Origin of the sequence: Brucella oryzae, from assembly GCF_041929965.1 — a bacterium.
Classification (GTDB): Bacteria; Pseudomonadota; Alphaproteobacteria; order Rhizobiales; family Rhizobiaceae; genus Brucella; species Brucella oryzae.
Genome location: NZ_JBHEEO010000027.1, coordinates 1 through 49,260 on the forward strand (window position 1 = coordinate 1; position 49,260 = coordinate 49,260).

The window sequence follows — 49,260 nt, forward strand, 5'->3', positions numbered from 1 at the left end:
ATCTCCACCCCGCCTGCCGCTGCACCCAGATTGTTGTCTGCCCCGACCGAAAGCGTGCCAGCCGTGATCGCCGTCCCGCCAGAATAGCTGTTGGTGCCAGTCAACACGGTCGTGCCGCTGCCCATCTGCGACAGCGAACCTGTGCCCGAGACGACGCCGTGAAAAGTCAAGCTGTTGGAGCGGTTGAAGGCAAGGACCCCGTCATTGGCCACATCGCCCACAATGCTGCCCGTTGTTCCGCCATTACCGATCTGCAGAGTACCAGCCGTGATCGCCGTCCCGCCCGAATAGCTATTGGTGCCGGTTAGCGTCAGGACGCCAGCGCCCGTCTTGGTCAGCTCGCCAGTGCCCGAAACAACACCGCTAAAGCTTCCATGGTGGCCATTTGTGTCAATCGTCGCCATACCGTCAAGCTGGATAGCACGTCCGGAGCTGACATCACCAGCAAACTGCAGATGTCCGAGATTTCTATTTGTGAACTTAATTGCGCCGTTCGCAGCACCCAGATTATCATCCCGACTGATGACGATCTGGCCGTCATCGATAATCGTTCCACCAGTATAGGTATTGGTAGCAGATAGCGTCAGCGAGCCGCCGCCTGTCTTCGTTAGCGAGCCGGAGCCGCTGACCACACCTGAGAACGTGTTAAGCTGCGAGCTGCCGCCGCCGACATTCTTCGTGTCGAGGGTCCCATTTTGGGTCAGGGTGATAGACCGTGCACTGGTGACATTTTCTGTCATCTGCAGAATACCGGTTCCGTTACCGCCGAAAACGAGCCCCCCCGCCGAAGCGCCCAAGTTCTCATCCTTGCTGATAACGACCCTGCCATCGGTTATCTCGGTACCGTTTGCATAGGTGTTCGTGCCAGTCAATGTCAGCGTACCTGCACCCGTCTTGGTCAGCTTTCCCGTACCCGACACAATGCCCGAAAGCGTGTTATCTTGCGCATTTTCGATGGTGCTGGTTACATCCGACAGCGTTATGGCGCGGCCCGAATTGAAGGCCGCATTCAACTGCAATGTACCTGCGCCAATATCCACCCCGCTTGCCGCTGCACCCAGATTATTGTCGGCGCCGACCGAAAGCGTGCCCGCCGTGATCGCCGTCCCGCCAGAATAGGTGTTGGTGCCGGTTAGCGTCAGGACGCCAGCACCCGTCTTGGTCAGTTTGCCGCCACCCGATAGAACACCGCTAGCAGTTGCATCGAAATTATTTGTATCAATACGGCCCCCGCCAGTACCGAGAGTAATGCTGCGTGCAGTGTTAAAAGCAGCTCCCCACTGGAGCGTGCCATTATCCAGAGTGACGATTCCGCTTGAATGCCCAAGACCCTTGTCGGCGATAATATTGACTGTTCCGCCGCCACTGACTTGTGTTCCACCGAGGTAACTATTCGTACCATGGAGGTTGAGCAGCCCACCGCCGCTCATCTTGACACCGCCATCAAGGCCGTCGCCTGCAGGGTCGGAATTGGTGGCATCATTGGGATCTCGATAACCATCACTGGCGATGTCGTCCGATATGGTGACCGTCTCGCCTGCCCCGGCAGTCACCTGAAGACCGGTTTTGCCATTCAGGAAAATACCGGCACCCAGACCAAGGCCAGAATCGGCATCACCGCCGCCACCATTTCCTCCAGTTGCCTGTCCACCGGAAATGCCGCCGTTGCCAGAGAATATTATCTGACCCCCGTCTTCAACGAAAAGACCGCCGCCAAAGCCTGCCCCGCCGCCGCCGTCACCTTTAAGACCTGAATCACCACCACCGAATCCAGCCGCTGGATAGTGCGGCGAAGGAGAAGAGCTACCTTTCTCATATGCTCCACCAGCCCCTCCGCCAAAACCTCCATCACCACCGGACGTCCATACCCCTCCACTGCTAGCAAAATTTGCACCGCCGCCGCCGCCGCCGCCAAAACCTCCATCTCCGCCACGCGGGGTACTTTGTGCTGGCTTTGAACCTCCAGATTCGCCGCCGCCGCCGCCGCCGCCATACCCACCTTTACCACCGACAACGGTGCCTGAGGTGCCTGGGGTGCCGCCATCGCCGCCTTTATAGTTTCCCGATCCTCCCCCGGTTGTGCTGGTAGTGCTCGCGTCAGCACCCAAACCGCCACCACCACCGCCAGTAGATTGAATGTCTGCACCGGCACCACCATTCATGCCACCACCGCCGCCGCCGTTAAAACTACTCCCCCCACTTCCTCCCTTACCGCCCGTGGCCTTGTTCTGATCAAGACTGACATTTTCGACCGTGACGTTAGCGCCCTTTCCAACGAATATGGCACCACCAGCGCCCATACCGCCGCCGCCGCCATATCCCCCGCCACCGCCAGCACCACCGCTCGCATGACCATTTTTAAGGGTGACATTCTGGATCGTCACATTGATCGGATTGTTAGGGTCTGGAGTATCTGGGCGAATGAAGAAGATTTCCCGCTGATCGCTGCCGTCGATCGTCAAGCCCGGGGTAGCGCTTCCATCGATTGTCACGCTTCCGGAAATTCGCGGCGTCTGCTTGTCCGTACCGGTCATCGTTAGGGTCGGGGATGTGCCGGTGAATGCTGCGGGATCAAAACCGATCACCGAAGGTGTTCCCGCCCGATTAGCTTGGTCGATTGCCCAACTCAGTGTGCCAGCCGCGTTCTTGTCGCCGGCATCCGTCGTCGACGTGACGCAAAAGCTAACCCCCCCCGAGCAAGCCGCGAGCGCATTGGTAGATACGGTAGAAAGCAAGATCGCGCTGTATAAAACTACCGTGACGGGACGAAGAGGGTGTCTATACAATATTATTGATTTACCGAATGCATTAAATAAGTGATTTATATTCGATATCGGCATGCCACCCTCTAGATTAAACCATCATCGAAAAGACATAATCATCGATAGTAGTTTATATAAAGTTTACAGTCAATCTATTATTAGTACAAATAATTTACACCATAATACAACAAAAGTAGTGATCACTTAATAAGTGGCAATTAATAATTATATCTCTAAATTCTTCACAGACCTCTATATTAATGACAACCATTTCTTTCAACACGACTCGACCTCTAGCGAATTGTGTCGACTATCCAACCCGTTGATCAACGTATAAATCAGCCAACAAACCCAAACGGCACGGCGTTCAGAAACGCCTCGATGGCTTCCGCATCATTAGCCGAACGGTACTGGCTGCGCCCAATATTATGCAACCACGCATGCTCGGAAAGTCCGGCATGATCGCATTCGAGCACAGCCCACCCAAGTGATAGACTGAGGAGAGGCAATGCTCATCAGACACGCATCTGCAATACCGAGGTCACCCTATCTTGTTCAGAACGGAAATTGGCCTCGGTGAGTTGGCGCCATTTTGGAAAGCTTTGCCGCATCGCTAGAAGCGCCTTGATGAGCAACTCCTCGTCCTCATCCGTGTGCAACGGTGTTGGCGTAATCCGCAGCCGTTCGGTGCCGCGTGGCACAGTCGGATAGTTAACCGGCTGGATGTAGATCCCATACTCTGTCATCAGGCAATCGGTAATAGCCTTGGCCAGGGAAGCATCGCCAATCATCACCGGCAAAATATGGCTGGGGCTCGGCAAAACCGGAATGCCGTTAGCCAGCATCTTTGCCTTGAGCGATGCCGCGCGTAGGGCGAGGGTTCGACGGACTGAACTATCTTCCTTCAGGTGATGCAAGGCCGCGCGAATGCCTGCTACCACCGAAGGCGGCAGCGCGGTGCTAAAAATGAACCCTGCAGCATGGCTACGAATAAAATCGACAGCAACACTTGTCCCGGCAATATAGCCACCAATGGCACCAAAGCCTTTACTAAGCGTGCCCTGAAACAGGTCAACACGATCAAGAAGCCCGTCACGTTCGGCAATGCCGGCACCGCGAGCACCGTAAAGGCCCACTGCATGAACCTCGTCGACATAGGTGAAGGCGTTGTACTTGTCCGCGATGTCGCAGATTGCCTCGATCGGCGCGAAATCACCGTCCATGGAATAGCAGCTCTCAAAACAGATCAGCTTTGGTCGATATTTACAGACACTGGCGATCTGTCGTTCAAGATCGCGCCAGTCATTATGAGCAAAGATCATCTTGTCCGCGCCTGAACGGCGAATACCTTCGATCATCGATGCGTGGTTCAACGCATCCGAAAAAATCACGCAACCGGGCAGCAATCGGCCAAGTGACGAGAGCGCTGCATCATTGGCAACATAACCGGAAGTGAACAGCAGCGCAGATTCCTTGCCATGCAGGTCGGCCAACTCGTTTTCAAGCAGGACATGCTCATGGCTCGTCCCCGAAATATTACGTGTGCCACCGGCTCCCGCGCCGTATTGTACCAAGGCCTCGCAAGCTGCGCTGACAACATCGGGATGAACGCCCATCGCGAGATAATCATTAGAGCACCAGATGGTGATGCGCCTTCCGGCGCGATGATCATACGCCCGAATACCGCTTTGCGTCTCACGCTCCAGATCGGCAAAGACGCGATAGCGCCCTTCCCGGCGTAACTGCGCGAGATCTTCCGCAAAAAATTCTTGATAATTGAATTCACTCATCAGGCTTAGTCCTCGTATGTCGGCTTCAGCATATCGATCGAACTGCCGAACTGCATTTCATGTTCGCCTACGGATATTGTGTGTCGAAGCATCGCGAGCACGACCGCCGTGGCATTTCGCGTCGCATCGCCCAGATTGCGGCCGCGTGCGAGATTGGCGGTGAGCAGACCGGTAAAGAGATCGCCCGTCCCAACCGGCACGATAGGAAGCCGGGGCGATACCAGTCGTGTCCGTTTCTTTTCTTCAAAAACGATATTCTCAAGCGAACCATCCGGTGTGTCATGAAACACACAACTGGTGACGACCAACCGCGCACTTCTGGATACCTGCAACATTGCGATCTCGGCCTCGAGTTCTTCAAAGGACGCGGGTTTGGTTTGCGTGATCAGGCCTGCCTCGAATTGGTTAGGTGTCAACAGGTCAGCCAATGGTATGAGCCGGTCGAGCAGGCATTCGACCACTTGGTCCGCGACAAACACTCCGAGATTGATGTCGCCCATAACGGGATCGCAGATATAGACGATATCGGGATTGAGCTTCTTAGCTCGTTCAACGAAGGTCGCCACCACCTCGCCATTGGCACGCGATCCGAGATATCCGGACACGATAAAGCGGCTTCTCTCGATCAATCCGCGCTCTTCAACACCGCGCAGCAGGTCCCCGACAAGCTCCGGTTCCAACACGCGACCACGCAATGTCTGGTAGCCGGGGTGATTAGACAGCAAGGTCGTCGGCACAGCGGCCACATTCAGCCCGCGTAACTGCATGGGCAGAACAGCGGAACTGTTGCCGACATGTCCATGCACTACCTGGCTCTGGATTGAGATGATGGAGGTTTGCGTAGCCATCAGTCGCCCTCACCTCTACCGGCAGTCGCGGGAATGACGCTCTCAGCAGTTTCTCGGCGCGACAGGCGACCGTTCAGCACTATATAGGCGATCATCCCGATCACCAGCCCCCAGAAAGCGCCGCCAATTCCGAGCATATTTATGTTTGCAGCCGATGCGAGAAATGTGATCAGCGCGGCTTCGCGTGAAGCAGGTTCCGCCATGGCGCCCGCCAGACTGCTGCCTATCGTACCGAGGAGCGCCAGACCAGCCAAGGTAGTGATAAAAGTCGTCGGGAATGCCATGAAAACAGCCGCGAGCGTTACGCCAAACACGCCGATCAGCACATAGAATGTGCCCGCTGCAACACCGGCGATCCAGCGCTTGGACGGATCTTCATGTGCCTCTCGACCCGTGGCGATTGCCGCCGTGATCGCCGCGACATTGAAAGCGTGGGAACCGAATGGCGCCATTAGGAGCGATCCGAGACCGGTTACGGTCACAATCGGGTTGGCACTGGTCTTGAAACCATCATTGCGCAGCACGAGCATGCCAGGCATGTACTGGCCGGTCAGCGTGATGAGGAACAAGGGCAGTGCGATGCTCAGAATTGCGTTCATCGAAAACTCTGGCATGGTGAAGATCGGCGTGGCAAGTTTTAGCTGCAGCCCGGACAGATCGACGCGATCCTGCATTAGCAGGAAGGCGAGGCCGATTACCAAAATGCCGACTACAGCGTAACGTGCGGAGAAGCGCTTCAGCACGACATAGGCCACGATCAAAAGGCCGACCAGCACCGGATCGACGCTCGCGCCGCCAAAGGCACCGATACCAAACTGCAGCAATATGCCCGCAAGCAAACCCGAGGCGATGCCAGGCGGAATCAATCTGATGACCCTCTCAAAATAGCCTGACAGTCCAAGCAGAACGAAGGCCGCGGCCGAGATAATATAGGCGCCTATCGCCTCGGCATAAGGCGTGGTGGCAAGTGCGGTCACGAGGAACGCCGCCGCCGGTGTGGACCATGCCGTAATAATCGGTTCGCGATAACGCCAGCTCAAGACGAGACCAGTCACACCGACCCCGATTGAGACCGACCATACCCAGGAGGCCGTGAGTTCCGGACTGAGGCCGGCGACACGCGCCGCCTGAAACACGAGAATGAACGTACCGCCGTAGTTGACGATAACGGAAATCAGACCTGCAATAATGGGATGGGTCAGGTCATTCCACCCAAGAGATGATGTTGGACTAGACGACATGATGCCAAAGATTCTCCTGAAAGCTGGGGCATGACCAAAGTGTCGCCTTGACATTTAGCGCAATAATGGACTGATAGTTCCGGCCATTTATCATTTTGGATTCAGACCATTTGTTTAGGCATTCACAACTAGAATCCGTAAAGGCCTGGCTTACCCATCCCGCACATGCGGCGATGCCGCTTCATGCGCGGATACAAAGGGCTGTCCGCCAGTTGATCCTTGACGGCGCACTCGGCCCTGGCAAACCGCTACCGGCATCCCGAGCGCTTTCCAAATCTCTGGGTGTATCGCGTGATACCGTGGAAGCCGCCTATGCACAGCTTCACGCTGAAGGCTTTATCGAGCGACGTGTTGGCAGCGGCAGCTTCGTGGCCGAAATGACGGAATTCACAACCGGCCGCAGTCGCTCAAAGCGGGATGCCCTGTTGCGTAATCAGGCGCCGAATCTCAGCAAGCGCGGCAGCGCCATGTTCCGTAGCGGCGGTGTGCGGGAATTGCTTGCGCCGCGACCATTCGCGCATGGTGTGCCGGAAACCCGCACATTTCCGCTTCAGCTATGGGAACGACTGGAACGGCAGGTACTAAAGGAAGCAGGGACGTCTGCCCTTTTGCCCAGCGACCCGCAAGGTGTGGAGCCGCTTCGGCGCGCGATCGCCGATTACGTAAACCTTGAACGCGGCGCGCGCGCCACGGCCGACCGTGTGCTGGTCCTTACCAGTTCGCAACAGGCAATGGCGTTATGCGCGAACATGCTGTTCGACCCCGGCGATCGGATATTCATCGAGGACCCCTACTATTACGGCGCGCGCAAGGCGTTTGAAGCTGGAGGGCTCGAATGCGTACCCGTCCGCCTGGACCGCCAGGGCATATTGGTCGAACAGATCATGGATGATCCACGCAAGGCCAAAGGTGTTTTCCTGACACCCTCCCATCAGTTTCCAACTGGCGCGACGTTGGCGCTTGACCGCCGTCTGGCACTGATCGAATGGGCCGCCCGACATCAGGCGTGGATCATCGAAGATGACTATGACAGTGAGTTCCATTATATTGGCAAGCCCACAGCCTGCGTACAGGGGCTCGATCCGCATGAGCGGACCATCTACATCGGCACCTTTACCAAATCGCTCTTTCCTGGCCTGCGGATCGGCTATGTCGTTCTACCGCCACAACTTGTGAAGCCGATGACCGTCGCGCGTACCCTTCTCGACGGACATACCGCCTCCATCGCGCAATTGACGCTGGCCCGTTTCATGGAGGCCGGGCATTTCGGCGCGCACATCCGTACTATGCGCGGTATCTATGCCGATCGGCTTGATATACTGGTGACCTTGGTCCGGGAGCACCTGTCGGATTTCGTTGAGCCGCGTGTTCCCGTCGGCGGACTGCAAATGCCATGCGTGCTGACTTCCGATTTGTCGGAACCCGCTGTGATCGACGCGGCGCGGCGTGTCGGGATAGACCTTTTTGGGTTGTCGGGGCTTCATGCGACCGACAATTCCAAAGCCGGGTTTCTGATGGGCTTTGCCGCCTATTCGCCGTCGGAGATCGCAATCGCGGTCGAGAAACTCGCGAATACGCTGAAGGCTGTGGCCCTCATCTCGAACAGATTCTAGTACTATGCCGACTGTCTTGCCTAGCTGATCGACTTCCGGGAGATACGTAGCACGACCGCGACGGCAGCCAGTATGCTTGCCCTAATTGAGCCGTACGGCAGCATTTCCCCACGAGCCTATTCGGCCTCCCCCCTGCAGACGTTGCCATCAATGCCGTCGATCTCGAGCCGCGACTTGGTAAAGTTGTAATTGATTGCTTGAGCTCGAAAAATGGTCTGAAGTCACATCAAAAAGTGGAAGGGATTATCAGGCCATAAGCATGCTAGGTGCTGACAAATATCGCCGCCGGATACCAGCGCAGTGGACAATCAACTATGTCGACACTTTGAAGGAGATCAACGATGGATTCATCGATCATGCCGCACGTAATTCAGAAGAAAGCGGGCGCAGGCGTGAGCGCTGTTAGTCTGTCTACAGCCGATGACGCGATCGCTGTTGCCATTGCTAACGAAAAAACCCGTCAGCACGAATCCATCGAACTGATCGCATCTGAGAACTTCGTCAGCCAGGCAATCCTTGACGCGCAAGGGTCTGTACTCACCAACAAATATGCCGAGGGCTATCCCCACCGTCGTTACTATGGCGGCTGCGCCAATGTGGACGTCGTCGAGGATCTGGCCATCGAGCGGGTAAACAAAATCTTCGGTAGCGTCTATGCCAACGTCCAGCCGCATTCAGGCAGCCAGGCCAATCAGTCGGTTTTTCTCGCGCTGCTCAACCCCGGTGACACGATCCTTGGTCTTGATCTCAAGGCGGGCGGGCATCTCACCCATGGTGCACCGGTCAACATGTCCGGCCGATGGTTCAATGTTGTCAGCTATGGCGTGGACCCGGAAACCCAGCTCATCGATATGGATCAGGTCGCCCGGCTTGCGTGGAAACATCGTCCGAGACTTCTGATCGCTGGTGGCTCGGCCTATCCGCGCACGATGGATTTTGCGCGATTTCGGCAGATCGCCGACGAGGTAAACGCGACGTTTCTGGTCGATATGGCGCATTTCGCCGGCCTCGTCGCAGGTGGCGCTTATCCGTCGCCCGTACCTTTTGCCGACATTGTCACCTCGACCACACACAAGACCCTGCGCGGGCCACGCGGCGGCTTCGTTCTAACCAACAATTCGGAGATTGCGAAGAAGATCAACTCGGCGACCTTCCCTGGTCTTCAAGGTGGACCGTTGATGCATGTCATTGCGGCCAAGGCGGTGGCTTTCGGCGAAGCTCTGGAACCGTCCTTCAAGACCTATGCACACAATGTCGTCGAAAACTGCCGTGTGCTCGCCCAATCGCTTATCGATGGTGGACTGAAGATCACAACCAATGGCACAGATTGTCATCTGGCCGTGGTCGATCTTCGCCCCTTCGGTGTGACCGGTGATATTGCCGAGAAAGCCCTTGAATTGGTCGGCATCACGCTGAACAAAAACTCGATCCCGAACGATCCGGAAAAGCCGATGGTGACTTCTGGCATCCGTGTCGGCAGCGCTGCTGGAACATCCCGTGGCTTCGGCGCCGGCGAGTATCGTGACATCGCCACACTCATTCTCGACACTCTTCACGCGGTTCGTGGCGGAACGCTCGATACCGATCAGCAACGCATCAATGAGCGCGTACGTCAGCTCGTTGTGCGCTTTCCGCTCCCCTATTGATCGAGCAAGGAGGATCGGTTCCGACATGAAAACACCTTTGGGGATTGAGCTTTCAGCCGAAGATATCGCCCGGTTTGGCGACCAACCAGCCGCAACTTTTGCGCAAAACATGATCGCCGTTCTGGAGCGGATCGCAGCCGCCTGCCATCGCTGTGGACGACATCGCAATGATGTTCGCCTCCTGCCCGTCACCAAAACGGTCCCGGCAAATGTGCTGCGCCATGCCTATGCCGCTGGCATCACTGATTTCGGAGAAAACAAGCTCCAGGAAGCGCGTGACAAACTTGCTGTACTTGGCGAGCTGCCCATTCGCTGGAGTATTATCGGTCATCTCCAGACGAACAAGGTAAAGTATCTCGTCCGCTTCGCCTCAGAGTTTCATGCACTGGACAGCCATCGACTGGCGGAGGAGCTGAACCGCCGCCTCGATATTCTGGACCGCGATTTGGACGTATTCGTGCAAGTGAACACCTCAGGCGAGGAGAGCAAATACGGACTGCATCCCGACGATCTCATGTCCTTTGCCGAACGTCTGCTCGACTACCCCCGGCTGAAGCCGAAAGGATTGATGACACTTGCTATTTTCAGTGCGGATACTGAGCGCGTAAGAACCTGTTTCCAGCTGCTACGTGACCTGAGAGATCGTGCCATCACAATCAACCCCGGCCTGACGCAACTGTCCATGGGTATGACCGGAGACTTCGAGATCGCGATCGAGGAAGGCGCAGATGTCGTCCGGGTCGGTCAGGCCATCTTTGGCCCTCGACCGGGGGCAGATGCCCTCTATTGGCCTGGCCTCATTCCAAATACTTGAGAACAAGAAGAAAACCCAAAATGACAATCCCCTTCATTGATATTCAGGCTCAACGCAATCTCATAGGCGACGCAATCGACTTAGCGATCCTCAAAGTCACCCGGAGTGGTCAGTTCGTGATGGGACCGGAGGTCTATGAATTCGAGGCCAAACTTGCCGCCTTCGGTAATGCGGGACATGCTTTGTCCTGCTCGAACGGCACCGATTCCCTGATGTTCCTTCTTATGGCATGGGGTGTCGGGCCTGGCGATGCCGTCTTTTGCCCGTCATTCACCTTCGCCGCGACAGCCGAGGTCGTGGCACGGGTCGGCGCAACTCCTGTATTCGTAGACATCGACCCGGACACATACAATATGGACGCAGTGCATCTCAATGCTACCATCGAGATGACGAAGCGAGAGGGGCGGCTGACACCACGCGTTGTCATTGCCGTCGATCTATTCGGACAACCCGCCAATTATCCCGCCATCTCCACTGTCACCTATGCACACGAGTTGAAGCTTCTCGCTGATACCGCGCAAGGCTTTGGCTGTCGGCTGCACAATAAGCACCCTCTCCACTGGGCCGACGCCTCAAGCCTGTCGTTCTTTCCGGCGAAGCCGCTCGGTGCCTATGGCGATGGTGGCGCGGTTCTGACTGATGATGATGAGCTCCATAACATGCTTAGCTCAATCCGCGTTCATGGCCAGGCCACGTCGCGCGACGCGATGGCTCGTGGGTTCGAGCATGATCCGAAATATCTCAATGTCCGTCTCGGCTCTACCGGCCGCCTTGATACGATCCAGGCCGCTGTCCTGATTGAGAAGCTTACGATCTTTGAAGACGAGATTGCCCGCCGTAACCGCATCGCCAACCGTTACAGCGAAAAATTGGCACCCGACGTCGCGCGCGTGCCGCAGGTCATCGACGGAGGCGTCCCGGTGTGGGCCCAGTACACAATCGAGCACGAAGATCGCGATGGGCTCGCTGCCCATCTGAAATCTCTAGGCATTCCAACTGCCGTTTATTACCCGATCCCCGTACATCAGCAACCCGCCTATAACCATTATCCCGTGGGCCCGGGCGGGCTGGCCGTGACGGAAAGCAAGGCTAGGCGCGTCATCAGCCTGCCCATGAGCGCTTACCTGGATGAAGCCATCCAAGACATGATCATCGATGGCGTAAGGTCTTATGGCCGAGCAAGGCGACGCGGCAATCCCCGTCAGGCGCCAGACGGCCCCGTTTCGTGATGCTATTCTGTTCGGGACGCCGCTGCTCGTGCTTGCTCTTCAACATGCTGTATCTGTGGCAGAAATCGCGGTTTACGGGTTCTGGGGTGACGCCCACTGGGCATGGGCACCGGTCGCTGATCCCATGGTCTATGGTATTCCTGATTGTCGCCTCGCTTAGCATCATGAACTGCTCGCCATCGGCCCTCTCGTGGCAGGGCTGCACTTTAAATCTCGTTCATGATCGCAGAGCGGATGCCGTACTCATGCGCAGCGTCATCAACGCAGGAACCAATGAAACCACTGCTGCAACAGCAATAAAGCCACTAACAAGCCAGACATCGCTCATAGCAAATTCCACCGGCATCCTGACGGCAGTAGTTGCTGTGAGCCATGATGTGATGGCTTGCGCAACCGCATAGCCGATAGCCAGTCCAAGGAAGATTCCGAGCAGCAGCAGGAAAAACAACTCGCCCCAGACAATCGCCATGATGGAGCGAACCGGCGCACCAAGCGCCCGCAGCGCACCGACCTGACGTTTGCGCGCGCCGATATGCATGACCGCAACCAACAACAAGGCGAAGACCACAATCACCTGCGTACCGATGGCGATACCAAGCAGCAGGCTGCGAGCATCACCCAATGTTGAATAGAGCCTCGTGAGAACCTCCGCCGGAAAGATCGCCAATGTGCGATCAGATCGATATTCCTGCCGCAGACGATAGGCATCCGCAATGGTCTTCGGCTTTACAAGAATGGCCGGAACACCGGGACTATCGGCATCGAAAGCCTCATCAAGCGGCGCATTGACGTCGATTTCGGGGTCATGGTCATGGGGCTTTTCAGCATGGTCGTCATGCGCGTGCACTTCGTGAGCTTCCATGCCATGCAACTGCCAGACGGTGCGAATGGGAACCAGAATGGACCGATCCCATGCAGTGCCGGTCGGAGCCATTTTGCCAGCTACATGATAGCTGACCTCGGTATGTGCATGTCCGCCGGTTTCAACAGTGCCGTGCATTGGATTGACTTTGGCACCGACAGGTAGATCGACTGCCGAACCGATAACTGCCTCGCCCAGACGCGCGAACATCGTGTCTTCGGCGAGTTGTGGTGACAGGGCGGAAATAAGCTCGGTTGTCGTGCCCACAATGGGAAAGCCCATCGCGCTGTCGCCAAAGCCGATGGGAGCCGCGAAAGCCACGCGCTTGTCATTGGCAAGTTTTCCCAGCATAACACCCGACATCAACGGTAAAGGCGATGGCTGCAAAAAGACAGACGAAAGTGTGAGTTGCGTGTCACTTCCTGCAGCACCGATCACGAGGTCAAACTTGTCAGATGCTCGCGCCGTGCCAAGCCGTACAGCTCGTTCCTGCAAGGTTACGACCGAACTTAATGCAACCGACAAAGCCAACAGAACGATGATGGCGACGGCACCGCTCCAGAAACGGCGCAGATCGGCAAGAATGAATACGATCATGACAATTCCATCTCCGCGCTGTCGCTTGCAATTTTTCCGCCTTCAAGGCGAATGCGGCGCTGCAAATATTGCATCAGCTGCGGATCATGCGTGACGACAACCAATGTCGCCTTTTCTTCGGTCGCAAGCCGCACCAGAAGCTCGGCAACATCGGCACCGGTTTTCTGATCAAGACTTGCAGTCGGCTCATCGGCCACGATCACGCCAGGCTTAGAAAGAAGCGCACGCGCGATAGCAACGCGCTGCATCTCACCGCGCGACAGCGTTTCAATATGTTGCTCGGGACGGATTATTCCGACTGTTTGAAGCAATTGAAGAGCGCGTGCGCGATCATCACTCTTCACCCCAAAACTCAATTTGAGCGGCAATAGCACATTGGACAGTGCGGAGAGGCCGGGAAACAAGTGAAAATCCTGCATCACCAGACCGATGTTGCGCGCACGAAACGCATCGCGCCTGAAAGAAGACAGGCTGCTGATTGCCGTTTCGCCCCACACTACTTTGCCGGCTTTCACAGGTTCGAGACCCGTTATGGCGTTGACCAGCGTACTTTTCCCCGAGCCGGAGGCACCGGTAATTGCCAGATGGCCACCAGCAGCCAGATTAAACTTTTCAATGGAAAGCACAGGGAGAGCCAACCCCGGAAAGCGCACTTCCAGATTGGCAATATCGAGCGGCAGGCCCGATGGCTTGGCAAGCATCATCATCAGACGGTTTTGAAAGAAGCATCACGCAGACGAAGCTGACTAACGAAGCCCGTTTCAGGGTCTGTCCATGAACCGTATTCCAGCGTCCCGCGCGTCAGAATTGGTGCGTTGAACTGCACGAATGTCTGTCTGGATGCCAGATAAACGACCATGATATTGTCGGGCCAGTCAGAATCCGACGAGCAGAACGGACAGATCGACATCGGAATTTCAGTCAGAACAAAGAAATTGGCTTCAGCCTTGAGCGGCGGTGCCATGAACCCGCTGATTGCCACTTCCTTGCCGGAAGCTTTTTTGACCTGATCGGAAAACTCCAGACCCAGCACGCCGAAACTTTTATACAGGTTGTCAAAGCCAAGTTGCTCTGCGGCTTGTGCCCTGTTTGCAATGCACATCAAAGGCGCAGTTGCCAATGCACCAAGCATGAGTTGCCTGCGATTGAAATGCGGTCCTGTGCGCATCTTGTCCTCCTGAAGAGAAGTGGACAGGCGGAAAACCCGCCTGCCCTTAATCAAACGAAGATTACTCAGACTTTGCCTTGCCGAGCGCAAAAGTGTCAGCAAGCACACGGTAAACATCGCTCTGTTCCATATAGCCGCGCAGACCCTCGGAACCTGGACCCGTTGCCTGAAGAACAACGTCATCGACCGCGTGAACGCCGGTGTCATCTTCCTTAGGGATGTTGCCCTGAACGAAGACTGCGCCCGGAACATCCTTGTAAGCCTCATTGGCTACATATTCGCCCTTCTGGTTCTTAACGGCTGGCACGAAGGCGCCATCCATCTTTGGACGGAAGGTTTCGTAATGATCCGGGCCGTTATTGGCGGCGAGGAACAGACGACGCGAAACATCGATGCGATCCGGATAACCGTCGCCATTGGTGTCTTCGTAATTCGGGAATCCGGCGGCATCGTAAGTGCCAACCTTTTCGCGCATTTCATCGCCCGGCTTTTCATCATCGACTGTACCAATGATGGCAACGCCATGGGTATGATCACCGGTGATGATAATCATCGTGTCCGGGTTCTTTTCGGCAAATTCACGGGCAACGCCAACAGCCTTGTCGAACTCGATGGTTTCGACCAGCGCGCGATCCCAATCAAGCGGATGGCTCATCTTATCAACCGATGCGCCTTCAACCATCAGGAAGAAGCCTTCCGGATTCTTGGAGAGCTTTTCGAGAGCGGTCTTGGTCATTTCCACCAGACCCGGCTGGTTCGGGAACTTGTCAACCGTGCCTTTCTTGAGGAACTCACGATCAAGCGTCACGTCGAGGTTGCCGGTATGGAAAAGACCGAGCAGCTTGTCCTGATTGGACTCACCCGATGCAGCAAGCTCGTCCTTGCTCGTGACCAGCGCGTATCCGGCATCCTTGAACAGCTGAATATAATCCTTGTCATCCTTGCGCTTGGAACCCGGAACATCCTTGGCGAGGAAGTAAGCAGAACCACCGCCAAGAATAACGTCAGGCTTCACGTCATACATCATGCCGACAATATCGACCTTGTCGGAACGCTTGCGCGTATGGGCGACCAGCGCCGCAGGTGTCGCGTCCTGAAGTTCGGATGTCGTAACAATGCCGATGGACTTCTTGGTTTCACGGCGCATTGCTTCTGCAATGGTTTCGACTTTCGGGTCGTCCTGGCTGTCAGGTGTACGGTCGGCATAAACGCCAAGTGCATTCACGCGTGACTTATGGCCCGTCATGTAAGCCGACATGGTATTGGCACTGTCGGTCGCAATCGAATGGGTCGACGAAGTGCCGATGAAGGCAACAGGGGGAATATCATCCATGTTGAGGCGGCCATTGGCCTTACCCTCAGTCAAGCCCTTCGACATGATGCGCGCGCCGGTTCGGTGCGCGACCGACAGACCATCAGCAATCAGAAAGATGATGTTCTTGGCTTTGGCTTCATTGCCGGTCGCATAGACACCCCAATTGACAGACTTGGTTTCGTCGCCAGCAGAAACTTCAACCTTGTAATCGCCGGCCTTGCCGATTTTCAGTCCGCGCAAAATGAGAGCTGAGCCCAGAACCTCGTCTTCTGCGCCCTTTTCTTCAGCGGTAAACTCGGCTTTGCTGCCAAATACAGCTTCATAGTCCTGGCCATTGACGGTAACTTTCACGTCCTTTGGCTCGACGACCTTATCGAACTCAACCTTGAAATCGAAAGGCGAGTTGACAAGGATTGTCGCCCGGTCAATCGGATAGACGGTTGCAGCACCAGCCGCAGTCGTCAGCATGGTTGCTGAGGCGAGAGCAAGAAGCAGTTTGCGCATATCAGAAATCCCCACTGTGTAATGCGTGTTGGGGGTCAGATAAGAAAGCTAGATGACACTGGTATAACAGCCAGTCGATTTATTCATTAAACTTCATTTGCCGACTAGCGCATTGATTAACGATATAGCGCGCGTCATCACAAAGCTTAGATCGAGTGTTCAGCTTTCGCCTGCAAAAGAGCCTTGAGCTTCAAAAACGCCATTTCGATCAGATTGAAATCGGGGCTGTAAGGTGAAAAATAATGCAGTTGAGCATCTGCCGCCTCGATTGCTTCTTTGAATCCATCTGCTCCTTCCCCCCTGGTGATGTATTAACCCAGCATAATACTGATGATCATAGCTTTCATCGATTGATACACATTCGTTGACGAACATTGAATATTGCAAACCAGCGCTAACAATCAGACGAGACGGTCGCCGCCCTCCATCGAGATCTGGTTGGCGATTGCGAAGCTGTCATTCAATTATTGTCCAGCATTCTTTCATAAAGCCGCCTCGACGACCTGCTCCCGCGGAACTTCAAGCCGTCAAGCTAAGACAGATGTCCCCTGCAGCGGCCGTTTACCCTTGAATTTTCCATTTATGCCCCCTTATCCAGAAAAAGGAGAGTTTCATAAAGGCATCAAAATTTCAGAGGCGCAGATTGCATTCGATTTGAAACATGTGACGATATTGTCGAATATCGTTGCCTGCTCGTTGCCGATTCATGAGTAACTGTTTGAATCGATCTTCGCGCCTGGGAACGTTTATATACGCTATTGAGCTTTGGTATTATAAAGTAAAATAAGTATAAAAGAAAGGGCGGTCAGTTGGACACTAGGCAAATGGCCAATAGAATTTGTATTTCTACACACAACGTTCCCCTTGAGGACAGGATGGAATTATGGCGTCAGATCACTTATCCTTTGTATGAGTCAACTCCTGCACCCAGAAAAAACTTTTTAGGGGGCTCCGTAGAGATACTTTCTCTTGGAGAGGTTTCACTGGTATATTCTACATTTAGCCAACATCGTGGTGTACGCCTAGTAAATAAAAATAATCTACCTAGGTTTGAAAATTTATGGATTCATATGCCGCTAGGTCACAATGTTTATGTAAATGAAAGAGGAAAAAAAATAAAAGTATGCGATAGAGAAATATATATATCTGACACGACACAATGTATGGAGGCGTATTCCGGTAACGGTGCCACGTTATCCGTTGTTCTAGATAGAAATATTCTTGAAAAAGAATGTGGAAGAACGGGTCTACACGGTATGCACCTTAAAAATAATAATCCCCTCGTCATTCTACTTACAAGTATTATGACTGAATATCACAAGCTGTCTCCGGTTTTAAATGAGCGAGATGCGTTTATATCTGGAAACTTTCTACTGGACATGATCGTTTGTGCGATCGGCGGAGCATGCAATTTTGATTATTCGCCGCCAGCTACATTCATTAAGGATCAGATAAAGCTTTATATTCTTGAGAATATACACAATCCGTCTTTGCGGGTAGAACATTTTCTGGACAAATTCCAGCTCTCAAGATCAGCCCTCTATAGGATGTTTGAAAAAGAAAGCGGAATTGCCCGCTATATAAAACAGCAACGTCTTGAATTGGCACTTAAGCAAATACTGACAGATGGGAACGGCCAAAAGACTTCGATTAAGGCAATTGCTTACAAATACGGCTTCCCGTCACCGGAGAGTTTCACATACGCATTCCGAGTTCAGTTTGGATGTAGCCCACGAGATGTTATGAATAAAAGATTCGACATAATTCATACTCTTGACACAGCTGGAAGTATCATGGGGTACTATTCCGATCTTAAACTCCTGCTCCCGAAATGTTGAAGTGTATTCTTTTGCTTTTCAGCCCCTGATCGGCTGACAGGAGGCTGGAAGCTGCCGCGACCAATGCCCCGTTGCTTCGGGAACCCGCACAAAAACTACCACCTCAACTAACGAGCAAGCCAAGTAGGCGGCAGATTATGATGATAGTGTTACATTGTCGGGCAAGGATCAAGCTTTCAACGAGCGTAACAATTCCAAAAAACCGTTCTTCAGCGCGGTAGCATCTTCATCTGACCGTAGCGCTATCTCGTTCATCAACCCATTGAGCAATATAGCGAGAACATCGGCACCAGCGGAAAATCGGATCGCATCGACTTCAACTGCTTGTACCACACCAGTTCGCAGAAGATCGAAGGAAAGATCGCGATCAAGCATTTCCCATCGTTTGCGCCCGAGCACGCTAGGTGCATCGACAACGAGAATACGCCGGTTCTCCGGCTGTCCCATATAGTCGATCCAGGCAACCGCCCCCTTCTCCAGCATCTCCACGGGGTCGGTCAGCGCCTCGGTGGCAGCCGTCACAGCTTCGGCTGCTTCTCCGGCAAGATCACGGCATACAGCTTCAAAGAGGTCGGCTTTATCGCGAAAGTGGTGATAGAGCGCTCCGCGTTTCACACCAGCTGCTGCAATAATCGCTTCCGTTCCGGTTTGTGCATACCCATCGCGGGCGAACAGTTCGCGTGCGACCTGAACCAATCGTCCCTTGGTCCGAGCTGTGCGCAGTTCATTTTTGGACATGACAGCGTCCTTCAAAAACAATTGACAGACAAACTGTCTGTTTCTATAACTTTAAAACAGATAGTCTGTTTGTTTCTTATTGACAAGGAAATTCGTTATGCAGTTTTCGGACCGCTATCCGATCATCGTCACCAACAAGAAAAACGCAGCGCGTGACTTCTGGATCAGACATTTCGGCTTTGAAGCGATTTTTGATAGTACCTGGTTCTGTCTTCTAACCGCCGAAGGGAACACTGCTTCAATCGCTTTCATGACACCCGACCATCCTTCCGCGCCCCCTGGTCCCGAAACCTTTGGCGGAACTGGCCTCTGTTTTGAGATGGAAGTCGCGGACGCAAAAGTGGCCTATGATGAGCTGATCGCAAAAGGATTACTGGTAACCTACCCTCTCACCGATGAGCCATTCGGTCAGCGCCGTTTTGGCTTTACAGATCCTTCGGGTCTCTGGGTCGATATTGTCGAGCAGATTGCTCCGCAAGCAGGCTTCTGGGACAAATATATGATATGAGCAAAAGGTACTCGACCAGCCATACAAGAAAACACTTCACTGACTCAGATCGGCCCACCTCATCTTTCTAAAGAACTTCGCCGCCGTCGATAATCAGCGCGAGACCTGTAACGAAAGCTGACTGTGGCGAAGCAAGGTATACAATTCCCGCTGCGATTTCGTCGGGTGATGCCCAGCGTCCCATTGGTATTGTTTCGGAAACGTAATTTTCAAGCGCTGCCCGTCCTCCCATCTGCTGTTCGAAACCGGCGTTGAAAGGCGTATCGACAAATCCCGGACAAAGCGCGTTGAACCGGATATTCTCCCGCGCATAGTCAGCCGCCATCTGCCGTACCATTGCCACGGCTGCATGCTTGGTGGTGGCATAGGAAATCATGCCGCGATCATATTGGCATCCGGAATTGGAGGCAGTAATAATCACCGATCCCCCACCCTGCGCCCGCATTGGCACGAGTGCTGCCTGCGCCACCACAAAATGCGAACGCACATTCATCGCCCACGCCAGATCCATCTGGGTAGGCGTCACATCCTCCAGTTTGCCTGCAATCTGGATGCCGACATGCGAATGCACAACATCAAGTCGTCCATAACGAGCGGCAACGCCGGAAACGGTTTCTGTGATGGCGGCATCATCACGGGCATCGAGCGCTGCGCTCTCCGCCTGCCCTCCGGCCTCTCTGATCGCTTGCGCAGTCGCTTCCGCAAGTTCTGCGCGAAGATCCGTGACCACAAGGGTAGCGCCTTCTGCCGCCATGGCGATGGCACCTGCGCGACCGATACCCGATCCGGCGCCAGTAACAAGAGCAACCCGGCCCTCAAGACAAGATTTCATGATTTTTTCCCTAGAATGATCGCGGAGAACAGGAGGAAGGCAGGCGCTTGAAATGCTTTTGGCATCTAATGACCTGCCGGTTTCCCGCGCCGGAGAATGATTTGTGCGAAGACAAGCAGCAGCAGAGAGAACACCATTACCATCGTGCCGATGGCATTGATCTCCGGCGTCACTCCGCGACGGATTGACGAAAAGATGTAGATCGGAAGGGTCGTTTCTGGCCCGGCAACGAAGAAAGCAATGATGAAATCATCGAAACTGAAGGTGAAACTCAGAAGAAAACCAGCCATTATCGCAGGCGTCAGCATTGGCAGGGTCACTTGCCGAAAGGTACCGATTGGCCCTGCACCAAGATCGAACGAAGCTTCCAGCAATGAACGATCCATGCCGTCGATACGGGCGCGCACCAGAATGATGACGAGGGACATGGTGAACAGCACATGCGCCGCTATGAGCGAGCCATATCCCAAAGAGAGCTTCAAACCCGTCACCGCCTGAAGCCGGGGATTGACGGTGTTGAATACGGTTACCAGCGCGATAAGCGTTGCAATGCCGATGACAATGCCTGGGATCATCACTGCAATATAGATGAGCGCGTCGAAGAGAACCCGCAATTTTCCTTTCAGGCCTGTCAATGCAATGGCAGCCATCGTGCCAAGCAGGCACGACAGGAACGCCGAAGTCAGCGCCACTGATGCCGAAGTCTTGAGAGCATCGATAACGAACGGATTGTCGAGCGCCTTGGAATACCATTGCGTCGAGAAACCCTGAAGCTGGCTCGCCGACCTGCCTGCGGAAAAGCTGAACAGCGCGATAATCCCGATGGGAAGATAGAGGAACAGGTAAATTGCAAAAGCATAGATGCGCATGGCTTCCTCACATCAAACTGACATCGTCGCGCGCTGTCCCCATCAGGCGCAGGAAACGCATGTAAAGAGAGACGACAAGCAACATGATCGCGACCAGCGTTATCGATACGGCGGAGCCGAACGCCCAGTTACGCGACTGCAGGAAAAGGTCGACCAGCGCATTTCCGACGAAGAAAACGTTACCTCCACCGAGCATCTGCGGGATGAGATATTCACCCATGAGCAGAATGAAGACGAGCATCGAGCCGGTTGCGACGCCGGGGAGCGACAAAGGCAGGGTGATTTGCAGGAAGCGCCGCCAGGGTGGAGTTCCAAGATCGTCTGCCGCTTCCAACAGCCGCCGGTCGAGCTTTTCGAGGCTCACATAGATCGGGAAGAACATCAGCGGCAGATAACCGTAGACGATGCCCACCAGAACGGCGAAAGGCGTATTGATCAGGCGGAACTCACCGAGCCCGAATGCCGAAAGCAATTGGGGGATGCCTCGGCCGCCGAGAAGAAATATCCACGCATAGGAGCGGATCAGGATCGAGGTCCAGAATGGCACAATCACCAATACCAGCAGCAATGTTCGCCACTGCTTGCCAACCCGCAAGGCAAGATAATAGGCCAGCGGGTAAGCGATCAGCAGCGCCGCGACGGTGCCGATGGGCGCCAGCGTCAATGTGTTGCGGAATGCGGCCCAGCGACTTCCCAGATTGGCGTATTGCGCAAGGGTGAAAGCCGGCTCGTAACCGCCAGCTGCCCCGCGCTCCCCGAAGGAATAGACGAGGACGACCGCCAGCGGCAGTACAAGGAGCGCCGCGTACCACAGGCCCGCCGGCCCCAGCAGGAGCCAGCGCATTTTTCGCTGAGACAGTGCCATTGTGTCCGTCCGTTATGCCGATTTGAAGCGAGCAATAAGTTCCGCCCGGTTTGGATCAGTCAATGTGACCGCCGCCCCGAACTCCAGCGTCGACAGAAGTTCCGCCGCCGGATGAAGGATAGGATCATTGCGCATTTCTTCCGGCACCAGAGCTTCAACGCGCGCGTCAGGCACCGGATAACCATGGAAAAGTTCCTCGCGCGCATTGACCGAAGGGTCGAGCAGGAAGTTCAGCAAGGCGTAAGCGCCTTCACGATTGGGCGCGCTGGTCGGAATGGTATAGAAATCGGACCAGATTTCGCCGCCTTCCTTTCCGAGCGTGTAATGGATTTCCGGCAGATCGCGATTCATCTGTTTCGCATCTCCGGTCCAGCACATCGTCAGCCAGGCATCGCCGTTGCGCATGGAGGGCTGATAGTCGGAGGTGATGGCAAAGAGATGCGGCTTCACCTCGATCAGCAGTTTCTCTGCATCGGCCAGTTCCTTCGGATCGACGGAATTGAACGAGTAGCCGTAATATTTCAGGGCATTTCCGATAGCGGTCAGCTGATAGTCGTGGATAATTGTGCGACCTGAAAAGTCGGTTTTGGTCCGGTCGAAAAAATCCTTCCAACTGGTGAAAGGTGTCTTCGCCTTGTTGCTGTCCCAGGCCATACCCGTTGTGCCCCATAGTTTTGGGATACCGTAGAGTTTGCCGTCGACAGTGCCGGGCGTTGCGAAACGCGCCTCAAAGGATTCGGCGTTGTAGTTGGGTATTTTTGTCAGATCGAGTGGCTCGATCATCTTGCTGTCGGCATAGGTACTGATAGCGTAGTTCGTAGCGACCACAATATCCCAGCCCGCTCCACCGGCCTGCAGCTTGGCGAACATTTCCTCGTTTGAACCGAAGACATTCACCTGCACCGCTGCGCCGGTCGCTTTCTGGAATGCCGCCAAATTGTCCGGGTCCTGATAATTCGGCCATGTCGCGATCGAAACCCGATCACCGATGTCGCCTGCCCAGGAGCGTGTTGGCAAAAATCCCGGTATTGCGCCGGCCAAGACCGCCGTTGCGGCACCCAATCCGGTCACGCCCAGAAAATGGCGGCGTGTAACCGAACCTTTCTGGTAACGGCGCAGTTCTTCCATGAAGGTCTGCCGGGAAACCGGCTTGTCGTTCTTCGTCATTTCATCCCTCCCGTTTATTGTCAGCAGATCGAATTTGGCATTTGAGGCTTGTCCTCAAGACTGTTGGCCAGACGCCAAACTCGCAAAACTCATTCGTCACGCTCAAGGATCAGGCCTGTTCCACGATCCCAGACAAGATGCGCAGTCGAGCCCACTTCGACACCCGGCAAAGCTCTTTCCGCCTGCCTCGGAACCAGAACCTGCAACTGGCCCATAACCGGGTGTGTCAGTAGGAACTCGATGTGCTCGCCGAGGAAAATCTTGTTGGCAACCTGTACTTCAATCGTCTGCATCCCTTCTGTCGGGGAGATAGTCAGGCGCAGCGCTTCAGGTCGGATCATAACGTCGACAGTATCACCGGGTGTCACCGCAAAAGCTGTCTCAACCACAACCTTGTGGCCCGAAGCCAGGCTCACCGCTACATCGTCACCGTCGGTATGTTCGACCTTCCCGGTGAGAATGTTGGCGCGTCCGACGAAATTGGCAACATAGCGATTGGCGGGACGGTCATAGAGTTCACGCGGCGTCCCTATCTGAGCGATACGACCATGCCCCATGATGCAGATGCGGTCGGACATCGACAACGCTTCCTGCTGATCATGGGTAACGAGAACGAAAGTGATGCCCAGCTTACGCTGGAGAGACAAAAGCTCGAGCTGCATCTCGGTCCGGAGCTTGGCGTCGAGTGCTGCCATAGGTTCGTCGAGCAGCAGTATCTTGGGCTCGTTTACGATCGCGCGAGCCAGTGCCACACGCTGTTGCTGGCCACCCGACATCTCCCAGATCCGTCGTCCGCCGAAATCGGCAAGGCGAACGGTTTCCAAGGCTTTTGCGACCCGAAGCTCGATTTCGGACTTAGCCAATCTCGGGCGACACTGCCTTAATCCATAAGCCACATTCTGGGCGACGGTCATGTGCGGAAAAAGAGCGTAGCTTTGAAATACCATATTGACGGGGCGTTTGTAGGCAGGTGTCGTCCCCACCTCTGACCCGTCGATCAATATTTCGCCCTCACTTGGCTGCTCGAATCCGGCGAGCATCCTCAGTGCGGTCGTCTTGCCGCAGCCCGATGGTCCGAGAAAGGAAAGAAACTCCCCTCGCCGGATTTTCAGGTTGAGCTGACTGGCCGCAAGTACGGCACCGTAGCGTTTCGTGGTGCCGACAAATTCCGCAACAGTGTCGCTGCTTCGACCGGCAGAAGCCTCGGTAGCGTATACCATCAAAATATATTCCCCTAGAGAGCTTTGCCTAAAGTGGCATATCCCTTATTTTGGAAAAAACATATAAAATTAGTCGATACCTGTATATATCACAAAAGGTATAGAGACGGAGATTCCGAATGAACTGGGCGCAGGCATCTGCACGGGTCATCGATGCGTTACACCAGCCACATTTTCCGGCAACGCTGATTGAGGCGATCCGCAACGTAGTGCCTTTCGAGCACACGGTGACCTTTGCCTATTGTGGCAACCGGCGTCCCATCGCCCTGCATTCAGAATTCCCTGTATGGAAACACAAGGTCATGGTCGAGGACTATCAGGAGGGGCCTTATCTCCTCGATCCATTTTACCTGCAATCGTCCCAGTCCGGTGATCCCCGCCTCGTGCGACTGCGGGATATGGCACCCGACCGTTTCTATCAGGGAGAATATTTCCGTAACTACTATGTCCAGACGGAACTGGCCGAAGAGATCGGGTTCATGCTCAATATTGAGCCCAATGTCGGTATCGTCATTTCCGCCATGCGAACCTCGAAACCATTTTCCGCACATGAATTTCGCAAGCTTGGGGAACTGGTTCCATTCATCGGTGCGGTAGGACGGCACAATTGGGCAGATTTGCCGAAGCAGTTCACCCAAACCCCTCAGCCACCGGAAACAGACAATCTTTCAAAGATTATCCAGCATGCATTTTGCGATCTGGGGCGCCAGATTTTAACCGCCCGTGAGGTAGAGGTAACAGAGTATATTTTGAAGGGCTATTCAGCCGAAGCGACCGCACGTGCCTTAGGCATATCATGCGGAACCGTGCGGATCCATCGACGCAACATATACGGTAAGCTTCATATCAATTCACAAGGAGAGTTATTCTCGCGATTTATTAATGCGATGACTGAACCCAACAACTAATGCGGTGGATTGAAGTTCCTTTTGATTTGCATGGCATCTGCATTCATTCGCCCGATAAAACGTCCTTTGCTGACTTTAAAGCCTGCATCAAAAAGCAGCATGCGTGTGCGAAAATGGTGATTTTTCGAGTACCGGAGCGTAATGTACTTAACACCATGAGCATCGGAACGCAGGAAATTGCCATTTGCAGCCACAGATGGCAACTTTTGTGCATTCAGCGAATACGCCGTAACAGCCTCTCGCGATAGGTGTCTACAATCACGGCGAGGATGATTACCGTACCGATAATGATCGGTTTGTAATTATCGCCTATGCCAAGCAATTGCAGGCCGGTCGCGAGCACCTGTAGGATACAGGCACCAGCCAGCGTGCCGACGATCGACCCCTTGCCGCCGAAAAGACTGGTACCGCCGATGATGACGGCTGCGATTGCATTGAGTTCGTAACCGACGCCCGCAATCGGGCTCCCGATATTCAGGCGCAGGAGATAGACAATTGCAGCGATACCCGCAGTGACGCCAGAAATGACAAACGCGGCGATTTTGTATGCGTCGGGATTGTGTCCCGACAGGCGGACAGCCTCGTCATTGGCACCAACCGCATAGATCATGCGACCGAAGACGGTAAAGCGTAAAACGAACCAGCCAACTGCGATCACAGCCACTGCGATGAGGAAAATCGATGGCAGGAAGCCGCCGACGATCAGATTTCCAAAATCGACAAAGCCCTGCGGAAGACCGGTAATGGTGGAATTGTTCGACACCACCCGCGCCGCCCCAGCGGCGATATTCAACATGCCCAGCGTCACGATAAACGAAGGGATTTTCCAATAAGTCGATACCTTGCCATTGATGAACCCGCAAAGCCCGCCAACGGCGATGCACGCCAGTACGGCCAGCGGGATTGACAAGGCGGGCTCCAGACCGGACGTCATGACAAGTGCGCCGACGACCGTACATAAAGCGAGAACCGAGCCAACCGAAAGGTCTATGCCGGCGGTCAGGATGACAAAGGTCATGCCGGCCGCAAGGACCGTATTGATAGCGATCTGAACGAAAATCTTCAGCGCATTGCCCGACGTTGCGAAATAGGGCGCTGTGACAGAAAATACCAATGTAATCAGGATCAGTGCCAGAAAGACACCGGCATCACGCAGCAGGAAGCGCTTCAGCTTTTGGCGGTCCACAGCTTCGGGCTGTTGGGTAGATGAGAAAGTGGGCTCTGTCATGCGTTAACATGCTCCTGATAAGCGAGCGAAAGAATACGTTCCTGGTCGAATTGCGACCGGTCCAATTCCCCCACCAGTTTGCCGTTGGAGAAAACAATAATGCGGTGACACATGCCGATCAGCTCGGGCAGATCCGAGGAAATCATGATGATTGCCTTCTGGTTGGCGGCCAGCATCCACAGAAGTTGATAAATCTCTCGCCTGGCGCCAACATCGACCCCACGTGTCGGTTCATCAAGTATCAGTGTGGACGACCCGCGAAACAGCCATTTTGCCAGAACCACCTTTTGCTGATTACCGCCGGAGAGGTTACGCACCGGCGTGTCGACAGACGCCGTCTTGACCCGCAACCGCTCAATCAGCTCGGCTACCGCACTTTTCTCCACACTGCCGTCCAGCAGACCGCCATGCGAGATTTTTTTCAAATCGGTAATCGTGGCGTTGACATAAACAGGCATGTCAAGCAGCAGTCCCTGGCTCTTGCGATCTTCGGTCAGAAAACCAAGACCGTTGCGCACCGCATCGCGCGGATCACGGATATTCACCGGCCTGCCGTCAACATCGATTTCTCCAGCCGATCTAGGATCGGCACCGAAAATTGCGCGCATCACTTCGGTACGGCCTGACCCGACCAGACCGGCCACCCCCAGAATCTCTCCATGGCGTACCGAAAACGAAACAGGCGGAGCCCCACTGTTACGCTTCACATCCCTCACCGCCAAGGCGACGGCACCGGGCTTGATATCGGCATTGAAGCTGTACTCATCGGCGATATCGCGGCCAATCATCATGCGCACCAGATGAGGCACGCTCAACCCCTGTAGATCGCGCGTCTCGATCAGACGACCATTACGCAACACCGTCACGCGGTCGCCAATCTCGAAGACCTCGTGCAGACGGTGAGAGATGTAGATAATCGTGACGCCTTTCCCCTTCAGGCGCTTGATGATCGCAAACAGCCGCTCGATTTCCGGCGGCGTCAATGTCGCCGTCGGCTCGTCCAGTACAAGCAGTTTGCTGTCATAACCAAGCGCCTTGGCGATCTCGACCAACTGCATTTGCGCAACGCCCAGCTCCGAAACCGGCATACGTGGATCGACAACCAGCCCCACCTCTGCCAACAATTCCTCAGCACGCCGGTTCAGCATGGCTCGATCCAGGATGCCAAAGCGCCTCGGCAAGCTCTCCAGCATCAGGTTTTCGGCAATGGAAAGATGTGACAGCAGGTTGAGTTCCTGATGTACGATACGAATACCCTGAACCTGTGCATCATGCGGAGTCTTTGGTTTATAGGGTTGGCCGTTCAGAAAGATCTCGCCTGTATCGGGCTGATAAATGCCAGCAAGAAGCTTGATGAGGGTTGATTTACCCGCGCCATTTTCACCCAGGACGATATGCGTCTCGCCGCGCTGTAGCTCAAGCGTGATACCGTTTAGTGCAACCACTCCCGGAAAGATCTTACCGACATTCTCCAATCTTAAAATGGCATCGGCTGACTGCATATCGGTTCCTGTCTGCCGGATTAGGGGAGCGGCGATTGGATCGATGATCGCCGCCCCATCATTGGCAATGTCCTAGAGATCCTGGGCAGTGATCAGCTTGATATCCGTCTTGACCCAACCGGAGAACTTCTCGCCTGCCAGTTCCTTGAGACCGTAATCGATGCCCATGGCTGCCATCTGCGCACCGAACTGGGCAACCGTTGCCAGCATCTTGCCATCCTTGATCAAAGGCTGGACAGCGGGAATGTTGTCGAAGCCCACCACCTTGATCTGACCCGACTTTCCAGCGGCATCCAGCGCCTTCACGACGCCGAGCGCCATGGAGTCATTGGCTGCCATCACACCTTGAATGTCCTGATATTGAGTCAGGAAATTGGTCATAAGCGTGTTGGCTTCTTCCGTCTCCCAATGTGCCGTCTTGGAATCAAGCAGCGTTAAACCGCCCTCGGCCACGGCATCGTCAAAACCCTTCTTGCGCTCCTTGGCATTATCGGCTTCCGGATTGCCTTCAAGGATAACCACCTTTGCGCCCTTGCCCAAATCCTTGGCAAGCGCCAGGCCGGCGAGCTTTGCGCCCTCGCGATTGTCGGGACCGAAAAAGGCAAGATCGACTCCGGCCTGCTTTTTCGCTTCCTCATCGAGCGCCACGTCAATGTTAATGACCTTGATGCCTGCCTCCAGAGCCTTTTTAACCGGGGTCACCATGGCCTTGGAATCTGCTGGAGCAAGCACGATCACATTGAACTGCTGCGTAATGAAATTTTCGACCGCATCGACCTGAGCGGCGAAATCCCGCTCATCCTTCATGCCAACAGCTGCGAAAGAAAACTTGTCGGTATTTTTGGCGGCGTAATCCTCTGCGCCGGCCTGCATCTGTTTGAAGAACTCGTTTGCGAGCGACTTCATGACCAAACCGACTTTAGGTTTATCCGCTGCAAAGGATGGCAGGGACGGTAGCAGCAGAGTGCCTGCACCAAGTGCGCTTGAGCTTATAAACTGGCGTCGTGAAATTGAAACTCGACCCAGTCCTGTAATAATTGAACTTTTAGTCATGAATTCCTCCCCTCACTTCAGTAAAAATCTGCCGTGTTACAGCAGCGTAGTGCTGTCGATAGAAAACTGTCAAGACGGCAAAATAGAGGGAGACGTTCACGGTTTCCGACCTGCATGACGGAAACCGTATGAATTGAACCGGATCATGATCGGACGGAGTTGGAGCTCCGTTACCTGTTCTTGTGGGCGCTCAGGCAAGTCTTCCATAACTGGCCAGTACTTCGCGCAGTCGGTCATGATCGATGGCCCGAACGCGCAGTCGGTCATAGGAAGTCCCGCCCATATCTTCAGCAGCCAGCATCGCATTTACCACGGCCTCTTCCACACTGTCGACCGCAGCGAGATAGAATGGATCAAGCGGTTCGTCATTGACCACTTCCATCTGGAGAAAGGGCGCGGAGCGATGCTGCATCGGGCGCTGATTGGCTGTCGAGAAGGCGAGGAAAATATCGCCTGAATTATTGCCGCCCGGCGTGCCGTTGCGACCGATACCCAGCGCGGCGCGGCGCGCCAGCCGCTGCAACTGGTGCGGCATCAATGGCAAGTCGGTTGCCAGCACGACGATGATCGAACCTCGCTCCTGCAACTGGCTTTGCGGCGTGCCATCGCGCATATGCTGACCGACCGGAACGCCCGCAATGGTCAGCCAATCGCGCTGGCCATGATTGGCCTGCACCAGCGCGCCAATGGTGAAGCTGCGACCGCCGAACTCCACGACGCGCGATGCCGTGCCTGTACCACCCTTGAAACCATAGGTGATCATGCCTGTGCCGCCGCCGCAATTGCCTTCCTGCACCGGACCGGACGCAATGCTGTCGAGCGCCTTGCGCACATCGGTCTCCGTCACTGGAAAACCGTTGATGTCGTTCAATGCGCCGTCATAAGTTTCGGCAATGACCGGCATGATCCAGAGAAAATCATCGGTCTGGTAGGTCGAGGCATAACGGTCCACCATCCAGCGTGTGGTAGCGTGATGAGCCATCCCAATGCCATGCGTATTGGTGATGACGACGGGGCCGAGGAAATAGCCGCCATCCGCGATCCAGTGGGTGCCGGTCATTTCGCCATTGCCGTTGAAGCGATGCACACCGGCATAGACCGGAACCGGCGTTTCCGATTGCATATGCGGCAGAATGGCGGTCACGCCGCTGCGCACCGGACGTCTGCGGCCCAGGCGAGGTTCATTCTCGATTATCGTCTGGAAACCAACGCCGACGCCGCCGACATCGGTGATCGCATTATGCGGCCCGGTGCGTCCGGTGAAAGGAATGCCGAGGTCACGGCCACGCGGTTTTCGAATAGGTGTCTGTGAAGTCATATTATTTCTGCCGGGAACGAAGATAGAGGCCGAGCGAAGCCACGACGAAAGAGAAAGTCAGCATCATGACGGCGATCGCATTGATTTCTGGTTTGATGCCGCGACGCAGCATGGCGAAGATGAACATCGGCAGGGTCGTAACATCAACGCCTGCGATAAAATAGGTGATCACGAGGTCATCCATTGAAATGATGAAGGCAAGCAGTGCCCCACCGAGAATGCCGGGCATGAGCTGAGGCATGACGACCTTGCGGAACGTCGTCCATTCATTGGCGCCGAGATCTGCCGACGCATGTTCCAGCGTGCGGTCCATCCCAGCCAGCCGGGCCGAAACCACAATGAAGACATAAGAGATCAGAAACGTGCATTGCCCGATAATGATCGTCGTCAGCTCCAGATGAATACCGGCATTGACGAAGAAGATCAGCAGTGCAATGCCCAGCACGATGTCCGGCATCAACATCGGCATGAAAAGCGTCACCTGATAGAAGCGCTTTCCCAAAAAATTGTAGCGATGCATGGCCAGCGCCAGCGCGGTGCCGAGAACGGTCGAGATCAGCGTTGTTGAAATCGCAATTTTCAGGCTATTGAACACGGCCGCCACAAGCTGATCGGTCGATTCAATATAAAGCGCACTTTCGGAAACTCCTGTCTTGAAGCCTAGCACCTGCGCATACCAGTCGGTGGTAAAGCCACTCCACACCATCATGTTCACCGGATTGGCGTTGAACGAATAGACGACGATCAGCGCAAGCGGGATATAGATGAAAGCGAAGAACAAGGCGACGTAAAGCAGCAATCCGCCATTGAAGAGAGAACGGGCGATTTTCATAAATATCCTCCCTTACCGCGACAGTGCTTCTGCAGCATTACGCCGGTTGGTTAAAAGCACATAGAACAAGAGCAGCACCAGCATGACGGCCATCACCATCATGGCGAGCGCCGACCCGAACGGCCAGTTGCGCGCCGACAGGAACTGCCCTTCGATGAGGTTGCCCAGCATCATCACCTTGGCGCCGCCAAGCACGGCAGGCACAACGAAATTTCCAAGTGACGGAATGAAGACAATCACCGAGCCTGCGGCAATGCCCGGCGCGGTCAGCGGCAGGACAATTCGGAAGAATGTCCGCACCGGGCCGGCACCCAGATCGAGCGACGCCTGCACAAGACGCCAGTCCAGCTTTTCAATGCTGGCATAAACCGGCATGAACATGAACGGCAGGAACACATAGACCATCCCCAGCACGATGGCGCCATCCGTATAAATCATGTCGAGTGGGCGTGAAATGATGCCAAGCGACATCAGCGTTTCATTGATGAGGCCTGTGGGGCGCAGAATCATCACCCAGACGAACAACCGCACGATCAGGCTGGCGAAGAACGGCAGGGTAATGAGGAAAATACAGAAATTCTTCCATCGGTCAGGAAGCCTGCTGATGTAGAAAGCCGCAGGATAAGCGACCAACAAGGCGGCGATAACCGTCACAACCGCAATCCGTACTGAGCGAAGAAAAATTGACAGATAGACTGGGTCGTATTCCTCAAATGCCGGGTCGGCAAAGCCCAGAATGCGCCCGAAATTATGCGGGTAGAACTCCCATTCGACGCCGCCGTAAAGGCCGGGCGCGAGAAAGCTCGTCACCACCATAATTCCGAGTGGAATGGCGAAGAAGACGATCAGAAAAAGTGTCGCCGGTCCAAGAAGCACCGTCAGTTGCGTGCGCCGCAGAGCAGCAAGATTCATCACTCGCCCTCCCCAGCACGCAGAAGGTGGACCGTAGCCGGATCGTAATACCAGCGCGCGGCCTGCCCAGGCTGTAGATCATTGACGGAGTTTCGGTCCACCGCGGGAATCTGCGCTATAAGCTTGCGCCCGGAAGCGAGACGCCCAAGCAGTTCGAAGGACGAACCGACAAATACAATCTGGTCGAGCGTGACATCAAGCGCGCCATGTCTTTCATTGCGCGCGACAAGCGAGAAATTTTCCGGCCTCAGAAGTGCGGTGCCCCTGCCTTTGGCTTTGCTGTCACCGTCGTAATGCAGCACCGTTCCATCCTCCAGCACGAAGCGGTCTGCGTCGGCTTGTCCTTCCAGCAGATTGCTGGCTCCAACGAAATTGGCAACGAAGGCATTGACCGGACGGTCATACACCACATGCGGCGTGTCCAATTGCTGGATACACCCATTGGAAAGCACCGCCACGCGATCCGACATCGTCAGTGCTTCCTGCTGGTCGTGCGTGACGAAGATGAAGGTAATGCCCAATTCGTGCTGCAAGGTCTTCAACTCGAACTGCATCGCCTCGCGCAGGTTCTTGTCGAGCGCGGATAACGGCTCATCCAGCAGCAGAACTTTTGGGCGCGCCACAATGGCCCGGGCCAAAGCAACGCGCTGCTGCTGGCCGCCGGAGAGCTGTCGCGGCAGGCGAGCTTCCATACCGCCAAGCCCCACCATCTGCAAAACAGCCCTGACACGCTCCGTTCGCTCGGCCTTGCCGACACCCGCAACTTCCAAAGCATATCCGGCGTTCTGCCCTACACTCATATGCGGAAACAGCGCATAGTTCTGAAAGACCGTATTGACCGGGCGGCGATAAGGCGGACGGTCCGTCATGTCGACGCCGTCGATTTCAATCCGCCCGCTATCCAACGCAGCAAATCCGCTGATTGCCTGGAGCAAAGTCGTTTTTCCGCAACCCGAAGGGCCCAACAATGTGATGAATTCATTACGACCGATATCCAGATCGATACCGTCCAGTGCTTTGACCTCGCCGCCCTCCGGACTGGCAAAGGTCTTCGCGGCTGAAACCAGCCGCACAATCGCATCCCGCATTTTTCGTTCCCCGAAATGTTATTGAATTAACTCTTGCGTGATTTGGTTATGTTGATACCATATTCGAGTACAAGTCAACGCCTCGAAGGTCCATCCTTTCCATCACCGGCGACGAGCGGGGAAGACTGCAGCCTTTGAGAAAAATGTGACAAACGACAAGGGGAACTACAATGACAACCTTCAAGGGTGCCGTTCAGCGCCTTGGGATGATTGCGCTTACGGTTATGGGCATATCTGCTAGCAAAAGCTTCGCGGATGAGTTGAACATCTATAACTGGGGCGAATATATCAATCCCGCCGTTCTTCAAAAATTTGAGGAAGAGACCAAGATCAAGGTCAACCTTTCCACCTATTCCTCCAATGAAGAGATGCTCGCCAAGATTCAGGGCGGCGCAAGCGGTTACGATATCGTGTTTCCGTCCGTACATATGCACGACATCATGGCCAAACTCGATCTGCTGGCGAAAACCGATATCAATAGCTATGAAGGCTTCAAGAATATCGATCCGACGTTCCTTCGTGCCAAAAGCGATCCGAAGGGCGAATATTGCCTGCCTTACGCCTTCGGAACTGTCGGCATTCTCTATAACCGGCGCGTGCTCGGCAAGGACGTAACTGGCTGGAAAGACCTGCTGGCAACAGTCAAGGAAAAGGGACTCAAGATCACGCTTCTTGACGATATGCGCGAAGTGCTGAGCGTGGGCCTCATCCTCAATGACAACTCCGTGAATTCGACTGACCCCGCGCAACTGCAGCAGGCCGCCGATACCGTGATCGCAATGAAGCCATATGTGGCAGCCTTCACTTACGATTCCCGACCAATGGTTGGTGCAGGCGACGTCGCTGCCGCGCATTACTTCATCGGCAGTATGATCGACGTCTTTGGCAATCCCAAGGATCTCGGCTATGTGATCCCGGAGGAAGGCGGCACGATGTATCAGGAAGATATGTGCGTCCTCAAAACGGCCCCGAACAAGGACAATGCCGTCAAGTTCATGCAATTCTACACGCGACCTGAAATCGCCGCGCTCAATGTTGCCCAACAGACCAATGGCACCCCCAACGTGCCCGCTCGCCAGCTGACGCCCGATAACATCAAGAACAGCACGGAAATCAATCCGGCCGACGAAACGATGAAACGGCTGCAGATATTCGAGGATCTGGGCTCCGGTGTCCGCCAGCTTGACCGGGTATGGACAAAGGTAAAAACAGCACAATAAGCTATTGCGCGCCTCCAGTCGCCATTGCTGCGACTGGAGCCTGCGAGAGGAGTAAGGTTTGGCTAAAGATATTCTCGTACGTCTCCAAAGCGCCGAGTTACGTAAATCCAAGGCCGACAAGCTGATCGCCAGCTATATCGAGCGCAATCTCGCCGACCTTCCGTTTGAGACGGCAAAATCCATTGCCGAACGGCTTGGCATTTCTCAGATGACGGTGGGCCGTTACCTGCGGCGGCTGGGCTTCGACGGGCTGGAAGAAATGAAAACGGCGCTCAGGCGCGGTCGTTCCAATCCGGCATGGCAGGTCAAGGGGCCGGTCGCCCGGCTTCAGCAGGATTTTCGCGAAGGCAAATTGCTCGCTGGTCTGGTGCAGCAGCAGATCGAGAACCTGGGCACCGTCTACGAATTGACCACCCGCCCGGAATGGCAGCAGACCATCGACGTCCTGATCGATGCGCGCGAAGTCTATGTCGCCGCCTATCAGAATGTGCGCGGCATCGCGCAATATTTTGCGTCGCAGCTTTCCTATTCGCGCCCCGGCGTCTCCTTCATGGACGGCCTGAACGGTACCTATGCAGAACTTCTGGATGGGTCCGTTGAAAACCGTGTGCTGTTTCTGCACGATGTGCGCCGCTTTGCCTCCAAGGCGCGCCCTCTGGCGGTTGAAGCGCGCCGTGTCGGCGTGAAAGTAATCCTGTTAACCGACGAATTCTGCCCTTGGGCAACCGAGGTAGCCGATATTGCGCTGATTGTGCCCGGTTCTCACGGCCCACTTTGGGACGGCGCCGCAACGATGACTGCCATCATGGATCTTATGCTTTCTCACATCATCATACAGCTGGGTAATCAAGTAGATGAGAGGGTGCAGAGCCTGACTCGCCTCCAAGATATTTTCAGCGATTTCGAGAGCTAGTGAAGTGCTGTCTTCAAGGGCTGATCACGCAATTAATAAATCCACGGAGCCCGCAAAGGTCAGTTTTAAAGCCGCTTGTTCAACTTAAGGCAATACGAAGAGACAATAACAAGGAATACTCCAGTTAAGAGAAATACATATCTCACGTCGAAATGAGATAAAACAATCGCAAAAACTGCCGACGGAGCGATCTGAGCCATATCTCGATAAGTATTATATAGAGGAACCATTTTTACTCTTTGATGAGGGCGGGCAGCACGCAGAAAAGGCGCATTTCCTCCACTATCGACAGAACTTATTGCAAACGCTCCACCGATCAACAGAACCACGGACAGAAATGGATTCACTTTCCCAAGCAATCCAGCGAATATCGTTGTGAGACCGCACATCAGGTATCCGTAGAAAAAGGTGAGCCGCAGCCCGAATTTGCGCGAAAATATCTGCCAGAATGGAGCGAGTATCAGCGCTCCCGTGCCTAACGCAATGACAAGACCGGCAGAGGCGGAACTGTAGCCCGCCTTCACGGCGAAGACAGGTGTATAGACCGAATAAACCTGCCACCATGATGATCTGCTAACGGCTAGAAACCAAGCCAGAACCAGTCTTGGCTGCGAAGTAAAAAGAACCAGATCCTTATAGCTCGACATGGGAAGCTTTATGGTGGATTGAATTTTCGCGGCCGACGGTATCAATATCCTGAGCAAGAAAGGGACCGATACGGCACAGGCGCCACTGAGAAGGATGGGCACCCACAGAGCATCGACATGGATTGCCCAACCGCACAGCAACGGCCCTATTAAATATGTGAAGCCGGAAAAAAGTACTCTGCGAGATTCAAAGAATGATAAATCGCGACGTGGTATAATCTGGGTTGTATAAATATTGATAACGCTTTCAAAAAGCGTGAACATCAGAAACTGGAAAAGCAACCCAGGGAGCAGAAACCAGATATTGTTGGCAAAAAAGGAACCAGCCGATATCAAGCCGAATACCGCTGCGAGGATTAGTGATCGCCATAACCCGATATTGGAAATAAGCTTTGGGAGGAAAAGGCTGAAGGCCAGACATATCAAACTCGCTGAAAGATAGAGCGTGCTGATATAACTAACTTGCCCAAGGAATTTCAGCGCAAGAATAGGAATTGCGGCCACGATCGCTGTTCGTGCCAACACCATAACGGCATAGAGAAAGGACAGGCTCCACTGTGGCGAACAGGAAGCGGTTTGACTGGTTATGGAACGCCTCCGCACCCGGAAATTGTGGATCGGGTGCTGGCTCGTCCGTATTTCGAACAGCTTGATCCGCACCGCGACCCTACTTCGGCTCACTGAACACCATTCACGGCATCCCCGAGTAGCGGTTCAGTTAGCCAGCAAACGTCGTCAAGTTGGCTCGCTCATCAAACGGTCACGCAACAAGGCCATATCGTTGCAGACCCGTTCGAGTTCCTTAGCTTCAAACCCTTCCGCATGCTGAAATTTTTCTTCTTCCAGCATGCTTGCGAGCTTGCCGCAGTAGCGCACCGTTCCATCTTCAACGACAAGTCCATTTGCTGTTTCAAAGCTCGCATTCCAAGCAATCGCTTCTTCACGCGTGATGGATTCGGGCAAATCGAGAACAAGCTTGCCCTTTTCCAGACAGACCGGATAACCACCAGGCAAGCCATCCGGACCCGGCGCATGTCCCCGCCAAGAGGTTCCGGCTGCCAGAGCCAGAATAAGGGTCACACCGGACGCGCCTGAAATCTCAATTGCAGGTTCCGGCGTCAACTGGCACTGTTTGAAAGTATCAAATACATCGTCCAGCTGTTGCCCGCCCACATAAACGAGTGGTGCAACAGCCCCTGCCCGCTCCTCTGGTGGCTTACGCCATGCCGCGAGGCATTGATAATGGGCAATAACGCGCAGCGGATCGGAGTTCGCATGCTCATAGGCACCGTCAAACACATTTGAAAGGATCGCCACGTTGCCGGTGCCGCATAACACATCATTGCCCATGGCCTTTATTATGCCATTGACGACATCCGGGAAGGAGCAGTTAATTAGCACAGGTGGATTCTGACGGCGTGAAATTGCCGCTGCCATGCGCGAGGTAATCAGCGACTGAAATACTGCAGTAGCGCTCAACCCGCCTTCGGCAACCAATTGAGTCCAGCGATTACCTGTATCGGATATCACAGTTGAGGTCTGAATTGATGCAGCTTGCACCACGATGCGCGGGTTGCATTCTTCGAGCAGGCGGTCGCTGGTGCCATCTGCCACCATATCAACTTCAATGGTTGAAAACCGTGCTGGCGTCGAGAACATCGCGGCACGTGCGTTGCCAGCAGTTTTCAGCCAGTTGAGCCGCATCTTGTTTCGGCCAGCAATCACAACATTCACCGGTGTTTTTGCAGTGGATGCGATATCCAGAGCTATTCGCCCCGCAAACATGCCCGTGCCAGTGATTAGAACATCGCAGCTCATATTGCCTTCCCTTTCGCCATTTGTGGTGCCTCCCACCGATTTTCAGGATTTACGTCCAGAAGATGTTTCTGAATTCTCTGGCTTGGTGTTCTTGGAAAACGCTCGACGAAAGAAATGAATCTTGGTCGCTGGTAGGGAGCCAGGCGGCTCGAGAGCCAAGTCCAGATCGCAAAAGGATCCGGCGTGGCGCCCGCTATTGGCTCGATAAACAGGTGAATGTCGTATTCGCCGATTTCCGCGTCGACCCCCACCAGGGCGGATTCTTCTATGTCCGGGTGACGATTAGCGACGCTTTCAACTTCAAAAGCGGAAACATTCTCGCCTTTGCAGCGAATTGAGTCCCCTGTGCGCCCGTGGAAATAAAGATGGCCGCTCTCATCCCAAGAGCCAAGATCACCGGTATGGAACCCATCAGGTTTCACGGCTCTGCCCGTGGCTTCGGCATTACGGTAGTAGCCCTCAGTGATGGCGCCGGGGAGTGTGGTCGAAACCACAATTTCGCCCTTACCTTCGCCAGGCCCCAGAACCTTGCCGTTCTCACCAATCAGCCGGACATCGAAATACGGCAATGGTCGCCCCACAGATCCGACAATGTTTTCGTCATTATAGGTAGTCAGCGAAGAACATTCGGTCATGCCATAACATTCGCGGATCTGAACGCCGAACCGTTCCTCAAATGCTCGCCAAACGGAAGGCGCACAGCCGCCACCCCATGCAACGCGCGCATTGTGATTCCGGTCGTAGGAACTTTCAGGCTGCTTGAGCAGAATCTGGATAATGCCGCCCAAGTGATGAATGTGGGTGCAACCGGTTTCGCTAACCTGTTTCCAGAACTGCGAGCCGCTGAAACGTTCGACCATCGTCAGGGTTATGTCGTGGAACAGCGGAAGAAGGATCACCTGGGCGCCGCCGATATGATAGAATGGCTCCCACATGAAAAATTTGTCGCCCGGCTTCATATCCGTGCAAAGCGCAACAGAGTGGCAAGCGAGCTCCAGCATCATATGGGTGACCATTACGCCCTTCGCAGGCCCGGTGGTGCCGGACGTGAACATGATGGCAGCCAGATCCTGCGGTCCCGGCAGATCAATAATAGCAGGAGCGTCTCCCGTATATTCCGGGAAGGATGTATCCGTTACGATTTGGATTGTGGTGCCAGTCAGTTCTGCGCTTTGGCGCAAGGTGTCGGCGACGTTATCCTCGCAGAAGGCAAGTTTCGGCTCTGTGGTACGAAATACATTATCAAGCGCGCTCCCCACGAGTGCGGGATTGACCGGAACCCAGACCAATCCACGACGAAGAAGCGCAAAGACCAGAGCCAGCGAATAGGGGCTATTGGGTAACATGACGACGACACGGTCGCCCGACATTGTTCCTGCTCGCGCCAAGACGTGGCCGATAGATTCAGACGCCCGATAAAGGTCGCCAAAACTGCACAACTGGCCGTTCAATGTCGCGTAGGTATTTTGCGCACTGCTTTGCGCGCGGTCCAGAAACGACCGCACCAGTCCATGGATATGCATCTTGCATCCTTAGTATTCAAAGTCAGATAGGGAGGTTATCTTTGAATTATCTTTCGAGTTTGCGCGCCACGAGCAGGATTACCGTCACGATCAGAAGAACGATAACGGAGACCGCCGCAAGGGTTGGATTGAGCTGCAGGAACATGTCATCCCACATCTGCTTTGGAAGCGTCGTCTTCAATCCGCCCGATACGAAGATCGCAATTGTCAGTTCGTCCAGCGATGTGACAAAGGCAAACAGCGCAGCAGAGAGCAGACCGCCCCGCAACAAGGGAATGGTAATCAGCCACAAGACCTGGAGTTTGCCTGCGCCCATGGTTGCCGCCGCCTGGTTAAGACGCCAGTCATAGTTTTTCAGAACCGATCCGATCGTGATGAACGCATAAGGCAGGGCCAGAAGCGTATGGCCGATCACAAGCCCCGTATCGGTTGCAACAAGGCCGATCTGTGCCATCAAATAGAATAGACCCACTGCAATTACGATCCTTGGTACGATCATTGGCGCAAGCATGAGTCCAAAGATCACGCCATTGAGTCGTGACGAGCTGCGCGAAAGTGCAAGCGCTGCCAGCCCCCCGAGGACTGTAGCGAAGAAAGCGGTGGCAAATGCTACTCCGAAGGAACGCATCGTTGCGCTCATCCAGATTGCTGAATTGAAATATTGCTCAAACCAGCGCAGAGAGAATCCGGGGGGTGGGTAAGCAAGGTTTCTGCCCGAGGTAAAGCTGAGCGGAATGACAATTAGCCCGGGCAACATCAAAAAGGCGATGAGTAGCACGACATATAGTGTTCTGACCGGATTGCCGCTCTCACGCGGCGGAAAGAGGCGATCCAGCGGGCGGAAAATCCGCGAGATCATTGCCAGAATTCCATAGCCAAGTCTGCGTAGCGGGCTATCTGGCGACATCGCCTTCTTGCTTTGAACGCCGCTGCCCGATGAAAGTGACGAAAGGCCAAAAAGCTTATTGTAGATCGCAATAACCACCAGCGCCGCAACGACCAGCATTGTCGCCAGCACAGCGGCGAACGGCCAATTTACAATTTCCTGCACCTGCGTAATGATCGTCTGAGCAAGCATGGTTTGCTGACGTCCGCCAAGAAATGCCGGAACAATAAAGAAGCCGAGCGATGTGATGAAGGTCAACAGACCCGCGGCTACAACACCGGGCATGGAGAGTGGGAAATAGACCAGCCAGAAGCGATCAGACCGGCTGGCGCCCATAGTAGATGCAGCTAGCGTCAGCCGGTTATCGATGCCGGACATGACGGGAAGCATGGATAGAACCGCGAGAGGGATCATGGCGTGCACCATACCTATGAGCACGCCCATCTCGTTATACATGAGATTGGCAGGTCGTTCCGCAAGCCCGAAACCCAGTAGGATCGAGTTGAAGACACCGTTTTTGCCCAGCAGTATCATCCAAGCAAATGTTTTGACCAGATATGAGGTCCAGAAAGGCAGCAATACCAGCATCAGCATATTGCCACGCTTGCGATCTTCCAGCCCGGCCAACCACATCGCAATCGGATATCCGAACAGCACCGAGAAAATGGCAGTCAGTGCCGAGATTTCCAGGGTAATGCCCAGGATTCGCCAGTAAAGGAAGCTATCGCCGAGACGCGCATAATTTGCCAGCGAAAAGCCTCCTTGCGCCTCGTCCGTGAAACTGAGGCCGAGAAGGCGAAACATTGGAAGCAGAAAGAATACGGCAAGAAGCAGCAACGCTGGTGCTGCAAGCCATATGGCGTCTGGTCTCCAGGTCCGTACCGAATTTTTTGTCATGATACGATCCTTGCTACAGACCGGTCCCAGTGGAGATGAATTTTATCACCCATGGACGGCAGATCTTCTGCCAGCGGATCATGTCGAACGCTGAACTGGCTACCATCGGCAAGCTTGACCAGGAGCCGCACGTCGGAGCCTATATAGACCGTGTCTTCAAGAATTCCTTCCAAACTGTCCTGCTCGGAAGATCGTGGCTGGCCTACAAAAACCTGTTCGGGACGGATGACCAGTGCCAGTTGCTGGCTCTGCCTGTCACGCGCGGTAAACCGGCCCGCAAAGCGGCCAACAGGCGTCTCGATGTTGGCACTATTCGCATCGACGGCAATACGCCTGCCCCTGATAATATTCGACTGGCCGATAAAGGAAGCAGAAAAGACGGTCTCGGGATTGAGATAGATCTCGCGCGGCGGAGCAATCTGTTCGACTTGAGCATGGTTCATCACGCAGATACGGTCAGACATGACCAGCGCTTCTTCCTGGTCATGGGTCACGTAAATAACTGTCGTCCCGAATTCTTGGTGCAGGCGACGAATTTCAAGCTGCATATTTTCGCGTAGCGATTTGTCCAGTGCACCAAGAGGCTCGTCCATCAGGATAATCTTTGGACGATAAACAAAGCAGCGGGCCAATGCGACACGTTGCTGTTGACCACCGGAAAGTTCGCGCGGAAAGCGATGGCCAAAATCACCGAGTTGGACTTTGGCGAGCGTTTCAGAAACCTGCCGACTGATTTCCGACTGGCTCATGCTGCGCATTTTCAGCGGAAATGCGATGTTTTCGGAAACCGTCATATGAGGGAACAATGCATAGTGCTGAAATACCATGCCCATTCCGCGCGAATTGACAGGACGGTTTGTCCAGTCCTCGCCTTCGAAGAACATCTTGCCCGTCGTCGGTTCGACAAGACCGGAGATGATCTGAAGAAGGGTAGTTTTCCCCGATCCCGAAGGTCCAAGCAATGTAAGGAACTCGCCATCCATGATGGTGAGCTGTGTCGGCTTCAGTGCAGTGAAGTCGCCATATTTCTTGGAGATGCCATCAAGCAACAATTTCTCAGAGCGGGCGTCCTCAGTCATTACTACTCCGTAGTACAATACTTTCCCCGCAGCCGCGTCGGCGTGCGAGCTATATGTCGATATGGTCGGGAGAAGAGCGGTGAGCCGCTCTTCTGCTACGGGAATGTGCTATCGCAGAAGCCAACCGTTGAAGCGTTCGGTCGCTGTGTTGCGGTGTTCCAGCCAGTACGGATCGGAAGCGAGCGACATCTTGCTGAGGTTCTTTGGCGAAGTTGGCAGGATTTTCGCACGATCTTCTGAAATGAAATCATAGGCTTTGAGGTTGGTTGGACCATAAGCCAGATATTCAGTGAACTTTGCCTGCTGTTTGGCCCGAGCGCAGAATGCCACGAACTTCCGCGCCGGTTCGGCTTTCGGACTACCCTTTGGAACAACCCAGCCTTCGATCGAATACAAACCCTGGTTCCAGACGATATCCGCCGGGGCACCGCTGTCGATCGCAGCCTGGAAACGAGCATTCCAGCCTGCAATCATGTCAACTTCACCGCTTTCAAGCAACTGTGTCGATTGTGCACCGCCAGTCCACCAGACGTCGATATGGTCCTTGATTTCATCAAGCTTACGAAAGGCGCGGTCGAGATCTAGCGGATAAAGATCTTTCGGATCAACACCATCGGCCATTAACGCGATTTCCAATGTGTCCAGTGGATTCTTGCGCAAGGAACGGCGTCCCGGAAACTCTTCAACATTCCAGAAATCAGCCCAGCTTGCCGGTGCCTTCGGGCAGGTTTCCCTATTATATGCAAGCACGGTCGAATAAACGTCAGTGCCAAGCATATTCGAATGCACCGCTTCGGGCATCACATCGGCGACATCGCCAGCAGGAATGTCGAGCGGCTCAAGCAGCCCATCGCGTTCGAGGATAAGACGAGCAGAAAGGGTCGCCGTACAGACATCCCAGATGTAAGAGCCGGTTTCCACAATCGATTTGAACTGAGCAGTCGGCTCCGCGTCGCGTGCAACGCTTTGAATCTCGATGCCAGTTTCAGCGGTGAAATCGTCGTAGAAGGCTACACGGTAGCCCTCTGCGAATGGTCCTCCCGGATCAGCGACAACCAGACTTTGATTTGCCCATGCCTTACGGTTGACCATGGGCAATGCCAGTGCTGCTGCTCCTCCGATAAGCAAGGTACGACGACTAATTTCAAAAGAAGACTTTTTCATTTTATCCCCTGTTATCATTCGACGAGCATCGCGTGTTCGCCAGGCTATCCGGTTCATTTAGTTGAGCCGTGCAGGCCTTGCTTCGTCTGCTGTTCGGTGACCCGACAGCCGGGTCACGGCATGTGGAGGCTTATGCCCCCACCTTGCGGGATGCACGCTCGGCGAAGAATTTTTCCATCATGGCTTGCGGCTCGCCAGTCGCGTAGGCTTCGGTCTGGATGCGAATACCGGACTGCATGGCTTCATCGAAGCCCTGTAGGGTCACTTCGGCAATTCGCTGGCGGTTGAGGCGCATGGCAACCGGAGGCTTGCTCGCAAGAAGCCCGGCAAGTTCGAGCGCCGCGTCCTGCACCTTTTCGGCGTCAACCAGACGCGAGATCAAACCGAAAGAATAGGCTTCTTCTGCGTCCAGCATACGGCCGGTGAGCGTCAGATCGATCGTGCGCGAGAGGCCGATGATTTCTCGCATGATCCAGTTACCGGTCACTGTCGGGATGCCCGAATTGATTTCCGGCTGGCCCATAGTCACCCCTGGATGGGCAACGCGAAAATCGCAAAGAAGTGCAATCTGGAATGCAGATCCGGCAGCAACACCATTCAAGGCTGCGACGATGGGTTTTGAGGAATCACGAAATAGCGAATAGAGTGCTTTCCATTCGTCCATCCAACCTTCCGCACTGGAAGCACTGAACGCCTTGCTTTCGCTGAGATCCTGACCGGCGCCAAATGCACGGTCGCCCGCCCCCGTAAGAATTACAGCGCGAATCTCGCTATCTTTTTCAGCCCCCCGAAGCGCTGCGATGAGCTCGTCACGCATGGCCTTGTTCCATGCATTGAGCTTCTCCGGTCGGTTCAAGGTAATGCGGCGAACGGTCCCAATCGTTTCGGTGAGAATAAAGTTGCTCAACTGCGCCTCCGCTATTGCAATGCGATATTTATTATTGTAAAGAAACAAAGAAACCGATGCACGTCAAGGGAAAGTTGCGATTCCACGGAATTTTCAGGAAAGATGAGGTAAAAGTTGGCAATAAATTTGCGTCGATAAGATCGAAACTGATATTTTGTTATTAGATTCCGAAGGAATTTATGGCGTAAGGATGACAGAATTGACGACCAGCAAGAAAAAATCCGACCCATTAATGGTCCAGTCCGTAGCGAAGGCTTTCAATATCCTCCGCTCCTTTGATCGTTATAATCCGGCCATGACTCTTTCGCAGCTCGCACAGAAAGCCGGTATCGATATCAGCACGGCGCAAAGATTTGCTCATACTTTGCATCAGCTCGGCTATCTGAACAAAAACCCACAAAATCGCCACTATGAACTTTCAATCAAAGCACTGGACCTTGCCTATCATTTCATCGGCAGCTCAAAGCTCGTTGATCGGGCGATGCCTATATTGCAGCACCTCAGCAAACAGACCGAAGAGACGGTGAACCTCACCGTCCTTGATGGTCATGAAATTGTATTCGTGACGCGCTTTCTTAGCCGACACCTTCTGAATACCGACGTCATTATAGGGTCACGACTTCCGGCATTCTGCACAGCACCTGGAAGGGCGATCCTTTCTCGCCTCCCGCGTGAGCAGGTATCTGAAATACTTGCAGCTTCTGATTTGCGTAGTTTCACCCGCGACACACCGACCGATCCTGACCGGATCATGGCGATGATTGCCGAAGCGCGTGCCGCCGGTTTTGCCACCGCTTATGAAGAGATCTACCATGCCGACGCATCAATTGCCGCTCCGGTTACGCGGCCCAATGGCGAGGTTATTGGTGCAGTGAGTGTTGCGGTCACATTGGCGCGTTACAAGCGTGAAGATGTTCCAGCGAAATTTGCCAATCTCGTCATCGCAGCCGCCCATTCGATGTCGGTTAGCTAAAGCTCCGGCTTAATCTGCATTTTGATTGACAAATGAGAAAGCTTGGCCCTACCATTATGCCATAGTAAATATTGCAATGCAATAAATGGGGGCGCATCCATGGATGAAGGCCAATTTCTCTCTCTACGGGTCGGCAAGCAGCCTGACCTGACGATTTATTATGACCACCGCCCCATCCCCGCCTATCGCGGTGAGACTGTCATTGCAGCCCTGCTGCGTCAGCAGCGGCAAGTATCCTTTTCTGAATTCGACGGTGCGGCCAGAGCCGGTTTCTGTTTAATGGGTGCATGTCAAGATTGCTCGGTCTGGACGTATGAAGGGGAGCGGTTGCGGGCCTGTCGTGCAATTGTCGAGGACGGGCAAAAACTGTTGAGCCGCGCGCCTATGCACGGATTTTCAGCATGACATCCAGACAGTTTGATGTACCACCAGTCATTATCGGAGCGGGTCCGGCAGGACTTGCCGCTGCCGGAACTTTCGTCGAGGCCGGTATCCGGCCGATCATTCTTGAGGAGACCCGTTTTCCCGGCGGGCAGAGTACACGACGGCTTCATCCAGGCCTTGAAGGTTCCGGTCATAAGATTTTTGGTCGAAAGGCTTATGAAAGAACATTGGATCGCCAACAGGCAGAAGACACGATTCTATCGTGCTGCGATTACCGGCCCGGCACTATGGCATGGGCGGTTTATAACAATACGGTTTCGACAGTTGCCGGCCGCCTTCAGCAGGAGATACCCTATCGTCAATTGCTGATAGCCATTGGTGCGACTGACCGGATCATGGCAGTTGATGGCTGGCAGCTTGGAGGCGTCTACTCTCTGGGCGGGGCGCAGGTAGCACTCAAGACGCATGGGAGCGTGATCGGGCAAAGAATCGCCTTTGCCGGCTCATCGCCCCTGCTTTATCTCGCAGCCGCCCAATATGCGCGCCTGGGTTTTCGTAATATTACCATTCTCGACACGACCTCGCAGGGCGCAAAATATAAGGCGGCTTTGCTTATGGCACGTTATTCCCTGAAAACTCTGCTTGAAGGGATGAGCCTCATTGGTGAACTTAAATCAAGCGGCATTAGAATTATAAGTGGCATCACGCTCGCCGGGTTCGAAGGCGATGGTCATGTGAATGCCGTTATCTATACCGACAGGAAGGGCCGGACACAGCGGCTTGGATGTGATGCGGTCGCCTTTGGTTTCGGTCTTAAGCCGGAAACACAGCTGGCAGAACTTGCCGGGGCACAGATTGAATATGATCCCCATTTCCGACAATGGCTCCCGATGATTTCGGGAGATGGGCAAGCTCGCGAGGATCTCTGGCTTGCCGGTGATTGTGTAGCTATCGGGGGTGCCGAGGCTGCAGCCGGTTCCGGTCGACTGGCAGCCCTCGCCATGCTGAAACAGCAGGGCAAACTGATAAATCAGGGCGAATTCAAGAAGCTGCAGCATGAGGTCGAACGCTTGCGGAAATTTCAGCGCGCCATGGCTAATGCCTTCCGCTGGCCTTATGAAAATGCGTCATTATTGACGGATCAGACATTTGTTTGCCGTTGTGAAAGGGTGACAGCAGGTGAGATCCGTCAGGCGATCAGATCGGAGATCGCTCACACCGAAATAAACCGCATTAAAGCGATTACGCGCTGCGGGATGGGCAGATGTCAGGGCCGCTATTGTAACCAGACCTTGCAGGAAATCGCCATTTGTACTTCGGGCAGATCGCCGGAGACTGTTGGCAGATTACGTGCGCAAGCGCCTTTCCGCCCAATGCCGATTGGACAATGCGACCACGCTCTCATTCCGCGGGAGCAAGAAAATGCATAAGAAGCGCGAGGTCATCGTCATTGGCGGCGGACTATTCGGAGTCTCTACTGCCTATTTTCTTGCGAAAGCCGGACAGGACGTGCAGCTTGTGGAGAGGGGTTTTGTTGGCGCCGCCTCAAGCGGTGCAAATTTTGGCGGGCTGCGTCTGCAAGGACGGGCGCTTGAACAGTATCCGCTCTCCTTGCTCGCGCAAGAATACTGGGAGAATTTCGAGAAGGAATTCGGATCGCCCTGCGAGTATGAGCGAAACGGAATGATCTATTTCGCCCACAGTGATAAAAGCCGGAACAAGCTTTTCCAGTATGCCGATAATTCTCGTCAGTGCGGGCTTTCCATTGAAATGTGGGAAGGCGATGCCTTGCGCAAAAACCTGCCCTGGCTGGGTGGCGGTGCATTGATTGCATCTTATTCGCCGGCATGTGCGGTCGCCAATCCGCGTCTTGTCACGCCAGCCATTGCCCGCGCATTTCAAAAACGCGGGGGCAAAGTCATTGAAAACTGCGAGATAACGCAAATTCTTAAAACGAACGAAGGATTCGAGCTCACCAGCGCTGACGGTCAAAAATTTTCTGCAGAAATTCTCGTGAATGCAGCCGGTGGCTGGGCAGACAGGATCGCAGAGAGCTTTGGCGAAACGGTTCCTCTGTTTCGGGCTGGCCCCCCTCAATTTGTGACCGAACCGCTTCCTTACGTTCTGAAACCTTCCATCTACAGTATAGACGGCGATCTGATTATCCGCCAGATTTCGCGCGGCAATTTCATTTTTGCCGGTTATCCCCGCACTCTGTCGAATGAAGATGGCAAGTATACATTCGTTCCCCCTGCCAAGACCCGCAATGGTATGCAGGCAATAGGACGATTTATTCCGGCCCTCAAGGACGCAGAAATCATTCGTGTCTGGTCCGGGGTTGAAGCTTACCTTCCGGACATGCTGCCAATTGTTGGCGCATCCGAAACAACTCCGGGATTATATCACGCTTTTGGTGGCAGCGGTGGCGGCTTCCAGATCGGCCCAGCAGTTGGTCTCTGTCTGACCAATATGATCCTTGGTTATGAAAATCAGGTTTCCATTGAACCTTATAGTATCTCGCGTTTCAGATCGACCATCAAAGCAAGCGATAAACTGAGGTCGGAGTTCGACAACGTTCCGCCTGTCGGTGAGCATCGTGCGGGGGAAACAGCCTGATATGGATGGGAACGAAACGGGCTCGGAGCAGACAGTTTGCGTGATAGGAGGAGGGCTGCTCGGTCTGTTCTCCGCTCTCACACTTCAGGAACAGAGAAAGCAAGTCCACCTGATCGAACGGGAAGAGGTTGGCGGTCGTCAGGGTGCATCTTTTGGGAATGGCTGCTGGATCAATCCGGGCGCGATCATGCCAATTTCAGTACCGGGCCTGTGGCGTGAAGTTCCGGGTTATCTGATTGACCCGGACGGCCCGTTTACCGAACGCCTCAATCTCGGTCGGGCAGACAAAGGTGAAGTCTTTTGGCCAGAAAAAGATCACCTTCCATTTGCCAGCATCGCTTTACCCAGTAATGCGGATGAACGCATTGGAAGGTTCCGTCGATATGACGGCCTGCAGGTCGAAAGCAGGCAGTTTTGCGCCAATGGTCAGCTGATCTTGTTCTGCGTTTCTTTCTGGCTTTGATGTCACCGGGCAAAAAGCGGCTGTGTCCGCCCGTCCGGAAGGCGGCCCACAATTCATGTTCAATATCGACAGTCGCCGGGTACTCCGCGTTTCAGTCCACACCATCGCCGACGGAAATAGCCTCGTTGGAATCAGCAAGGATCGGCAGAGACAGCGAAAGCACAGGGCGACCGTTGCATTGAGTACCGTCGCCACCGCGTGGACGACGCAAGCGATCCTGATCGCCACCTGAATCGCTTGCGTCGAGGTTTCATACCGACCTGCGCCTTCCTGCACCCTCGCATCCTTTAACCACGGAGGCGGCAAGGCCGAACAACTCGAAATCCAACTGGTTGACCCCGTGCCGGGCGAGGCCGCCATGCGCGCGGCGTCGACCAGTTTTTCGTCGGTGAGAAGAAGCGCGTCATGTTCCAATACCTGCGTTAAAGCGGTGGCGTCGCTTTAACATATTTTCATTGATAGCGCTGATATTGGGTTGAGATGACCGAGCTACCCAATGCCGA

At 54.3% G+C, this 49,260-nt stretch carries 44 protein-coding genes and 2 pseudogenes; 16 read left to right on the plus strand and 30 right to left on the minus strand.

Annotated elements, in window-relative coordinates; translation table 11 throughout:
* The 4 genes from JNC70_RS19970 to JNC70_RS19985 all read right to left on the minus strand — a co-directional run.
* On the minus strand, nt 1-2,585 hold a 2,585-nt coding region (locus JNC70_RS19970), incomplete at its 3' end, for an autotransporter-associated beta strand repeat-containing protein (RefSeq protein ID WP_374788865.1).
* Nucleotides 2,586-3,277: 692 nt separating this feature from the next.
* Nucleotides 3,278-4,552, minus strand: a complete 1,275-nt coding sequence (gene hemA / locus JNC70_RS19975) for a 5-aminolevulinate synthase (protein WP_104757288.1) — start codon at nt 4,550-4,552, stop codon at nt 3,278-3,280.
* Nucleotides 4,553-4,557: 5 nt separating this feature from the next.
* Entirely contained in the window at nt 4,558-5,400 is an 843-nt protein-coding gene (gene pdxY / locus JNC70_RS19980) for a pyridoxal kinase (RefSeq protein WP_104757289.1), read from the minus strand.
* A complete protein-coding gene (locus tag JNC70_RS19985; RefSeq protein WP_104757290.1) occupies nt 5,400-6,641 on the minus strand; it encodes a benzoate/H(+) symporter BenE family transporter in 1,242 nt (413 codons plus the stop codon). The genes pdxY and JNC70_RS19985 overlap by 1 nt, the downstream gene beginning before the upstream one ends.
* A 110-nt stretch (nt 6,642-6,751) precedes the next feature.
* On the opposite strand from JNC70_RS19985, the gene pdxR reads away from it, so the two are divergent.
* The 4 genes from pdxR (at nt 6,752) to JNC70_RS20005 (ending at nt 11,943) form a co-directional block, all read left to right on the plus strand.
* Nucleotides 6,752-8,254 carry a MocR-like pyridoxine biosynthesis transcription factor PdxR gene (gene pdxR, locus JNC70_RS19990; RefSeq protein ID WP_104757291.1) on the plus strand — a complete coding sequence of 501 codons (1,503 nt, stop codon included), beginning with the start codon at nt 6,752-6,754 and terminating at the stop codon, nt 8,252-8,254.
* A gap of 341 nt (nt 8,255-8,595) precedes the next feature.
* On the plus strand, nt 8,596-9,900 hold the full coding sequence (gene glyA / locus JNC70_RS19995) for a serine hydroxymethyltransferase (RefSeq protein ID WP_104757292.1): 1,305 nt from the start codon (nt 8,596-8,598) through the stop codon (nt 9,898-9,900).
* A 25-nt stretch (nt 9,901-9,925) separates the two neighbouring features.
* Nucleotides 9,926-10,714 (plus strand): YggS family pyridoxal phosphate-dependent enzyme, encoded by a 789-nt coding sequence (locus JNC70_RS20000; protein WP_104757293.1) that lies wholly within the window; start codon nt 9,926-9,928, stop codon nt 10,712-10,714.
* A 20-nt stretch (nt 10,715-10,734) separates the two neighbouring features.
* Entirely contained in the window at nt 10,735-11,943 is a 1,209-nt protein-coding gene (locus tag JNC70_RS20005) for a DegT/DnrJ/EryC1/StrS family aminotransferase (RefSeq protein ID WP_104757294.1), read from the plus strand.
* A gap of 217 nt (nt 11,944-12,160) precedes the next feature.
* Here JNC70_RS20005 and JNC70_RS20010 read toward each other — a convergent pair whose 3' ends face one another.
* From JNC70_RS20010 to JNC70_RS20030, 5 genes are all read right to left on the minus strand, one after another.
* Nucleotides 12,161-13,402, minus strand: a complete 1,242-nt coding sequence (locus JNC70_RS20010; protein WP_374788866.1) for an ABC transporter permease — start codon at nt 13,400-13,402, stop codon at nt 12,161-12,163.
* The gene (locus JNC70_RS20015; RefSeq protein ID WP_104757296.1) at nt 13,399-14,109 is read right to left on the minus strand and encodes an ABC transporter ATP-binding protein; all 711 of its coding nucleotides are present in this window, start codon (nt 14,107-14,109) and stop codon (nt 13,399-13,401) included. The genes JNC70_RS20010 and JNC70_RS20015 overlap by 4 nt, the downstream gene beginning before the upstream one ends.
* Nucleotides 14,109-14,570 carry a hypothetical protein gene (locus tag JNC70_RS20020; RefSeq protein ID WP_104757297.1) on the minus strand — a complete coding sequence of 154 codons (462 nt, stop codon included), beginning with the start codon at nt 14,568-14,570 and terminating at the stop codon, nt 14,109-14,111. Before JNC70_RS20020 ends, JNC70_RS20015 begins: the two co-directional genes overlap by 1 nt.
* A gap of 61 nt (nt 14,571-14,631) precedes the next feature.
* Complete coding sequence (locus JNC70_RS20025; protein ID WP_104757298.1) at nt 14,632-16,389, minus strand: alkaline phosphatase; 1,758 nt, start codon at nt 16,387-16,389, stop codon at nt 14,632-14,634.
* Nucleotides 16,390-16,535: 146 nt separating this feature from the next.
* Complete coding sequence (locus JNC70_RS20030) at nt 16,536-16,697, minus strand: transposase (RefSeq protein WP_104757324.1); 162 nt, start codon at nt 16,695-16,697, stop codon at nt 16,536-16,538.
* 130 nt (nt 16,698-16,827) lie between these two features.
* Here JNC70_RS20030 and JNC70_RS20035 point away from each other — a divergent pair, with 130 nt between their 5' ends.
* Both JNC70_RS20035 and JNC70_RS20040 read left to right on the plus strand, forming a co-directional pair.
* Nucleotides 16,828-17,103 (plus strand): hypothetical protein, encoded by a 276-nt coding sequence (locus tag JNC70_RS20035; protein WP_146097137.1) that lies wholly within the window; start codon nt 16,828-16,830, stop codon nt 17,101-17,103.
* Between the two features lie 110 nt (nt 17,104-17,213).
* The gene (locus tag JNC70_RS20040) at nt 17,214-18,227 is read left to right on the plus strand and encodes an AraC family transcriptional regulator (RefSeq protein WP_104757299.1); all 1,014 of its coding nucleotides are present in this window, start codon (nt 17,214-17,216) and stop codon (nt 18,225-18,227) included.
* Nucleotides 18,228-18,395: 168 nt separating this feature from the next.
* Here JNC70_RS20040 and JNC70_RS20045 read toward each other — a convergent pair whose 3' ends face one another.
* On the minus strand, nt 18,396-18,965 hold the full coding sequence (locus JNC70_RS20045; RefSeq protein WP_104757300.1) for a TetR/AcrR family transcriptional regulator: 570 nt from the start codon (nt 18,963-18,965) through the stop codon (nt 18,396-18,398).
* Between the two features lie 97 nt (nt 18,966-19,062).
* On the opposite strand from JNC70_RS20045, the gene JNC70_RS20050 reads away from it, so the two are divergent.
* Nucleotides 19,063-19,473, plus strand: coding sequence for a VOC family protein (locus JNC70_RS20050; RefSeq protein ID WP_104757301.1), 411 nt, complete (start codon nt 19,063-19,065; stop codon nt 19,471-19,473).
* 67 nt (nt 19,474-19,540) lie between these two features.
* Here the strand turns inward: JNC70_RS20050 and JNC70_RS20055 are convergent, their stop codons facing one another.
* The 5 genes from JNC70_RS20055 to JNC70_RS20075 all read right to left on the minus strand — a co-directional run bounded on the left by JNC70_RS20055 (nt 19,541) and on the right by JNC70_RS20075 (nt 24,426).
* Entirely contained in the window at nt 19,541-20,305 is a 765-nt protein-coding gene (locus tag JNC70_RS20055; protein ID WP_104757302.1) for an SDR family NAD(P)-dependent oxidoreductase, read from the minus strand.
* Between the two features lie 65 nt (nt 20,306-20,370).
* A complete protein-coding gene (locus tag JNC70_RS20060) occupies nt 20,371-21,174 on the minus strand; it encodes an ABC transporter permease (RefSeq protein ID WP_104757303.1) in 804 nt (267 codons plus the stop codon).
* 7 nt (nt 21,175-21,181) lie between these two features.
* Nucleotides 21,182-22,039 (minus strand): ABC transporter permease, encoded by an 858-nt coding sequence (locus tag JNC70_RS20065; RefSeq protein ID WP_061347509.1) that lies wholly within the window; start codon nt 22,037-22,039, stop codon nt 21,182-21,184.
* 12 nt (nt 22,040-22,051) lie between these two features.
* Nucleotides 22,052-23,206, minus strand: a complete 1,155-nt coding sequence (locus tag JNC70_RS20070) for an ABC transporter substrate-binding protein (RefSeq protein WP_061347510.1) — start codon at nt 23,204-23,206, stop codon at nt 22,052-22,054.
* A gap of 89 nt (nt 23,207-23,295) precedes the next feature.
* Entirely contained in the window at nt 23,296-24,426 is a 1,131-nt protein-coding gene (locus tag JNC70_RS20075) for an ABC transporter ATP-binding protein (protein WP_104757304.1), read from the minus strand.
* A 119-nt stretch (nt 24,427-24,545) separates the two neighbouring features.
* Here JNC70_RS20075 and JNC70_RS20080 point away from each other — a divergent pair, with 119 nt between their 5' ends.
* Entirely contained in the window at nt 24,546-25,334 is a 789-nt protein-coding gene (locus JNC70_RS20080) for a response regulator transcription factor (protein ID WP_104757305.1), read from the plus strand.
* Between the two features lie 214 nt (nt 25,335-25,548).
* Here JNC70_RS20080 and JNC70_RS20085 read toward each other — a convergent pair whose 3' ends face one another.
* From JNC70_RS20085 to JNC70_RS20115, 7 genes are all read right to left on the minus strand, one after another.
* A complete protein-coding gene (locus tag JNC70_RS20085; protein ID WP_104757306.1) occupies nt 25,549-26,562 on the minus strand; it encodes an ABC transporter permease in 1,014 nt (337 codons plus the stop codon).
* On the minus strand, nt 26,559-28,064 hold the full coding sequence (locus tag JNC70_RS20090; protein ID WP_104757307.1) for a sugar ABC transporter ATP-binding protein: 1,506 nt from the start codon (nt 28,062-28,064) through the stop codon (nt 26,559-26,561). Before JNC70_RS20090 ends, JNC70_RS20085 begins: the two co-directional genes overlap by 4 nt.
* Nucleotides 28,065-28,136: 72 nt before the next feature.
* Nucleotides 28,137-29,117: a sugar ABC transporter substrate-binding protein gene (locus tag JNC70_RS20095; RefSeq protein ID WP_245414816.1), complete on the minus strand. Its 981-nt coding sequence runs from the start codon at nt 29,115-29,117 to the stop codon at nt 28,137-28,139.
* A 190-nt stretch (nt 29,118-29,307) separates the two neighbouring features.
* A complete protein-coding gene (locus JNC70_RS20100; protein ID WP_104757308.1) occupies nt 29,308-30,435 on the minus strand; it encodes a DmpA family aminopeptidase in 1,128 nt (375 codons plus the stop codon).
* 1 nt (nt 30,436) lies between these two features.
* Entirely contained in the window at nt 30,437-31,267 is an 831-nt protein-coding gene (locus tag JNC70_RS20105; RefSeq protein ID WP_104757309.1) for an ABC transporter permease, read from the minus strand.
* Between the two features lie 12 nt (nt 31,268-31,279).
* Nucleotides 31,280-32,179, minus strand: coding sequence for an ABC transporter permease (locus JNC70_RS20110; protein WP_211694644.1), 900 nt, complete (start codon nt 32,177-32,179; stop codon nt 31,280-31,282).
* Nucleotides 32,179-33,267 (minus strand): ABC transporter ATP-binding protein, encoded by a 1,089-nt coding sequence (locus tag JNC70_RS20115; protein ID WP_104757311.1) that lies wholly within the window; start codon nt 33,265-33,267, stop codon nt 32,179-32,181. The genes JNC70_RS20110 and JNC70_RS20115 overlap by 1 nt, the downstream gene beginning before the upstream one ends.
* Nucleotides 33,268-33,437: 170 nt before the next feature.
* Here JNC70_RS20115 and JNC70_RS20120 point away from each other — a divergent pair, with 170 nt between their 5' ends.
* A complete protein-coding gene (locus JNC70_RS20120; protein WP_104757312.1) occupies nt 33,438-34,487 on the plus strand; it encodes a polyamine ABC transporter substrate-binding protein in 1,050 nt (349 codons plus the stop codon).
* Nucleotides 34,488-34,545: 58 nt separating this feature from the next.
* A complete protein-coding gene (locus JNC70_RS20125) occupies nt 34,546-35,400 on the plus strand; it encodes a MurR/RpiR family transcriptional regulator (protein ID WP_104757313.1) in 855 nt (284 codons plus the stop codon).
* 65 nt (nt 35,401-35,465) lie between these two features.
* Here JNC70_RS20125 and JNC70_RS20130 read toward each other — a convergent pair whose 3' ends face one another.
* The 7 genes from JNC70_RS20130 to JNC70_RS20160 form a co-directional block, all read right to left on the minus strand.
* The gene (locus tag JNC70_RS20130; RefSeq protein ID WP_146097138.1) at nt 35,466-36,707 is read right to left on the minus strand and encodes an MFS transporter; all 1,242 of its coding nucleotides are present in this window, start codon (nt 36,705-36,707) and stop codon (nt 35,466-35,468) included.
* A 75-nt stretch (nt 36,708-36,782) separates the two neighbouring features.
* A complete protein-coding gene (locus JNC70_RS20135; protein WP_374788867.1) occupies nt 36,783-37,751 on the minus strand; it encodes a hypothetical protein in 969 nt (322 codons plus the stop codon).
* Nucleotides 37,752-37,861: 110 nt separating this feature from the next.
* Nucleotides 37,862-39,388, minus strand: coding sequence for a class I adenylate-forming enzyme family protein (locus JNC70_RS20140; protein WP_104757316.1), 1,527 nt, complete (start codon nt 39,386-39,388; stop codon nt 37,862-37,864).
* A 46-nt stretch (nt 39,389-39,434) separates the two neighbouring features.
* On the minus strand, nt 39,435-41,171 hold the full coding sequence (locus tag JNC70_RS20145; protein ID WP_104757317.1) for an ABC transporter permease subunit: 1,737 nt from the start codon (nt 41,169-41,171) through the stop codon (nt 39,435-39,437).
* Nucleotides 41,168-42,250: an ABC transporter ATP-binding protein gene (locus JNC70_RS20150; RefSeq protein WP_104757318.1), complete on the minus strand. Its 1,083-nt coding sequence runs from the start codon at nt 42,248-42,250 to the stop codon at nt 41,168-41,170. Before JNC70_RS20150 ends, JNC70_RS20145 begins: the two co-directional genes overlap by 4 nt.
* Nucleotides 42,251-42,358: 108 nt before the next feature.
* The gene (locus tag JNC70_RS20155) at nt 42,359-43,414 is read right to left on the minus strand and encodes an ABC transporter substrate-binding protein (protein ID WP_104757319.1); all 1,056 of its coding nucleotides are present in this window, start codon (nt 43,412-43,414) and stop codon (nt 42,359-42,361) included.
* 130 nt (nt 43,415-43,544) lie between these two features.
* Nucleotides 43,545-44,321, minus strand: coding sequence for an enoyl-CoA hydratase/isomerase family protein (locus tag JNC70_RS20160; protein WP_104757320.1), 777 nt, complete (start codon nt 44,319-44,321; stop codon nt 43,545-43,547).
* Nucleotides 44,322-44,475: 154 nt separating this feature from the next.
* Between JNC70_RS20160 and JNC70_RS20165 the strand changes: the two genes are divergently transcribed.
* The 5 genes and pseudogenes from JNC70_RS20165 to JNC70_RS20185 all read left to right on the plus strand — a co-directional run.
* Nucleotides 44,476-45,294 (plus strand): IclR family transcriptional regulator, encoded by an 819-nt coding sequence (locus tag JNC70_RS20165; protein WP_374788868.1) that lies wholly within the window; start codon nt 44,476-44,478, stop codon nt 45,292-45,294.
* Between the two features lie 99 nt (nt 45,295-45,393).
* Complete coding sequence (locus JNC70_RS20170; protein WP_104757321.1) at nt 45,394-45,699, plus strand: (2Fe-2S)-binding protein; 306 nt, start codon at nt 45,394-45,396, stop codon at nt 45,697-45,699.
* Nucleotides 45,696-47,108 (plus strand): FAD/NAD(P)-dependent oxidoreductase, encoded by a 1,413-nt coding sequence (locus JNC70_RS20175; protein WP_104757322.1) that lies wholly within the window; start codon nt 45,696-45,698, stop codon nt 47,106-47,108. Before JNC70_RS20170 ends, JNC70_RS20175 begins: the two co-directional genes overlap by 4 nt.
* The gene (locus JNC70_RS20180) at nt 47,101-48,294 is read left to right on the plus strand and encodes an NAD(P)/FAD-dependent oxidoreductase (RefSeq protein ID WP_104757323.1); all 1,194 of its coding nucleotides are present in this window, start codon (nt 47,101-47,103) and stop codon (nt 48,292-48,294) included. The genes JNC70_RS20175 and JNC70_RS20180 overlap by 8 nt, the downstream gene beginning before the upstream one ends.
* 1 nt (nt 48,295) lies before the next feature.
* A pseudogene (locus tag JNC70_RS20185) lies at nt 48,296-48,466 on the plus strand (FAD-dependent oxidoreductase); the annotation flags it as partial.
* 75 nt (nt 48,467-48,541) lie between these two features.
* On the opposite strand, the pseudogene JNC70_RS20190 reads toward JNC70_RS20185, so the two are convergent.
* Nucleotides 48,542-48,634 (minus strand): annotated as a pseudogene (locus JNC70_RS20190) (redoxin domain-containing protein); the annotation flags it as partial.
* Between the two features lie 145 nt (nt 48,635-48,779).
* Here JNC70_RS20190 and JNC70_RS20195 point away from each other — a divergent pair.
* A complete protein-coding gene (locus JNC70_RS20195) occupies nt 48,780-48,989 on the plus strand; it encodes a hypothetical protein (protein ID WP_146097140.1) in 210 nt (69 codons plus the stop codon).
* The last annotated feature ends 271 nt before the right edge of the window (nt 48,990-49,260 follow it).

Coding starts and splice junctions, on each gene's coding strand:
- JNC70_RS20115 (WP_104757311.1), bottom strand. CDS start 33,267: ATGCGGGATGCGATTGTGCGGCTGGTTTCAGCCGCGAAGACCTTTGCC.
- JNC70_RS20110 (WP_211694644.1), bottom strand. CDS start 32,179: ATGAATCTTGCTGCTCTGCGGCGCACGCAACTGACGGTGCTTCTTGGA.
- JNC70_RS20060 (WP_104757303.1), bottom strand. CDS start 21,174: ATGCGCATCTATGCTTTTGCAATTTACCTGTTCCTCTATCTTCCCATC.
- JNC70_RS20005 (WP_104757294.1), top strand. CDS start 10,735: ATGACAATCCCCTTCATTGATATTCAGGCTCAACGCAATCTCATAGGC.
- JNC70_RS20055 (WP_104757302.1), bottom strand. CDS start 20,305: ATGAAATCTTGTCTTGAGGGCCGGGTTGCTCTTGTTACTGGCGCCGGA.
- JNC70_RS20045 (WP_104757300.1), bottom strand. CDS start 18,965: ATGTCCAAAAATGAACTGCGCACAGCTCGGACCAAGGGACGATTGGTT.
- pdxY (WP_104757289.1), bottom strand. CDS start 5,400: ATGGCTACGCAAACCTCCATCATCTCAATCCAGAGCCAGGTAGTGCAT.
- JNC70_RS20140 (WP_104757316.1), bottom strand. CDS start 39,388: ATGCATATCCATGGACTGGTGCGGTCGTTTCTGGACCGCGCGCAAAGC.
- JNC70_RS20105 (WP_104757309.1), bottom strand. CDS start 31,267: ATGAAAATCGCCCGTTCTCTCTTCAATGGCGGATTGCTGCTTTACGTC.
- JNC70_RS19985 (WP_104757290.1), bottom strand. CDS start 6,641: ATGTCGTCTAGTCCAACATCATCTCTTGGGTGGAATGACCTGACCCAT.
- JNC70_RS20170 (WP_104757321.1), top strand. CDS start 45,394: ATGGATGAAGGCCAATTTCTCTCTCTACGGGTCGGCAAGCAGCCTGAC.
- JNC70_RS20075 (WP_104757304.1), bottom strand. CDS start 24,426: ATGGTATACGCTACCGAGGCTTCTGCCGGTCGAAGCAGCGACACTGTT.
- JNC70_RS20080 (WP_104757305.1), top strand. CDS start 24,546: ATGAACTGGGCGCAGGCATCTGCACGGGTCATCGATGCGTTACACCAG.
- hemA (WP_104757288.1), bottom strand. CDS start 4,552: ATGAGTGAATTCAATTATCAAGAATTTTTTGCGGAAGATCTCGCGCAG.
- JNC70_RS20025 (WP_104757298.1), bottom strand. CDS start 16,389: ATGCGCAAACTGCTTCTTGCTCTCGCCTCAGCAACCATGCTGACGACT.
- JNC70_RS20020 (WP_104757297.1), bottom strand. CDS start 14,570: ATGCGCACAGGACCGCATTTCAATCGCAGGCAACTCATGCTTGGTGCA.
- JNC70_RS20135 (WP_374788867.1), bottom strand. CDS start 37,751: ATGCGGCTCAACTGGCTGAAAACTGCTGGCAACGCACGTGCCGCGATG.
- JNC70_RS20090 (WP_104757307.1), bottom strand. CDS start 28,064: ATGCAGTCAGCCGATGCCATTTTAAGATTGGAGAATGTCGGTAAGATC.
- JNC70_RS20145 (WP_104757317.1), bottom strand. CDS start 41,171: ATGACAAAAAATTCGGTACGGACCTGGAGACCAGACGCCATATGGCTT.
- JNC70_RS20120 (WP_104757312.1), top strand. CDS start 33,438: ATGACAACCTTCAAGGGTGCCGTTCAGCGCCTTGGGATGATTGCGCTT.
- JNC70_RS20040 (WP_104757299.1), top strand. CDS start 17,214: ATGGCCAATAGAATTTGTATTTCTACACACAACGTTCCCCTTGAGGAC.
- JNC70_RS20095 (WP_245414816.1), bottom strand. CDS start 29,117: ATGACTAAAAGTTCAATTATTACAGGACTGGGTCGAGTTTCAATTTCA.
- JNC70_RS20000 (WP_104757293.1), top strand. CDS start 9,926: ATGAAAACACCTTTGGGGATTGAGCTTTCAGCCGAAGATATCGCCCGG.
- JNC70_RS20100 (WP_104757308.1), bottom strand. CDS start 30,435: ATGACTTCACAGACACCTATTCGAAAACCGCGTGGCCGTGACCTCGGC.
- glyA (WP_104757292.1), top strand. CDS start 8,596: ATGGATTCATCGATCATGCCGCACGTAATTCAGAAGAAAGCGGGCGCA.
- JNC70_RS20175 (WP_104757322.1), top strand. CDS start 45,696: ATGACATCCAGACAGTTTGATGTACCACCAGTCATTATCGGAGCGGGT.
- JNC70_RS20085 (WP_104757306.1), bottom strand. CDS start 26,562: ATGACAGAGCCCACTTTCTCATCTACCCAACAGCCCGAAGCTGTGGAC.
- JNC70_RS20180 (WP_104757323.1), top strand. CDS start 47,101: ATGCATAAGAAGCGCGAGGTCATCGTCATTGGCGGCGGACTATTCGGA.
- JNC70_RS20155 (WP_104757319.1), bottom strand. CDS start 43,414: ATGAAAAAGTCTTCTTTTGAAATTAGTCGTCGTACCTTGCTTATCGGA.
- JNC70_RS20150 (WP_104757318.1), bottom strand. CDS start 42,250: ATGACTGAGGACGCCCGCTCTGAGAAATTGTTGCTTGATGGCATCTCC.
- JNC70_RS20050 (WP_104757301.1), top strand. CDS start 19,063: ATGCAGTTTTCGGACCGCTATCCGATCATCGTCACCAACAAGAAAAAC.
- JNC70_RS20070 (WP_061347510.1), bottom strand. CDS start 23,206: ATGACGAAGAACGACAAGCCGGTTTCCCGGCAGACCTTCATGGAAGAA.
- JNC70_RS20010 (WP_374788866.1), bottom strand. CDS start 13,402: ATGATCGTATTCATTCTTGCCGATCTGCGCCGTTTCTGGAGCGGTGCC.
- JNC70_RS20015 (WP_104757296.1), bottom strand. CDS start 14,109: ATGATGATGCTTGCCAAGCCATCGGGCCTGCCGCTCGATATTGCCAAT.
- JNC70_RS20065 (WP_061347509.1), bottom strand. CDS start 22,039: ATGGCACTGTCTCAGCGAAAAATGCGCTGGCTCCTGCTGGGGCCGGCG.